The sequence below is a fragment of the Streptomyces sp. NPDC111516 genome (assembly GCF_055635345.1).
Window position 1 is genome coordinate 1 of record NZ_JBVKBV010000029.1, and the last position, 57671, is coordinate 57671.

A 57671-nucleotide genomic window follows, 5' to 3' on the forward strand; every position below is an offset into this window, starting at 1 on the left:
AACGCTCCAACACCGCACGCTCGTCAGCGGACAACAACAACGGTTCCAGCTTCGGACCACGACGCGGTGCGGGCACACCCGCAGAAACACTCATAGGAACTAACGACGGATCTCCGGCGCAGGACACTAGGAACGGTTTCGGTCGAGCCTCGTAGAATCGTGGTGTGGCATTCATGAGCACTCCGCACTGCTGCTTCCACTGATCGGGAGGCTGTGAGGGCGATGCCGGACGGCATCGCCCTCCTTGGTGTGCCTGCCGCGTGACCCGCGTTTCGGTGCCGCCCGCATCGAGGGCCGACAACGCCGCCGTTCCTCCTGGGACGGCCATCCTCTGAGCGCGCGTGCAGGCACGGTCCCTTCCCTTCACCGTTGCCAGGAGTGTCTTGTGCCTGTTTCGCTTCCCCCTGCCCTCGAATCGTTCCTCGATCTCCTGCGCTGTCCAACGTGCGGCGCTTGTCTTCACCCCGACCGCGGCGCGCTGCGCTGCGTGGCGGGCCATACCTTCGACATCTCCCGTCATGGCTATGTCAGCCTCTTGACGGGTACCCGCGCCACCAGCGGCGACAACGCGGCCATGGCCCGAGCCCGGGACCGGTTTCTGGCCACCGGCAGGTACGGGCCGATCCGCCGGATCGTGGCTCACCTGGCGGCCGACACCGGGCCCGGGCAGAGCACCGTGGTGGACGTCGGGTGCGGCACGGGCTACTACCTGGCCGGCGTCCTCGAGCAGTTGCGCGATGCCCGCGGTCTGGGCCTGGACACCTCGGTGCGCGCCCTGCGCGCGACGGCCCGTGCCCATGAGCGAGCAGCCGCCGCGACCTGGGACGTCTTCCGTCCCCTCCCGCTGGCCGATGAAATGGCCGACGTCGTGCTGGACGTGTTCGCCCCGCGCAACCCATCCGAGTTTCACCGGGTGCTGCGCCCGGGCGGTCGGCTGGTCGTGGTGCGTCCGACCGGGCGGCACCTGCTCGAATTGCGCAGCCAGGTGCCCGGAATGGTAGCGATCGACCCGGCCAAGGAACGTCGCCTGCACAAGGTGCTGACCCCTTTCTTCGAGGCCGCGGCCACCGAACCGGTCGAGTACGTCACGTCCTTGACCAGAGCGGAGGCCCTTGATCTGGTGGGGATGACGCCGAGCGCACGTCATCTGAGCGGTGCGGACCCGGGCGATTTCGGTCTCGTGCCTGACCAGGTCACAGTCTCCGTGCTGGCCACCGCCTACCGGCCTCGGTGACCACAAGCGGGCGCACGTGCCTGCTGACCGACGAGCAGTGGGCACGCCTGGCGACCTGCCTTCCCTGCAATACAGGGAAGGCAGGGTGCCCGTTCGCCGACCACCGCCGCATCATCGATGGAATCATCTACCGGTACGGCACCGGGATCCCCTGGCGAGACCTGCCCCACAAGGCGTTCGGGCCCTGGCAGACGGTGTGAAAGCGACATCTCAGGTGGGCCGCTGACGGCACGTGGGACTCGGTTCTGGCGCAACTGACCGCCCAGGCAGCTCGCGCCAGGTCGGGCGGGCCCAGTGCGGCGCAGGGCCGGACTCGGTGTGGCCGCCGTAGATGCCCTGCGCCGCGCCGGCCCGACGTGGAGGCGACTTTCCGAGCCCCACAGGGCGGCGGTGCGGAAGATCCGGCGGTGCCGGAGTACTGCCGCTGCGCCGCCGTGCGGGGCGGCCAGGACCGGAGGGAGTCACCGGGGCTGTCGGAATCCGGCATGTCAGGAACTCGACACCATCAAAGACATGACATGCACAGGTCGACAATGGCAGGCTCTCGATCGGCCGCATGGGCCCGGGCGTTCCCCACAGGGATCTCGCACCGCTGCGGTCATGTCCTCCTCACCGCACCACCAGCTCTACTCGGGCAGTACCCCCTGCCCGGGCTGTCACCGGCCGCAACCCCGGTCGCCGCAGAAGGAGTTCCGCGTGAGAAAGACCCCCCGCAAGGCTGTTGTCGCGAGCGCGCTCATAGCGGGCGCCGCGGTGATCGCCGTTGCGCTCCCCACGTCCGCCACCGCCGGCACCCAGACCGACGCGCCCAAGGCGCAGGTCCGGGCCGGCGCGCTGCAGGTCCAGCTCAGCGCGAGCGAGCGCGCCACGATGCTCGCCGAGGCGCAGGCCACCGTCGCCGCCACCGCCAGGACCCTGGGCCTGGGCGGCCAGGAGCAACTGCTGGTGAAGTCCGTCCTGAAGGACGCCGACGGCACGGTGCACACCCGCTACGAGCGGACCTTCGCGGGCCTGCCGGTCCTCGGCGGGGACCTCGTCGTCCACGCGGCGGCGAACGGCGCCGTCAAGGGCGTCAGCAAGGCGACCAAGGCGACGGTGAAGGTCGCCTCGACCACCGCCGTGAAGAGCGCCGGCTCGGCGAAGACCTTCGCGCTCGACCGCGCCGAGGCCAAGGGCGCCACCGCCCCGAAGGCCGGCACCGTCCGCAAGGTCGTCTGGGCCGCCTCCGGCAAGCCCGTGCTGGCCTGGGAGTCCGTGATCGGCGGCGTGCAGCACGACGGCACCCCGTCCGAGCTGCACGTCATCACCGACGCCACCACCGGTGCCAAGCTGTTCGAGTACCAGGCCATCGAGACCGGCACCGGCACCGGCCAGTACAACGGCCAGGTCACCCTCGGCACCACGCTGTCGGGCTCGGCCTACGAGATGACCGACGGCACCCGCGGCGGCCACAAGACGTACGACCTGAACGGCGGCAGCTCCGGCACCGGCACGCTGTTCACCGACGCGGACGACGTCTGGGGCAACGGCCTGCCGAGCGACCGTCAGACCGCCGGTGTTGACGCCGCGTTCGGCGCCCAGGCCACGTGGGACTACTACAAGGACGTCCACGCCCGCAACGGCATCAGGAACGACGGCGTCGGCGCCTACTCCCGCGTGCACTACGGCAACGCCTACGTCAACGCCTTCTGGTCCGACTCCTGCTTCTGCATGACCTACGGCGACGGCTCCGGCAACGCCAAGCCGCTCACCTCACTCGACGTGGCCGCCCACGAGATGACCCACGGCGTCACCTCCAACACCGCGGGCCTGATCTACAGCGGCGAGTCCGGCGGTCTCAACGAGGCGACCTCGGACATCATGGCCGCGGCCGTCGAGTTCTACGTGAACTCCGAGACCGACCCGGGTGACTACCTGGTCGGCGAGAAGATCGACATCAACGGCGACGGCACCCCGCTGCGCTACATGGACCAGCCGAGCAAGGACGGCAGGTCCAAGGACGCCTGGTACTCGGGCATCGGCAGTGTCGACGTCCACTACTCCTCCGGCCCGGCCAACCACTGGTTCTACCTGGCCTCCGAGGGCAGCGGCGCCAAGGTCGTCAACGGCGTGAGCTACAACAGCCCGACCTCCGACGGCCTGCCCGTCACCGGGATCGGCCGCGACGCCGCCGCGAAGATCTGGTACCGCGCGCTGTCGACCTACATGACCTCCTCCACCAACTACGCCGCCGCCCGCACCGCCACCCTGCAGGCGGCCGCCGACCTGTACGGGCTCGGCAGCGACACCTACAACAACACTGCCAACGCCTGGGCCGCCATCAACGTCGGCAGCCGCATCGTCCAGGGCGTGACGGTCACCGACCCCGGCCTCCAGACCACACTGGTCAACAAGTCCGCGAGCCTGCAGATCCAGGCCACCAGCACCAACCCGGGCGCGCTGACCTACACGGCCACCGGCCTGCCGGCCGGCCTGTCGCTCGACGCCTCCACCGGCCTGATCTCCGGCACCCCCACCAAGCTGGGCACCAGCACGGTCACGGTCACGGTCACGGACTCGACCAACGCCTCCTCCACCGCGACGTTCACCTGGAACGTCGTCAGCGTGATCAAGACCTTCGAGAACACCACCGACGTCGCCATCCCGGACGGGGGCGCCGCGGTCTACTCGGACGTCAACGTCACCGGGATCGCCGGCAAGGCACCGAGTGCCCTCAAGGTCGACGTGGACATCAAGCACACCTGGCGCGGTGACCTGGTCATCGACCTGGTGGCCCCTGACGGCACGCTGTACCGCCTGAAGGATTCCAACATCAACGACTCGGCAGACGACGTGCTCGCCACCTACACCGTGAACGCCTCCAAGAAGACCGCCAACGGCACCTGGAAGCTCAAGGTCCAGGACATGTTCCGCGGCGACAGCGGCTTCATCGACAGCTGGAAGCTGAACTTCTGACCTCAAGAGCAGCACACTGAGGCGGCGGGCCCCCTCCCGCCCGGGCCCGGCCGGCCATGACCGGCCGGGCCCGAACGCTGCTCCGGGCTCCGGGCCTCGAGACCCCGGACGAATCGCAGATCCACCTGGCCCGCGGGTCGGGGGTGGTCGGGCATGCCGGAGCGCGATTGCTGACGGATCTCGCCGAGGCAACCGGTCTGACCGCTGCGTACTCCACCGCACTGCGGCCGTTGAAGCCGCGCGGGACTGGGCACGACCCGGGCCGGATCATGACCGAGCATCCAACGAGCAGTGGAGAGCGGGCACGGGGCAACCGCCAACTGGCCATGCAGGAAATGCTCTTGATCCAAGCGCGGGAGCGGAGGCCCGGCTCGTACACGGAGGTGAGCCGGCACCCGGAAGGAAGTCCCGTTCGCGGAGGCCTTCGAGGGTGCAGGAGGGCCGGTCTTCTCCCGGCGCCACCACGTACGCGGGGAGACCGGCACGCTGCGGCGTCGTTGGCCACGGCATCGCGTGGATGAACATACGCCCCCCGCGGATACGCGAGCGAGCCCGGACCAGTTGGTCCGTGTGACTGAGCGCCTCAGTTGGCCGGCCTGAGCAATCTTGTTGGCCAGTAGTCAACGCTGAAGTGAGGAACCCGAGCGGCTCGGGAGCCACGAAGGCGGGATCGGTGCTGTTCGAACCGCTCGGTCAGCCACTGCTGGCCGTCCGCTGTCACATTCCCTCGACTTGGCACGTCATCCGTAGGGACCACAAAACACGGTCGATGTGACAGGACCGCCGACGAGGCGCACGAACGAGGAGAAGGCGATGTTGAAGAACCTGATGTATGTGACGGTCCATGTGACCGACCAGGACCGGGCTCTGGCGTTCTACACAGAGAGTCTCGGACTGCAGAAGCGTGTCGATTACCCGGGTCCTGACGGCCGCTTCCTGACCGTCGCTCCGGGCGATGACTCGGTCGAGATCATCCTGTGGCTGGGCAACCCGGGTCAGGGCCCGGCGGTCGATGGCGCGGAGTCGAGCATCGTACCGGGTCCGATATTTCTCGAGTCCGACGACCTGACCGAAGAGTTCAAAGTGCTCCAGTCACGTGGCGTCAAGTTCGCCGATCCCGAACCGATCCCCTATCCCTTCGGCGTCCGCCTCACGGCGTTCGATCCCGACGGTAACCGGATCGAGCTCCGTCAGCGGAGCCGAGGCCGAAGCAGCGACAGCTGACCACCGAACGGCGGAGCCGGACCCTCGAACGGCCCGGCTCCGCCGCCGCGTAGAGCGCGGTGCCGTCCACGGAACGAGTGCGGCCGGGAGTTGCGATCCAGTAGCGGAAGCCCGTCACGGTAGCGGCGGGCCCGGCGTGATGCTGTGGCGGGCGAGCACTGAAAGCGTTCGGTGGCTCGCCGCACGGATCACCGTCGATGACGATCAGTCACACCACTCGCCACGCGGCAGCCCGGCGGCGGACCGGCATACCGCCATGCATGCCCGCCGCAGCGGCGGGTACGCCCCCCGTACAAGGGCGCCGCGGAAGCGGCCGAGGAACGTGGGGTGTCGGAAGTGATTCGAAAGTTGCAGGCGGTCGCGCTGGACTGCGCCGATCCGGTACGGCTCGCGGAGTTCTACGCGGATCTGCTCGGCGGCCGGGTGGTCGCGGACCCGGAGGATCTCGACTGGGTCGAGGTGCACGGGTTCGAGGGAACGCCGCTGGCCTGCCAGCGGGTGGACGGCTACCGGCCGCCCGAATGGCCCGGCCAGCAGTACCCGCAGCAACTCCACCTGGACTTCGATGTGGACGACCTCGACGGGGAGGAGAAGCGTGCGCTCGCCCTCGGCGCCACCGTGCTGGAGCGGACGGACCGGCTCCGCCCGGAGGCCAACTGGCGGGTCTACGCGGACCCGGCCGGCCATCCGTTCTGCCTCTGCCTGCACTGAGTCCACCGGGCCCACCGCAGTCAATGAGGCAGCGTCAGGATCAGTCGGCGGTCCCGGTATCCGTCCCCGTCTCCGCTGAAGTGGTCCGATTCACTTGCGGTCTCGAGACTCCTGACAAAGTGAGTCTGCAGCTGTTGGGATGACGGTGTATCAGCCTTGGTTGACGTCTGCGGACGCAGGCGTGGAAGGCCGGCGGCGGGAGCAAGTGTCGAGCGCGTCGTCTTCGCGGTTGCGGTCCGTTCCGCCGATCGAGGAAACTTCACGGTGTTCCGAGAAGCGTTCGTCTCAACTGTCGGTTCCAGCCTGCGGCACTCGACGTCTTGGTGAAGACTGACCACCAAGCCTCGCGAAGGGAACCCCCGCCGTGGACTACCGCCTGGAACTGATCCCGCTCCCGGTCGCCGACGTCGACCGTGCCAAGGCCTTCTACGCCGATCGGCTGGGCTTCAAGGTCGACCTCGACTTCAGCCCGAACGAGGCGTTCCGCGTCGTCCAGCTGACGCCGCCGGGGTCGGCCTGCTCGATCGCCATCGGCGTTGGCATCGTCGGCACTCCCCCGGGCTCGGTCCAGGGCCTGCACCTCGTCGTTGACGACATCCACGCCGCCCGGGCCGAGTTGGTTGGGCACGGAGTCGAGGTCGCCGAGGTGGAGGACATGAGCGCGCCGGGCAAGCCGACCCTCTCCTACGCGGCGTTCACCGACCCGGACGGCAACGGCTGGACCTTGCAGCAGCTCCCTGACTGAGCTGCTCCCGGGAGCGACGGCTTCAGAATGAGTTCTTCACGCGTCGCCGGCAGATGATCGCGCAGCCGGGCGTCAGGAAGGCTTGGTGGATGTCGGCGCGGATCTCCCAGCGGATGCGCAGGCGGCGGAACCAGCGGAGCAGGGCGAAGGCGGCTTCCACGGTTCTTGCCCAGTCCGCTGCCGTGCCCGGTGCCGCGTCGGGCGATGTGCTGGCGGATGCTCAGGTCGCGGACCTGGCGGCGGTAGATGTCGTGGTCGTGGCCGCGGTCGGCGTAGAACACGTCGGAGCGGGCGTCCGCGCTTGCTGCTCGGGGTCGGCTGCGGCGTCGGGGATGCCCTTGGAGCGGGGCGGTACCAGGCGCAGTTGGGGTGTCGGTCAGGGGGTGCCGGTGATGTGTGCGGCTGCGGATGGGGCGGCGGGGTGGTCGGGCGTCCACGATACCGGCGGGCGCGGACCGACTGCCGATGCTTCCGCCGGCGCTTTCACCAGCGCCGCTCGTCACGCCGTCCGTTCCAGGTCCGCGTGATCACGCCGGTGTTAGGCTGACGATCTTTGGCGGAATGACAGCCACCGTAGAAATGGGGTCGGTGGGTGGTGCCGTGCGGCGCCGCCGGGTTGGGGGGACATGCGCACACTGCGCCCGTTGCAGGCTCTCGGTCTCTCCGCGACAGCGGAGGCCGCCTACCTCGCACTCGTGGAACGGGGTCCGCAGACCCTGACCGAGCTCACCGACCGGCCGGCGCTGGTCGGGTCGACGCTCGACGGCCTCGAGGACGCCGTCGCCGAACTCGGCGACATCGGCCTGGTGTCCCGTACGGACGGCAGGCTGACCGCCCAGCCGCCCCGCGCGGTGCTGGAGGCGGTCGCCGAGCGGCGCGCGCGCCAGGCCCGGATCGCCTACGAGAGCGCCACGGCCCTGTCGCAGTACTGGCTCGACCACACCGCCGGAGCGAGCTACGTCGAGGTCGTCGACACCTCCGAGCGGCGCGGGGAGATCCAGTCGCGGGTGCACAACGGGGCCGTGTCCCAGGTGCGCGCGCTGTCGATAGGGCCGGTGGGCGGGAGCGACCGGGTGCCGGAGGTAGGCCCTGGCACGCTGGACGCGCTGGACCGCGGGATCGCCTACCGGGTGGTGTACAGCGCCAACATCCTGCAGGACCCCAAGGCGCTGGAAGTGGCGCACGAGTGCGTCGCCCAGGGAGAACAGGCCCGGGTCTTCCCCGATGTCGCGCTGAACGTGCTGGTCTGCGACGACCGTTTCGCCGTGGTGTCCGTCGCCGCCCCGGACCGTACGGGACACCACAGTGTCGTCGTGCAGCCGTCGGGGCTCCTGGACGGGCTGATCGGCGTCTTCGAGTCGTACTGGCGGATCGCCGTTCCGCTCCCGCCGGCCGGTGAGGCCGTCAACAGCGAGGCGGCCCCCGAGGGGCGGCAGCTCCTGAGCTACCTCAGCGCCGGGCTGACCGACGAGTCGATCGCCCGTGAGTTCGGGGTGAGCGAGCGCACCGTCGCCCGGCGCATCGCCCGCCTCCAGGAGATGCTCGGCGCCAAGACCCGGTTCCAGCTCGGCGTCCAGGCCAGCCGTCGCGGCTGGCTGTGACCCCGGGCCGCGGTCGGGCTCGTGGCGTGGGCGCGCGTGGCGGGCCGGTGTGTGATCCGGCCCGCCCCGCGCGGGTCCTCAGCCGCTCAGGCGTTCATCGCCCCGCGGTGTGGTGGTGACCGTTACTTGCTGTCCGGCTTGACCAGGTCGGGCAGCTTGGCCTCGAAGAGCTTGTCGAACGCGAGGGCGGGCAGGATGTGGCCCTGGTTCGGCGCCTCGTTGGCCACGCCCGCGGCCCAGGTAGCCGAGTTGATCCGCTGGTTGGGCGTGCCGTGGTGGCCGGAGCTGGTGAAGCTGCAGTCGCCGACCTGGTAGAACGACTTCTCGGACTTGAGGACGCGGGCGGCGTTCAGCGACTCGCCGCGGGAGTGGGTCAGGTAGTACGTGCCGAACGCGTCCGCCATGAGCTCGGTGCGGCGGGTGGCCTCCGGGCCGGTCAGGTCGCTCTCGAAGAGGTTCTTCTGGTACTGGACGTGGTGACCGAACTCGTGGCCCAGGATGCCGCGCGGCGCGACGTCGCCCAGGTTCACCGCGTTCATGCCCTGCAGGATGCCGTCACCCATGATGATCCGGTCCGTGATGCCGAGCGGCTCCGGGTCGTCCTTCTCGCTGTAGGCGAAGGCGTTGAAGGTGAAGATCGGGTTGGCGCCGCCCTGGAGGGCCGGCTCCGAGTCGACCAGCTCGATGAACATGTCGGCCAGGTCGAGGTTCTCCTCGGGCGTGCCGCCGTACAGCACGGAGAGCGTGCGGGCGAGCCGGTCCGGGCTGGTGAAGACGTCCGCACCGTGCATGGGGATGAGCTCGATGCGGGCCGAGTCGATATCCCAGAAGCGCTTGAGGTTCTTCATCTCGGAGTTGAGCTGCTGGGTGTACTCGCCCTCGACGCCGAACGTGTTCGACGACGACTCCTTGCCGTAGATCAGCGCGTCGTAGGTGGGCATGTCGAAGCCGCCGAAGAGCGAAAGGATGAAGATGGTCCACGGGTCCTGGGCGCCATCGAGGAGGGAGTTGGCGTACTTCGACAGGTCGGTCGTCTGGCACTGGTAGTCACCGGGGTTGATCGCGCTGTCGCGGATCTGCTGCCACTCCTCGCCCTTCAGACCGTACTTGGCCTTGGCCGCGTCGAGGCGGGCCTCCCAGTCGGCGGGCAGCTTGGCCAGGATCCGGTCGACGATGGCCTGGTGCTGCGGGTCCATGGAGGAGGTGTCGATGGAGGACTGCAGCGACCGGCTCGCGGCAGTCGTGACTCCGGTCGCGTCAGCGGCGTGCGCGGGAAGCGCCATGCCAAGGCCACAGGTCGCGGCGATCGCCAGGCTCGCTGCCACAGACAGGGTCTTCTTCACGAGGTCTCCTTTCGAGGGTGCCCGGTAGGGCATCCAGGGCGACGCCCAGTCTGTAAGACCAATTCCCGGATCAAGAACGGTCGTTCACTGTCTGAAACCGGCATGTCTGGAACCTGACAGCCTCGTGACTCCTCCACCCCCTGAAGGGGGTGGCTTCTCGCTATGCCGGTTGGGCTTCGCGACGGACCAGCCCGGCCCGTAGAACGTTCAGGGCGCCCACTGTGTCGGCGTGCGCAATGTGGCCGCACACGATGCAGTGGAACTTCTCCTGGGTGGGCCGGTTCTCCTGATCTGAACGAGTAACGCTGTCAGGCAGATCAAGTGGCGGACGAGTCCCGCCCGGTCAGCCGGCGGCCGACCGCACCGGTTGTGTGAGGTGCCGCCACAAGAAGGTATGCACCAGGGCCTTGTTGTGGGCGGACTGTTCGTTGTCGCTGGCGCCCGCGTGGCCACCACCGGTGTTCTCGTGGAGCAGGACCGGGTGACCGAGTTCGTGCAGGCGTGCGGCCGCTTTGCGGGCATGGGCGGGGTGGACGCGGTCGTCACGAGTGGAGGTCGTCAGCAGAACGGGCGGGTAGGCCTGGTCCGCGGTGAGCTGGTGGTAGGGCGAGAGCGCACGGAGGTGGGGGCGATCGGCTTCGGTGTCCGGGTTGCCGTACTCGGCGGTCCAGGACGCGCCGGCGAGGAGCTTGTGGAAGCGAAGCATGTCCAGCAGCGGTACCTGAGCAACGATCGCGCCGAACAGGTGCGGGTAACGGGTGATCATCGCGCCCATGAGCAGGCCGCCGTTGCTTTCTCCCGCGGCGCCCAGCATGGCCGGGGTGGTGATGCCCCGCGCGACGAGGTCTGCGGCGACGGCCGCGAAGTCCTCGAAGGCTCGCGGCCGTTCCGCGCCGAGTGCGGCCTGGTGCCAGTGGGGTCCGTACTCGCCGCCGCCTCGGATGTTCGCGATCACGTAGGTGCCGCCGCGCTCCAGCCATGCCCGGCCCGTCACCGCGTCGTAGGAAGGGTTGAGGGAGACTTCGAAGCCGCCGTAGCCGTAGAGCAGGGCGGGGCCCGGGTTGGTCCCGTCGCAATGGCTGGGGCCGATCACGAAGTATGGCACCCGCGTGCCGTCCCGGGAGGTCGCGAAGGACTGCTCCACCGCCAGACCAGCCGTGTCGAAGCGGGCCGGAGCCTGCTTGAGGATCTGCGAGTCGGCGCCGATCTGCCCGTGGTGGAGGGTGGACGGCTGCAAGAACCCCGACACGTCCAGGAAGTACTCGTCGGAGATGTCCGGATCCGTGTCCGCGACCGTGACGGCGGACAGCGCTGGGACGTCCGCGAGCGGCTTGCGTGCCCACCCGCCTCCGGGGGTGGGGGTGAGGACCTCGATGCGGGTGCTGACGTCGCGCATCGTCTCCAGGATCAGATGGTGGCGGGTCCAGGAGTGCCCGGCCAGAGCCGTTCGCTCATCCGGGGCGAACAGCACCTCCGCGGTGCGGTCACCCGTCAGGAAGGCGTCGAAGTCGAACGCCAGTAGGCAGCCCGCCCGGTGTCCGAGCCAGTCGGACTTCAAGGTGACAATCAGATGCCGGCGATGGGTATAGGCACTGGCGTCGTCGGGAACATCGATCTTGACGAGCGTGGCGTCCGGGTTCAGGAGGTACGTCTCGCTGCGGAAGAAGTCCAGCCACCGGGAGACGAAGTCCCGTTCGAAACCGGGTGTGGTGTCGTGCCGGCCCCAGGCCGCCACGTCTCCTGTCTCGGCCTCGAAGACCAGGTCGGCTTCTTCCAGCGGGGTGCCGCGTCGCCACCTGCGGACCGTACGCGGATAGCCGGCGTCGGTCAGTGAGCCCGGCCCGAAGTCCGTGCCGATGAAGACGGTGTCGGCGTCGATCCACCCGATCTGCGTCTTCGCCTCCCCCACCCGGAATCCGCCATCGACGAAAGCCCGGTTGGCGAGGTCGAACTCGCGGACCACAACGGCATCACCACCGTCGCGCGACAGGCACACCAGTGCCCGGTCGTAATCGGGATGGCGCACCCGTGCACCCGCCCACACCCACTTCTCGCCCTCCGCCGCTGCGAGCGCGTCGACGTCGAGAAGGACCTCCCACTCAGGAGATTCCTTGCGGTACTGTTCCAACGTCGTACGCCGCCACACACCACGCACGTTCCCGGCGTCCCGCCAGAAGTTGTAAAGGAACACTCCGCGACGGACGGTGTAGGGGATTCGGTCCGAAGCGTCCAACACCTCCCGCAGGCGCTCCTTCAGGGAAGCGAACCCGGCGTCGGCGGTCAGCGCCGCCTCCGTCTCGGCGTTCCGCTCGGCCACCCACTCGAGGGCGGCCTCGCCCTCTATGTCTTCCAGGCACAGGTACGGGTCTTCATCAGTCACAAGCCGAATTGTGCAGGCATGGGACGTGCGGCGAGACCACATCCGCTCATCGCCGCCCCACCTGCTGCCGGCGTGCTGTCTCACAACCAGCCGCGGCGGGCCGCGATCACTCCGGCCTGGAAGCGGTTGGCGGCGCCGAGGAGGTCGTGCAGGCGGCTGATGCGGCGGCGCATGGTGCGGACGGACCAGCCGAGCTGACGGGCTATCGCCTCGTCCTTGAGGCCGCTGACCAGGAGGGTGAGGACGAGTCGGTCCTCCTCGCCGAGGGGGTCCTCGGCGGGGGCGTTGAGGGGCAGGGCCTGCTTCCAGCACATTTCCCAGTAGCCGGTGAGTGCATCGAGCAGGGTGGACGGGCGGATCACTGCGGCGCGGACGTCGTTGAGGTCGAGGGAGAGCGGCATCAGGGCGAGCTTACGGTCGGCGATGGCGAGTTTGATGCCCAGGCCGGGCAGGACGCGGGCCTGTTCGCCGTGTCGGACCAGCTCGCGGATGTCGTCGAGGACGCCCGGCCATTCCAGGGCCTCGGGGGCGTAGACCGCGCGGTACCGTACGCCGCGGCCGAGCGCCGTCGCCTCCACCGGGTTGGAGGTGGTCAGGGCGTACGGCGGCCGGTCCAGGGTCATCACGTCCTCGTGGGCCTCCTGCTGAAGGCGGACGAACCAGCGGCCGAGCGCCTCGCTGCCGGTGGTGATCTCCACCTCGTCCTCATAGGTCGTGCCGGTGCGCGCGGCGGCGAACAGCCGGGACAGCTCGTCGGCCGCCGAACGGACCCGCTCCAGCTCATTGCTTCTGGCCCGCACCAGCGCCTCGACGGCGGCGCCCGGCTCGATCGCGGCGTACCGGCGGCGGGAGCCGGCGAGCCGGCCGACCAGCCCGTGGTCGCGGAGCCGGTCCAGCGCCCTGGCGACGCGCTCGGCCGAACAGTCGAGATCCGCGGTGAGTTCGGCAGGCGCCGCCGTCCGCCGGGTCAGGACGGCGCGGTAGACGCTCTCGTCGAACGGATCGATGCCTGCCGCCGTGAGTCGCGGTGTCTCGGGAGTCATGGACGGATGGTGGCCCAATTGTGCCAGCGGCAGCAATGGGCCACGGGGATCCGTTGTGCGGCAAGTGCCCTTACCACTAGGACCTTTACGCATGGCAATGAAGTCACGAAGATCGCGTCATGCCGCCCTCGCCGCCGTTGTTCTCGCCGGCATGTTGGCGGCGACTCCGGGTGGTGCCAACGCGTCCACGCCCGACCCGTCGCAACGAGTGCTCGTCGAACTGTCCGGGAACCCGGCGGTCACCGCCGCGCCCGGTGGATCGCTGCTGTCCGCCGAGGCCGCCCGCGGCGTCGGCGCCGCCCGCCGCGCGCTCGACGCGCGGCAGGAGACGTTCCTCGGCTCGGCGAGGAGCGCCGGGCTGCACCCTTCGGCGACCCGCAAACTGGGTCTGCTCATCGATGCCGTGGCAATGACGGTGCCCGCGTCCGAGGTGGGGCGGCTGTCGTCGCTGCCGGGCGTCACCGCCGTCCGCCCCGACACCCGGGTGCTGACGAAGACGGACGTGAGCGTGCCGCTGATCGGCGCACCCGGCGTCTGGCAGCGCAAGGACCCGGCCGGAAGCCGCGTCACCGGCAAGGGGACCACCGTCGCGGTCCTGGACAGCGGCGTGGACTACACCCACCCCGACCTGGGCGGCGGACTCGGCAAGGGGTACAAGGTCGTCGGCGGGCACGACTTCGTCAACGGTGACGAGGATCCGATGGACGACAACGGCCACGGCACCCACGTCGCCGGCATCATCGCGGGCAAGGCGGCTGAGAAGGGCGGCGTCACCGGCGTGGCGCCCGGCGCGAATCTGCTGGCCTACAAGGTGATGGACGCCGACGGCTCCGGCTACACGTCGGACATCATCGCCGGAATCGAGGCGGCCTCCGATCCGGCCAACCCGCACCGCGCCGATGTGATCAACATGAGCCTCGGCGGCCCTGATGACGGCACCGACCCGCTGGGCCGCGCCGCGACCGCGGCCGTACAAGCCGGTGTGGTCGTGGTGGCCGCGGCCGGCAACGACGGACCGGGCACGGGTACGGTCAGCAGCCCCGCAACGGCCGACGGCGTGGTCGCGGTCGGCGCGTCGACAAGCAATCTGCGGCTGCCCAGCGCCTATCTGGCCGGCAAGAAACCCGAGTTGATCCAGACCTACCGCGGCATCCTGTCCGCGAACCCGCCGGAGCACCCCGTCACGGCGCCGCTGGTCGATGTCGGCGAGGGCACCGCCGAGGACTGGAAGCGGGTCGGTGACGTACGCGGAAAGATCGTACGGGCGCAGATGCTCATCGCCTCCGACGCCCGGTACCTGACGGCGAGCGCCGTGGAGTGGGCGAAGGAGGCGGAGAAGCGCGGCGCGATCGCCGTGCTGGCCGGCCGGTCCTCCAACGGCGGTCCGGTGTTCGCCGCCGGAGCACCGGGAGAGGTCCCGCCGCCGGAGGTGAACCCTGAGCCGGGAGTGGCCCAGGTGCCGTCCTCGTCCGCGCGGATCGACGCCTCCGGCGACTCGCTGCGCATGGACCATCTGGTGGTCATGGGCATCGATGCGACCCAGTACACGGAGTTGAGCGCCCGACTCGCCGCCGGGAAGGTCTCGGTGACGCTGCGCGGCACCGACACCACCGACCGGATCGCCTCGTTCTCCTCACGCGGTCCCGCACCGGGCTTCGGTTTGAAGCCCGATCTGGTCGCACCGGGCGTGGAGATCCGCTCCACCGTGCCCAAGGCACTGTACGGGCCCGGCGAGTACCGCATGTCGGGCACATCGATGGCGACCCCGCACGTCGCCGGCGCTGCGGCCCTGCTGCGCCAGCTGCAGCCCGGCCGGGCGCCTGCCGAGATCAAGGCCGCGTTGGTCGGCACCGCGAAGCCGCTGAGCGGCAGCGGGCCCACGACGCAGGGCTCGGGCCGGCTCGATGTGGCCGCGGCCGCCTCGGCCACGGTCAGCGCCTCGCCGGCGTCGGTGTCGTTCGGACTCGCCGACCTGTCCCGTCGTCACGTCGGCGGCACCGCGAAGGTGACACTGCACAACTCCGGCAAGCGGCCGGTCACGACCTCGCTGCGGACCGACGGTCCGGCCACGGTCTCGGCGAAGCGGGTCACCGTACCGGCCGGGGGGACCGCGACCGTCACGGTCTCGCTGCGCGTCGCCCGACCGACGGCCGACACCGAGATCAGCGGCCGTCTCACGGCGACTCCCGACCGGGGACCGGCGATCAACGTGCCCTACCTGCTCGCCGTCCGGCATCTGGCCGTCCAGGCCGCACCAGACCCGAGCGACGGTCACTCGACCGTGCACATCGCCCCGCCGACCCGGCTGGCCGCACCGCCGGTCGTCACCGTCACCCCGCCTCGCGGCAAGGCCGTCGACGTCACTTCCACGCTCGATCCCGCCAGCGGCTACTACCGGGCCGCGGTGACCGGCAGCGTGGCCGGCGCCTACCGGGTCTCGGTACGCGGCACCGCCGGCACCGGGCAGCGGCTCACCGGCGCCGGCGCCTTCGAGGTCACCCCGGTCGACAGCCGCGGGGATCGCTGGGAGCCGGTCGGCCCCAACAGCGAGGCCGGTTCGGTCGCACTCTCGCCGAGCCGGCCGAAGCAGGCCGTCCTCACCCAGTACCAGAAGGCAGCTCCCTGGCTGACCACCGACAACGGCGCCTCCTGGCGCCAGTTGGGCCGGCTGCCCGTCGCGGACGGCACGGGTCCGCTCGTGGTGGACGCGAAGAATCCCGACCGCTGGTGGTACGCCGTGAACAGCGTTCACGACGGCAGTCGCCGGGGAGCCATCCTGCGCACCGATGACAACGGGCGGACCTGGCGCACGCTCGACGTCCCGGACACCCGCATCGCGGCGCTCGCCGCCGATGAACGGACCCGCACCCTGGTCGCGGTCACCTCGGACGCACTGCTGGTCAGCACGGACGCGGGCGACCACTGGACGACGTACCCGACCGGTGTGACCGGCGCCGTCACCGCCGCCGTCGTCACCGGTGACACCCTCTACATGACGACGTATCACGGCGTCTGGGCCCGCTCCGGCATCGGCTCGGGCAATCCCGGCGAGGCACGTCTGCTCTTCGCCCCGTCCGGCGGGTCCGTCGGCGGGCTGGCCGCCGACTCCTCGGTCGTGGCGGTGTATGTCCCGGGTCGGGGAGTTGTCGGTTCCCGTGACGGCGGGGAGACCTGGACCACCCTGCTGTCCATGAGGGAGGGCGGCCTTCGCCTGACCATCTCGGGTGACGACCTGTACCTGAGCACGCTGTCCGGCAGCGGCCGTCTCAGCCGCGACCACGGTCGGACGTGGACCAAGGTCGCCGCGCCGTCGCGCGCAGCGGTACCGGTGGACTACGACCGTTGGGCCGACGGTTCCGTCACCGTCTCCAGCGAGCAGGACGGTCTCTACCGGGGTGCCGCGGACGGCACCGGATATCGGCGGATCGGCGTCCAGGGGCTGACCGTCAACGATCTCGCGGTCAGTGACGGCCATCTGCTTGCCGCCACCGACAGCGCGGTCTACCGCACGACCCTTCCCGTCGCGAGCCCGGAGTGGGGTCAGTCGGGCGGCGAGGGCATGAGGGGCGTCACCGTCCCGCAACTTGCCGTGTCGGCCAAGGATCCGAAGGTGATCTGGAAGGTGCGGCGCACCGCGTTCGGCTCATTCACCGTCGAGCGCAGCGGTGACGGCGGTGCCACCTGGGAGGAGAGGGGCAGTTCGTCGGAGGTGCCGACGGCGCTCCTGGTCCACCCCGCCGACCCGAACCGGGTCATGGTCAGCTTCCGAAGCCTCCTGGGCCAGGGGCTGTTCGCCACCCGCGACGGCGGCGCGACGTGGAAGAACCTCTACCACGAGCGCTCCTTCGGCACCATCGCGGGCGACCCCGCAAATCCGCTGCGCCTGTGGCTCGGCAACACCGCCGGTCTCTACCGGTCCGACGACGGCGGGGTGACCGTCACCAAGGTCGCCGACGGCCCGGTGACGGCGATCGACCTCGACGGACGGCGTCTCGTCGTCGGCGGCGAGAGCGTCCGTGTCAGCACCGACGGCGGCCGGAGCTTCCGCACCGCGGACACCGGCGCTCTCGCGATCCATGTCTCCGACCTGCTCCGGGTCGGGGACACGCTCTACGCGGCCACCACCAGCTCCGGGGCCAGCGGCCTCCTGCAAGGCGGCCGCGGTGTACTGCGCAGCACCGACCGCGGTCTGAGCTGGCACAACATCTCAACCGGCCTGCAGAACACCGACACCACCAAACTGGCCGCGAGCCCCGACGGCCGCACGCTCTACGTCGGCACCGTCGACGGCGGCGTGCACCGTCTCAACCTGCGCCACTGATCACCACGGACCGGGCGCGCGGACAAAGCCTCTGTCCGGGCGCCCGGTCCACGCGTTGACGCGGCCGGTGGATCAGCGCAACGACCACGACGGCCGGGCCGCCCGGCGGGTGGGTGTCCAAGTGCTCAGGCAGTAGCGCGGAAAATTGGTGCCGCACGGGTTCGAGCAGGCATGACGGCAGGACAGGCACGAGCCCTCCGGTGATCACTGAGCGTAGAGAACTCCGTGATCACCGCGGCTCGTGCCTGCTCTTCATCCGGGGCACCTTCCGACCGTCGGTGCGCTCCTACTGCCAAACGCTCCTAGAAGATGAGCTTCCAGCTGTCGATGTAGCCCGTGTCGCCGCGGTACATGTCCTGGACCTGGAGCCTCCAGGTGCCGTTGGCGACCTGGCTGGAGGCGTCCACCGTGTAGGTTTCGAGCACGTTGTCGGCCGAGTCGGACAAGTTGCTCTTCTTCAGCGGGTACAGCGTGCCGTCGGGGGCGACCAGGTTGATGACCAGGTCACCGCGCCAGGTGTGCTTGATGTCCACGCCCACCTTGAGGTCGCTCGGCGCCTGGCCCGGGAGCCCGGTGACGTCGATGTCCGAGAAGACCGCGGCGCCCCCGTCCGGGATCGGCACGTCGGTGGTGTTCTCGATGATGGCCCTGGCGACCTTCCAGGTGAAGGTTGCCGTGGTGGTGGAGTTCTTGGAGCTTCTGACGGTGATGGTGACGTTGCTGGTGCCCGGCGTTGTGGGGGTGCCGGTGATGAGGCCGGTGACGGGGTGGAGGGTCAGGCCGTCGGGGAGGCCCTCGGCGAAGTAGACGGGGGTACCGGGGTTGAAGCTGGTGGCCTGGATCTGGAGGCTGGCGGGGGTGTCGACCGCGCTGGTCTGGGCGCCGGGGTTGGTCAGCAGGATGCCGTCGACGATGCGGGGGCCGACGTTGATGGCGGCCCAGGCGTTGGCGGCGTTGATGTAGGTGTCGCTGCCCAGCCCGTACAGGTCGGCGGCGGCCTGGAGGGTGGCGGTGCGGGCGCCGGCGTAGTTGGTGGACGAGGTCATGTAGGTGGTGAGGGCCTTGTACCAGATCTTGGCGGCGGCGTCCCGGCCGATCCCGGTGACCGGCAGGCCGTCGGAGGTCGGGGAGTCGTAGTCCACGCCGTTGACGGTCTTGGCGCCGCTGCCCTCGGAGGCCAGGTAGAACCAGTGGTTGGCCGGCCCGGAGGAGTAGTGGACGTCGATGGAGCCAAGGCCGGAGTACCAGTAGTCCTTGGACGTGCCGTCCTTGCTGGGCTTGTCCATGTAGCGCAGCGGGGTGCCGTTGCCGCGGATGTCGATCTTCTCGCCGACCAGGTAGTCGCCGGGGTCGCTGGCGTTGTCGGCGTAGAACTCCACGGCCGCGGCGAAGATGTCGGAGGTCGCCTCGTTCAGACCTCCGGACTCGCCGCTGTAGATCAGGCCAGCGGTGTTGGAGGTGACGCCGTGGGTCATCTCGTGGGCGCCGACGTCGATGGAGGTGAGCGGGTGGGTGTTGCCGGCGCCGTCGCCGTAGGTCATGCAGAAGCAGGAGTCGGACCAGAACGCGTTGGAGTAGTTGTTGCCGTAGTGGGCGCGTGAGTAGGCGCCGACGCCGTCGTCCTTGATGCCGTTGCGGCCGTGGACGTCCTTGTAGTAGTCCCAGGTGAGCTGGGCGCCGTAGGCGGCGTCCACGCCGGCGGTCTGCCGGTTGGTGGTGGTGCCGTCGCCCCAGGTGTCGTCCGGGTCGGTGAACAGCGTGCCGGTGCCGGAGCTGCCGCCATTGAGGTCGTAGGTCTTGTGGCCGCCGCGGGCGGCGTCGGTCATCGAGTAGCCGCCGCCGTCGACCGGCGTGGTGCCGATGGTGACCTGGCCGGAGTACTTGCTGTGGCCGACGCCGGTCTCGATGCCCTGGAACTCGAACAGCTTCTTGCCGGTCTTGGCATCGGTGATGACGTGCAGCTCGGAGGGGGTGCCGTCGGCCTGGGTGCCGCCGACCACCGTCTCCCAGGCCAGGGTCGGGGTGCCGGACGCGGCCCAGACGACCTTGCGGGCGGTGCCGGCCGTCGCCTTCGCGACGCCCTTGGTCTTGGCTCGGCCCAGCGCGAAGGTCTTCGCGGAGCCGGCGCTCTTGGCGGCGGTGGTGGAAGCCACGGTGATGGTCGCGTTGGTGGCCTTGGTGACGCCCTTGGCGGAGCCGTTCGCGGCGGTGTGGACGACCAGGTCGCCGCCGAGGACCGGCAGCCCGGCGAAGGTCCGCTCGTAGCGGGTGTGCAGGCTGCCGTCCGTGTCCTTCAGGACGGACTTGACGATCAGCGCCTCCTGCGACTTCAGGTGCAGCGACCTGGCGGTCACCGCCCGGGACGCGTTCGCCGCGGCCAGCAACTCGCCCCGCTGCGACGGCGACAACTGCACCGGCAGGGCGCCGGCACGAGCCTGGGCCTTGGCCGGGTCCTGGCTCGTGGTGCTGGCGGTGGCGACGCTGGACGGCAGCGCGGCCGCGATCACCGCGGCGCCGGCTATCAACGCGCTCGCGGCGACGGCCTTTCGGGGGGATCGGGTCACACGGAACTCCTTCTGCGGCGGCCGGGTGCGTACGGCCGGAGTCAGCCGGGCATGCGGGGGTGTTGCCGCCCGGTAGAGCTGGAGGTGCGAGTGGGTCGGACGGTGTCCGACGTGATCGCCGCATCGTGTGGTGCACGTGCGTTGCCAGGGGTGCTCTGCGGCGACTGGATGGAAGCGTGCCAGCCTGACGGGGACCCGTCATGCACACGGCGCCAACTTGGCCGAAATCCGTCGTTGATCGATCTGTGGCGTTCGTTGGACTGCCCTGCAGCAGGCGTCACTTGAGCCTTTTGGTGGTCGGGCGCCGTCCCAGCGGTAGAGGTGGGTGGCGCGCCGGATGACCATACGGAGCGTGACGATCGTGGCGGACAGGTAGAGGTGGAGGTCGGCGACCTGGCGACCTGCCGGCTCGACCCGGACCGCGGCCTCCTCGACAGCGGAGACCTGCGCGCCGATCCGACTGCGGGCGAGGTGCTCTCCGCCGACCCGGTGGCGGCGCGAGCCGCCCTGCGCAGCATCGAGGAGTCGGCCCGGGCCGCGCTGGAGGACCTGGACTACGTACTGGGCGTGCTACGCGAACAGCAGGCGGAGACGGCGCCGACCCGGACCTTGGCCGACCTGCCTGAGCTGCTGGACCGGTTGCGGCACGCGGGCGCGGTGGTGGAGCCGGAGCTGTCGGGCGACTTGGCGCAGGTGCAGGGGACGCTCTCCCGGGCGGCGTACCGGATCCTGCAGGAGGCGCTGACGAACGCGTTGCGGCACGGGGCGGGCGGTCCGATCGAGCTCTGCGTGGCGGCCGCGTCGGACGGACTGGAGCTGAGTGTGGTCAACCGGACCGGGACGAGCACGGGCACGAGCACGGGCGCCTTCCCGACGTCCGGGCACGGCCTGCCCGGTCTTGCCGAGCGTGTGCGGCTGCTGCACGGTGAGATCGAGGCCGGCCCGGACGGGCCGCGGCACTGGCGGTTGGCGGTCCGGCTGCCGGCACGGCTGCCGGCATGATCGGCTCTGACGTGAGCGCAGCCGTCATGACTGGCGCCACCACCGGCCCTGCCAGCACCCCTGTCACACTCCTGATCGCGGACGACGACGAGGTGACCCGCAGCGGTCTGCGCACGTTGCTCGCGGCACAGCCGGGGATCGCCGTGGTCGGGGAGGCCGCCGACGGTGTTGAGGCGGTCGAGCAGGTGCGGCGGCTGCGGCCGGACGTGGTCCTGATGGATGTGCGGATGCCGCGTCGCAACGGAATCGAGGCCACCCGGCAGTTGCTTGCCGAGTCGGCCGAACCGCCGAAGGTCGTGGTGATCACCACCTTCGTGAACGACGACTACGTCACCACCGCGCTCAGCGCGGGGGCCAGCGGGTTCGTGCTCAAGCGGCTTCCGGTCCGGCAGATCGCGGAGGCGGTGCGGGTGGTAGCGGCTGGAGAGGCGATCCTCTTCCCGGCGGCACTGCGCCGGATGGTCGCCGCCCGCCCGCTGGGCTCCGCCCAGGCGTTGCCGAACGCGGCACTGACGGGGCGGGAGGAGGAGGTGTTGCGGTTGATGGCCACCGGCCTGTCCAACCCGGAGATCGCAAAGGCGCTCACGGTGAGCCTGGAGACGGTGAAGACGCACGTCGGGAACGTGCTGACCAAGCTCGGCGCGCAGAACCGGACGCACGCGGTGGTGCTCGCGTACGAGTCCGGTCTGGTGGTGCCGGGCTTCGCCGGCTGACGCGACTCGAGGTGGCCCGGTCGGTGAGGACGTCCAGGCAGGGGCCAGGGGTGAAGTGGGCGAGGGCGGCCCGGCGCAGCGCGTACGGGCCGCCGAACCCGGGGCGGCCCCAGGCGCGTTCGGGGGCGTCGGTGACGCGGTCGGCGCAAGCAGTGTCGTTTCGGCGATGAAATCGCTGGACCGTACGGGTGAGTTCGTGGCTCCGGGGCTGTCGCAGACATATGCGGACTGCGTAAATCCGGGGTTGTGATCAAGAACCTCGTGTGGCGCGGCCTCCCCGCGCTCACCCTCGCAGCCCTGCCCGTCCTGGCCGCCGTTCCTGCCGCTGACGCCGTGGAGAGCAGCCGTACCGTCCAAAACCCGCAGACCCGAGAGGCCCTGCGGAGCGACTCCCATTTCTACGGGCGCGCCACCCTCGGCAAGAACCAGGCATGGACCTCCGGCAACGGCCGTACCATCCTGCGTGTTCAGAGCGACGGCAACGTCGTCGTCTACAAGGACAACCGTCCCGCCTGGCAGGCCCCGAACGTCTACCCCAACGCCGACCACCTCGTCATGCAGGAGGACGGCAACTTCGTCATCTACAACGGGGCCGGCCAGGCCATCTGGGCCGCCGGAACCTGGCACGCGGGCCGCTACCTAGCCGTCCAGGACGACGGCAACGTCGTCGTCTACAACAATGCCAACCAGCCCGTTTGGGCCACCAACACGGGCGACTGAGCGGCATTCCCGTATCCGACAAGGGCCCGGACCCGTCGTCCGGGCCCTGCCTTCGCACCCCGGGCGAGAGTCCCAGGCGCTGGGACGTCGCTGCCAATCGTGGGTCAGGCCGTTAGGGTTCGTGCATGGCAATCGAGCGTGAGAGGGCTGTTCAAGCGGCCGTTGAGGCAGAGATGCGGCTTCTCGACCCTGATGTGCGTGCTTCGCCAGCCCTGGTCTCGGAGCTCCTGGACCCAGAATTCCGGGAGATCGGAGCGTCTGGCCGGCGCTGGGACGCGACGTCGATTCTCTCGGTGACGGGTGACGGCTCGGTGGTTCCCGAAGCTCCGGTCAAGGTCAGCGAGATGTCAGGGGCCGTACTCGCTCCCGGCATCGTTCACCTGACGTACTTCGCTGACCACAGCGGGCGCCGAGCATGGCGGAGCTCCGTGTGGCGTCTGACGGAAGTGGGCTGGCGCCTGTACTTCCACCAAGGCACTTTGACGAGCTGATCCACCGGTGGTTGCCGCCTCGCAGGCGGTGGCCGCCGAGACCTGGCCGTTGGCGCGTTTCCCGGGGCGCTCGATGTCCGCCTCGACAGTCGCGCGACCCAGCGCAAGCTGCACGCCAGGTTGCGCGGCGCCCGCCAGTTCCTCGCCCCGGGTGCTTGCGTACCTCGACGAGACTGCTCAGGTATCGATGAGCCAGGACAGCCGGAGGTCAGGAGGTCGTCTCAGTTGGTGTAGCGGCGGTAGCGGATGAGGGCGCCGGCGATGCCGCGGCGGTATCGACGTCCTGCCCACAGCATCAAAGGGGAGAGCCGGACAGTCCGGCCCTCCCCCTGTGTGTACCGGGAGCTACTCGGTGACCTCGTGGTCGTGGCCCTCGTGCAGGCCACCGCCGCTGCCCGCCGACCCCTTGGTGTTCTGCGGCGCCACCGGCTTGCTCAGCAGGCTGGTGTCCCACGCGTACTGGCCCACCGCGTTGGCGATGACGTCGACGTTGTCGTCGAACGCCTTCATGTTGATGTTCTTCAGGGTGTCGCAAGCGGCGTGGTAGCAGGCGTCGTACGGGACACCGGCCTTACCGCCGTAGACCTTTGCCTGCTCGGCCGTCTTGATGCCCTCGGCGCCGGTGAAGGTGCCGCCCGAGGGGATGCCCACCTCGATGAACGGCCCGTAATCCGACCGGCCGGTGAAGTCGGTGCCCTCGTGCGGGATGCCCCGGCTGTCCAGGTAGTCGGTGATCTGCCGCTCCAGCTGCGCCGACCCCTCCGGACCGGGACCGGCACCGACCTGGTCGGAGTCGTCGCCGTCGTAGACGAACTGGGCGTAGTTCGGCGAGGCGATCATGTCGAAGTTCAGGTACAGCTTGACCTTCGCGAGGTCCGAAGCCGAGAGGCTGTTGACGTACGCCTCCGAGCCCAGCAGGCCGAACTCCTCAGCCGACCACCAGGCGAAGCGCACCTTGTTCTTGACCTTCTCATGGGCAAGGTTCAGGGCCACGTCGAGGATGCCGGCGGAGCCGGAGCCGTTGTCGTTGATGCCCGGACCGGCCTCCACCGAGTCCAGGTGGGCGCCGAACATCGCCACGTTGTCGGCGTCGCCGCCCTTGGTCTCGGCGATCACGTTGTAGGTGTGCCGGGTCTCCGCGAAGGTGCGGATCTCCAGGTTGACGGTCACTGCGCCGGCGGCGGCCTTGGCCGCGAGCGCCTCGCCGTCCGCCTGCGTGACACCGCCGGCCGGGATCCTGGCGACGGACGGGTCCCCCAGGGTGCCGTTGAGTGCGCCCTCGGTGTTGTTGTAGATGATCGCGCCGACCGCGCCCGCACCGGCGGCGGTCTCCTGCTTCTGCGCAAAGGCGCAGCCGCCGCGCTTGATCAGCGCGATCTTGCCGGTGAACGTCCCGGGGGCGTAGTCCTCCGGCTCGCAGCCGGTGGTGGCATTGACCGGCACCACCGCGACCGGGGCGGTGATGCCGCCGACCGGGCTGCTGGCGGAGTACGTCATGGCGATCAATGGGACGTCCTGCTGCTGCGGCGACACCACCCGCAGGCTCTGCGCCAGCGTCTGGGTGAACGGGTAGTCGAACTCGTTCCGGGTCACCGAGTACCCGGCCTTCTTCAGCAGGCCTTCGACGTACTCGGCCGACTGCCGGTGGCCCTCCGACCCGGCCACCCGGGTGTTCCCGTTCTTGTCAGCGATCCGCTGGAACTGCTTCAGATGCTCGTAGGCATCCTCGGCGTTGCTCTTCTTGACGAGCTTCTTCGCAAGCTTGGCAGCCTCCTTGGCAGGGTCGCTGTGGGCGGCGGCGGTACCCGATCCGACCAGCAGCAGCGGTGCTATGAGCCCTGCGACGGATACGGCGGCTACCGCGGTACGGCGGTTCCAAGCGTTCACAGCGCTTCCTTCCAAGAGTCCATGAGAATCAGGCCCAATAGCCGAAAGCAGGCCGAAAGACGTACGGCGGCACTTCAGGGCAAGCAGGGACGGCCGGAACTCCCCGCCCCCTGCCACCGGCAAGGAGAAAGGTATCCGCTCAGCAAACGCTTGGTAATGGGTCAGCGAAAATCCTCGGCGCCGGCCCCACCCACCCACGCCGACCAAACTCACCAACCAGCCACCAAAACGACCGGAATTGACTGCTCGTCACAGGTGAGGAACCGCCACATTGGGACAAGTGTGGCGGAGGGCATTGATCGGGCGGCTGAAAGCCGGCCGCCGAACGGGCCCCCAAAGCGTTCAGGGTGACCTTCCGCCAACTCGCCCCACCGGCCCAACCCCTGCCGGCACGATCGAGCCGGCAGTTCGCGTGCGAAGCGGCGGGCATCGGAGACGAGGTTGAAGCGTGGCGGGAGCGGCACTCGACGCCGAAGAGCAACTCACCCACGCCCGGAACGAAATCCTCGCTCAACGACAGCGGATCGGGGAGCTCGTGGGCCGGCTCAGGGATTTCGAACCCGACCTGATCAGCCCGACCGGCAACCTGCGCGGGCGGCCTGCCGAGGTCCCGACCGGGTGACCCCGTCGTGTCTCCGGTCCCACGCCTCTGCTGTTAGTCTGGTAGAGACGTTGATCGTTTGTTGAGGAGCTCAGACATGGTGGTGGACGACGACATCTCCGGGTGATACCCGGACCCGACAGGCCATCGGCCGGTGCGTGGAAGCGCCGCCGACGTGGCCTCTTTGTCGTCCCCTCTTTCCCCCTGTCTGCTGCCGGGGCAGAAGTGTCTTCCATGCCCCCTTCCCACGAGGTCACCTCCATGTCCGACGCCTCCATCGTCTGCTCGAACCTGTCCTTCACCTGGCCCGACGACACTCCCGTCTTCCAGGGCCTGTCCTTCACCGTCGGCTCCGGAGCCACCGGCCTCGTCGCGCCCAACGGCACCGGCAAGAGCACGCTGCTCAAGCTCATCGCCGGTGAACTGCGGCCCGGCAACGGGTCGGTATCCGCGGCCGGCGCCCTCGGCTACCTCCCGCAGAGCCTCCCCCTGACCGGTGACCTCACGGTCGCCGAGGTGCTGGGCATCGCCGCGATCATCCAGGCCATCGACGCCGTGGAGTCCGGGGACGTCGACGAGAAGCACTTCACCACCATCGGCGACGACTGGGACATCGAGGAACGCACCCGCGCGCAGCTCGACCGCCTCGGCCTGGCCGACCTCACCCTGGACCGCAGCCTGAGCACCCTCAGCGGCGGCCAGGTCATCTCCCTCGGTCTCGCCGCCCAGTTGCTGAAGCGGCCCGACGTGCTGCTGCTCGACGAGCCCACCAACAACCTCGACCTCGACGCCCGGCACAAGCTCTACGACGCGCTGGAGGACTTCAACGGCTGCCTGCTCCTGGTCAGCCACGACCGTGCCCTGCTCGACCGCATGGAATGCATCGCCGAACTCGACCGCGACGAAGTGCGCTTCTACGGCGGCAACTTCACCGAGTACGAGGAGGCCGTGCGGGCCGAGCAGGAAGTCGCCGAGAAGAACGTCCGCAACGCCGAGCAGGAGCTGAAGCGGGAGAAGCGGGAGATGCAGCAGGCTCGCGAGCGCGCCGAACGCCGGCAGAGCAATGCCGCTCGCAACCTGAAGAGCGCCGGACTGCCCCGTATCTTCGCCGGCAACATGAAGCGGGGCGCGCAGGAGTCCGCGGGCCGGGCGGGCCAGATGCACGCCGGCCGGGTCAGCGAGGCGAAGGCCCGGCTGGACGAGGCCGGGCGTGCGCTGCGCGAGGAGCAGCGCATCACGCTGGACCTGCCGGACACCAATGTGCCCGCCGGACGCAACCTGTTCCTCGGCGAGCAGCTCCGCGTCCGCCTCGGCGACAAGGACGTGTTCGCCGGCCAGGGCGTCGACCTGACCGTCCGGGGCCCGGAGCGCATCGCGCTGACCGGTCCCAACGGCGCGGGCAAGAGCACGCTGCTGCGTCTGCTCAACGGTGACCTGACACCACAGAGCGGCGAGATCAAGCGGGCCGACGGCCGCATCGCCTACCTCTCGCAGCGCCTCGACCTGCTGGACCTGGACCGTACGGTCGCCGAGAGCTTCGCCGACTACGCCCCACAGCGGCCGGAGGCCGAGCGGATGAACCTGCTCGCCCGCTTCCTCTTCCGGGGGCCTCGCGCCCATCTGCCCGTCGGGGTGCTCTCCGGAGGCGAGCGGCTGCGTGCCACCCTGGCCTGTGTGCTGTGCGCGGAACCGGCTCCGCACCTGCTGCTCCTGGACGAGCCGACGAACAACCTCGACCTGGTCAGCGCGGGCCAGTTGGAGAGCGCGCTGAACTCCTACCAGGGGGCCTTCGTAGTGGTCAGCCACGACGAGCGGTTCCTGCGCGCGATCGGCGTGAACCGGTGGCTGCGGCTGGCCGACGGCGGGCTGAAGGAGACGGGGGCCCCTGAGGTGTGAGCCGCCGGCGTGTCGACCTGGCCCGTGTCCGAGGCATGCCGCCCCGCGGGCCGAGCACCGATCACGTTGGACGGTTCCCATGCCTCAGCCCGCTCTGCTCGCCCACGACCTCGTCCGCACACTCGGCGACCGACGGGTGCTCGACGGTGTCTCCCTGACAGCCTCGCCCGGGCACCGCATCGGGCTGATCGGGGAGAACGGCGTCGGCAAGTCGACCCTGCTGCGCCTGCTGGCCGGGACGGACGAGCCTGACGCCGGCAGCGTCTCGATCCCGCCCGATCTGGGCTTTCTTCAGCAGGAGATGCCATATGACGCCGATGTGACGATCGCCGGCGTACTCGACGACGCCCTGCGCGAGGCCAGGAAGGACCTCGCCGAGCTGGAACGTCTCACCGAGCAGCTCGCACGGACCGCGCAGGACGCGCCCGAGTACGCCGGCCTGCTCGACGCTTACGGCGTCCGGCTCGAACAGGCCCAGGAACGGGAGGCATGGGACGCCGACCGGCGTGCCGCGCTCGTGCTCGACGGCCTCGGCCTCGGCGCCTTCGGACACGACCGGACACTCGGGTCGCTGTCCGGCGGGCAGCGCGGCCGGCTCGTGCTGGCCGCGCTGCTGGTCCGGCGGCCCTCCGCGCTGCTGATGGACGAACCGACCAACCATCTCGACGACCGTGCCGCCGCCTTCGTCGAGGAGCAGGTGCGCGCCCTGCCCGGGGTCGTCGTGGTGGCCAGCCACGACCGGGCCTTTCTGGACGCCGTGTGCACGGACCTGATCGACCTCGACCCCGCGATGGACGGCCCGGTCCGCTACGGCGGCAACTACAGCGTCTACCTGGCAGAGAAACGTGCCGAGCGGGAACGCTGGGAGCGGCGCTGGGCCGAGGAACAGAAGGAACGGGCGGCGCTACGGGTCTGTGCCGGGGTCACCGCGCACCGCGTCGCACCGGACCGGGGGCCGCGCGACAACGAGAAGATGGGCTACGGCCACCGCGCCGGCCGGGTCCAGAGCCAGATCTCCCGGCGGGTGCGCAACGCCACCCGCCGTCTTGAGGAGCTGGAGCGCTCCCAGGTCGGCGAGCCGCCGAAGCCGCTGCGGTTCGAGAGCACGGTGCTCGCCGCCCCGGCGGCGGGCGACGGTCCGTTGGTGTCCCTGGATGACGTACGGGTGCCGGGCCGGCTCGCAGCGGTGAGCGCGGAGGTGTCGGCGACGGACCGTCTGCTGGTCACCGGTGGGAACGGGGCCGGGAAGTCGACTCTGCTGGCCGTGCTCGCCGGGCGGCTCGCACCCGAGGGCGAGGTGCGGCGGCGGCGCGGACTGACGGTGGGACTGCTCGCCCAGGACACCGTTTTCGACCGGCCGGACCGGTCCGTCCGGTACACCTATGAGCTGGCGCTGGGTGCCGAGCGGGCCGAGGCGGTGCCGCTGGGCTCGCTGGGTCTGATGCACGAGGCGGACCTGGACAAGCCGGTCGGCCGGCTCTCGGTCGGACAGCGCCGGCGGCTCGCGCTGGCGCTGCTGGTGGCGCGACCGCCGCAGTTGCTGCTGCTCGACGAACCCACCAACCATCTGTCGCCGCGCCTGTGCGACGAGCTGGAGGCGGCGCTGGGCACCGGCCCCGGCGCGATCGTACTGGCCAGCCACGACCGCTGGCTTCGGGAGCGCTGGCAGGGACGGGAGATCCAGCTCGTCTCCGACCGCGAGCGCTCGGCCGGGGCCCAGGAGTCCTGGCCCGGACACCGGGGAAACAGGTAACCCGCCGTCGGCTTCCGCTCCCCGCCCCGAAGGACGGGGATTCCTGCCACGGCCGGCTGACCGTCCCGGCGGGTTCCTGCTTCTTCGCGCTTCACCCGGAACACGTGCGCGTTCCGGGTGAAGCGGACCGACGGCGTCCTGAACCGGCCGGAGCTACCCAGGGAGCAACTCCTGGCTTCCTTCGTCCGGGCCTCCGCCGCATTGCCTGCGTGCCTGCTGGTACAGAGGGTCGGCGGTCACACGCGCATCATTCCTGCTCTGGGCAAGATCCGTTTGAAGACGGACTTGAGCGTTGCCTACCAGGCCGTCGAACAGGTTCTGCTGGGAGGGATCCTTGTGTGCGGTGTCCTCCGGGTGCCACTGCACGGCCGTGAACCAGCCTTGGGCGGTGGGTAGTTCGAGGGCTTCGATCGTGCCGTCCTCGGCGGTGGCGGCCACTGTCAGGCCGTTGCCCAGGCGGTCGGCCTGCTGATGGTGGTAGCAGGATGCTTCGACCTTTTCGGTGCCCGTCGCGTGCGCGGTCCGTGTCCCGGGCTGGATGGCCACCGGGTGCAGTAGATGCCTGTGTTCGCGGTCGGGGCCGCCCATGTCCTGCTGGAGACTGCCGCCGAGGGCGACGTTGACGATCTGCAGGCCGCGGCAGATCGCCAGCAGCGGGATCCCCGCCTCGAGCGTGTGGCGGGCGACTGCGATGTCGAAGGCGTCCTGGAGGTCGTCGACGTCGTAGACGCTGTCGTGGGTGTGGGCGGCGCCGTAGCGGTGCGGTGCGAGGTCACCGCCGCCGGGCAGGAGCACACCGTCGAAGCGGGCGAGCCTGGCGGCAACATCCTCTTCGGCTGGGTCGGTCGGGTGGATGGTCGCAGGTTCACCTCCGGCCCGCCACACCGCCTCGATCAGGGCGCGGGCGTTGACCTCGGCGGCGAAGCGCAGCGCGGAGGTGGTCGCGGAGAAGCGGGCCGGGATCGCGATCAAAGGTCGCGCGGGGGTACGGGTCACAGCTGGATCCCGAGATCGACCTCGGCCTCGCGCGCGTCGGCGGCGTGCGTCAGGACCTGTCCGTCGCGGGGCGCGACAACGGCGAACGTCGCGCCGCTGCCGCTTTCCTCCCGGCCGTCGATGTGATGCCGGGCGGGCAGGTCGGGCAGGTCGACTTCCTTGGCCCGGGCCAGCACTTCCTCATGGGTGACGTTGCGCATGGGTGTCTCCGGGCGGCCCGTCACTCGGCGCCGGAGGTGCCGGACTCCAGCAGCCGGCCGCCGTCCCACACCACGCCGACCTGCCGGTAGTACGCGGCGATCGGCTCGCGGATCTCCAGGCGGGCCAGCTCCTCGGTGGGTGCCTCGAACAGTTCCAGTTCGGCGTCGCCGACCCACGGCTGTCCGCCCTCGAAGGAGGCGGCGCCGGACTCGATCAGCTCGTCGAGCGCGAGGCCCTTGCCCTTCTCGATCGCCGGCAGCCAGCGGTGGTGGGCCATCGGATGGGCGTTGACGAACCCGTTCGTCTCGGCCGGCTCGCGCAGGGTCACCACAGCCTGGGCCAGGCGCCGGTCGGCGGCGGCGAGGGTCGCGCCGAACCGTGCCCCGGCCTCGATCCGGGGCGCCGGTCCGTAGGGGTGCGGGCGGGTCTGGTGGATGGAGCCGAGCTTCTTCGGGTAGCCCTGGTGCAGTCCGCGGGCGATCGCGAAGTCCTTGTCGACCCAGATGTACACGCAGCGGGTGTAGGTCTGGCCCTTGTACTTGCAGCGGACCACCGCGAAGGCCTCCTTGTACTGGGCGCGCACCGGATCCAGCAGTTCGGCGCCGGATGCCGAGCAGGACTGCCAGTCGGCCCAGATCAGCGCCACCGCGCCGGGGTCCTCGTCGGCGAGCTCCAGCGGCTCGGGCAGTAGTTCGCGCACCCGGGCCGGGTCGGTGCGGTACTCGACGGTGAGCAGGTCACCGGAGTACCGCCACGGCGGGGAGGGGATCAGCGACGAGGCGCCCGTCGCCGTCCTGGGGTGGAAGTAGCCATGGACACCGGCCATGTCGTCACGCTCCAGAGAGATCAGCAGGGGCGGGCACGCCACCTGCGGCAGACGCGGCGGGCGGGGGGCGGGGATGCGCCGTCGCGTGAGGTTCGGGTCGAGCGCCGGGCGTCACCGGCTCCCGGCCGGGCCGCGGTGAGCCGGTGACGCCCGGTGCGGTCATGAGCGGGCGAGCTGCTCCAGCCGCTGGTGCAGGTGCTCGACGTAGGTCTCGGATTCGGGCTTCATCAGCACGGTGCGCAGGATCCGTGCGCCGTCGGCGTCGGCGGTGATCTTCGGGTGGCGGGCGGTGAAGCGTTCGGCGCCGACGCGGAGTGTGCTGAGGAAGACCGGGTCCTGGGTGTCGGTCATCCCTTCGTGCAGGATCCGGTTGCTGGCCGCGTCGATCTGCGACAGCTTGTTGCCTGCGGTCAGCGGGAAGTAGCTGACGATGTCGAGCTGCGGGGGCTGGTAGAGCTCCAGGTGCTCGGAGGACTCGATCAGTTCCGCCCAGCGCAACGCTGCCCGCCGGCCGGCCGCCAGCACCTGACCCAAGCCTTCGTGGGTGGGCGGCAGCAGTTGGAAGGTCAGCCACAGCGCGGCAGCCGCTGCGCCCGCCCGGGAGCACTCCAGGCTGATCTCGCCCAGGTGCAGTTCCTCGGAGGTGAAGTACGTGTACGGCGAGTCGTGCAGGTAGAAGCGGCCGACGGAGGGGTCGCGGAAGAGGACCGCGCCACAGCCGTAGGGCTGCAGGCCGTGCTTGTGCGGGTCCACGACGATGGAATCGGCCTGGGCGACGGCCTGCCAGGGCTCGGCCGGCAGGCCCTCGGGGCCGTCCGCGCCGGCCAGCAGGGTGAAGAATCCGCCGTAGGCGGCGTCGACGTGGATCCGCACGTCGTACCGCTCGCGCAGCGCCAGCGCCTCGTGGACCGGCTCGATGGCGCCGAGCCCGGTCGTGCCGGCGGTGAGCACGACCGTGCCGACCTGCCCGCCGCGCAGCAGCTCCTCCAGCGCGTCGAGGTCCATGCGGCCGAGGTCGTCGGTGGGGACGGGGAAGCCTTTCACGCCGAGGACGCCGCACATCCGGCCGTGCGTGTAGTGGGCTTCGGTGCTGTAGGCGATGCCCTTGCCGGGGTGCAGTTCGCGGGCCACGAAGAGGGCTTCGAGGTTGGCGATGGTGCCGCTGGTGGTCAGGTGCCCCAGGTGGGTGTCGTAGCCGAACATGGTGGCCAGCTGCTGGACCACTTCACGCTCCATCGTGGCGGTGGCCGGACCGCCGTCCAGGGCGTGGTTGTTGGGGTTGATCAGCATCGCGGTCAGGTAGCCGACCACGGCTGCCGGGTGCGGCGGCTTGAGCATCTGGCCCGCGTAGCGGGGGTGGAAGAAGGGGTAGTTGTCCTTCAGCCGCTCGGTGAAGGTCTCGAACGCGGCGGCGAACCGGCTGTCGTCGACGGCCAGTGCCGGGTGCGGGTCGAAGGGGCCGAAGGTCTTCGCCCAATCGGCGTTCGACGCGACCGCCGCGGCCAGCCACTTGTTCAGATCCATTGCGTCACTCTTCCTTGATCTGGTGTGTTGAAGTGGTTCGGGCTCAGTGCTCGGGCGGGCGGATGCCGCGGAACTCCCAGTCGCCGCCCAGCGCGGTGGACAGCACTTCCTCGGACTCGGTGGGCTGGGCACCGACGTCGGCGCGGATGGGGGTGGGGCCGGTGACGATGTGGTTGGTGAGCCTGCCAAGGCCCTCTGCCTCGACCTCGACGATGTCGCCGGGCTGCACGGGGCGGGAGTTGGCCGGGGTGCCGGAGAGCAGCACGTCCCCGGGGTGGAGGGTGATCGTGCGGGCGATGTCGGCGACGAGGTAGTGCATGTCCCACTTCATCTCGTCCGTCGAGCCGTCCTGGACGACCTGGCCGTTGACGTACGTGCGCAGCGCCTTGCCGTGGAAGTCCCAGTCGGTGACCAGGCCCGGTCCGAGCGGGCAGAGGCTGTCGGAGCCCTTGACGCGGAGCATGGAGCCGGCGTCGGTGTCGCGGAAGTCGTGCAGGCCGTAGTCGTTGGCAATCGTGTAACCAGCGATGTACTGCCCCGCCTCGGCCGGAGAGATGTTCCGTGCGGTCTTCCCGATGACGATGGCGACCTCGCCCTCGTAGTTGAGCCATTTGCAGCCCTCGGGGCGGACGATCGCGCCCTTGTGGGAGTTGAGGGACGAGGTCGGCTTGTGGAAGTAGGTAGGGGTGTCGGGCAGGTCGATCCGGAACTCGTCGACGCGGCTGCGGTGGTTGAGGTGGACGGCGATCACCTTCGAGGGGACGACCGGGGGCAGGTGTTGGGCGTCCTCGGTCTTGACGCGGCGGCCGTCGCCGGCGACGAGTTCGTCTTCATTGACGGTTACCTGGACGGCGGCACCGTCGAGGAGGATGCGGCGGTACTCGGGCATGGCGGGACTCCTAGATACGGCTGTGCGGGGTGGGCGGGAGGGATAGGGCGTGGACGCCGGTGCCGGTCCAGCCGTCGGACGGACGGTCGAACCACAGGTGGGCCTGACCGGTACCGACGGAGTTCTCGTACTTGCCGTACTGGCGGGCCTTCGCCACGCACGCCCGCTCACCGAGGGCGCCGGCCATCATCAGGTAGTGGAAGAACTTCGCCTCCGGCCTGAACTTCCAGAACTCGTCCATGGTGCCGAGGACCTGGTCGTGGCGGCCCTCCTGGAACCAGGCGATCCGCTCCTCGTCGGCCGCGCGGGCCTCGGGGGTGAAGACGTGGACGGGGTCGCTGGCCTCGTAGTCGCGGATCTCGCGCAGCGGCCAGAAGGTGTGCGAGAGGGCGCCGGAGGCGATGAGCAGGACCCGGCGTCCGGCGGTGGCGGCGATGCCGTCGGCGAGGGCGCGGCCGAGGCGGAGATGGTCCTCCATGTCTCCGGTCTGGCAGACGCCGATGGTCACCCACCGTTTGTCGGGCAGGCCCTCGCCGAGGAACTTCCAGAGGTTGACGGTGGCGTAGTGGATGGGCAGGTACCCGTCGTCGATCGGCGTGATCCAGGTGCCGTGCTTGTCGGCGAAGGATGCGATGTTGTGGGCGAGTTCGGGGTCGCCGGGGAAGTCGTACGGCATCCGGCACATGCCCCGCGGCAGTTCCTCGGAGGTGAACAGACCCGCCCGCCGGCCCTGCGCCGTCACCACGAACTCCACGGTCGTCGCCCAGTGGGAGTCCAGCACCACGACGGTGTCGTAGTCGTCGCGTTCGAAGACGTCCCGGCGCAGCTGCTCGAGACCGGTGACGAGGGTGATCTCCTTGCCCTCGTTCAGCGCCAGGCGCTCCTCCTTCGGGAGCACGATGGTGGGGACGTGGGCGAGCAGACCCGCCCCGGCGATCTCACCCATGGCCGATCCATCCCTTCGGGGCGGTGACGGTGTTCTTCACGTCGCAGTAGAAGTCGAAGCTCCAGGTGCCGCCCTCGCGCCCGACCCCGGACTGGCGGGAGCCGCCGAACGGGGCCTGGAGGTCGCGGACGAAGAAGCAGTTGATCCACACCGTGCCCGCGACCAGCTGTCCACCGACGCGTTCGGCGCGCTGCGGGTCACCGGCGGCGACGGTGGCGGCCAGCCCGAAGCGGGTGCCGTTGGCGAGCCGGACGGCCTCCTCCTCGGTCGTGAAGGTCTGCAGGGTCAGGACGGGTCCGAAGACCTCCTCCTGCACGATCTCCGAGTCCTGATCGACGTCCGTGAGCAGGGTCGGCGCGTAGTACTGACCGTCCTTGCGGTGCCCGCCGATGACCGCGCGGGCCCCGGCCCCGAGCGCCCGCTGCACGAACCCGTCGATCTTCTCCAGCTGACGGGGGTGGATGTTGGGGCCGATGTCGGTGACCTCATCGCGCGGGTCGCCCTGCTTCAGGGCGCTCGCCTTCGCTACGAAACGGCGGGTGAACTCCTCCTCGATCGACTCCTCGACCAGCAGCCGGGTGGCCGCCAGGCACACCTGGCCGGCGTTGTCGTACTGCTCCACCGCCAGGTCGACGGCGAGGTCCAAGTCGGCGTCGGCGAACACCAACAGGGGCGACTTGCCGCCCAGTTCGAGGCTGAGCGGGGTGAGGTTGGCGGCGGCCGACGCCGCGATCCGCTGGGCCGTGGGCACGGAACCGGTGAAGCTGATCCGGCGCACGTCCGGGTGTGAGGTCAGCGCGTCGCCGATCTCGGCACCGTACCCCTGCACGACGTTGAGGACACCGGCCGGGAGCCCGGCCTCGGCGGCGATGCCCGCGAGCAGCGAGGCGGTCAGCGGCGACCACTCGGCCGGCTTCAGGACCACCGTGTTGCCGGCCGCCAAGGCCGGGGCGACCTTCCAGGTGGCCAGCATCAGCGGCGCGTTCCACGGGGTGATCAGCACACACGGGCCCGCCGGATCCCAGCTCACGTGGTTGGTGTGGCCACGGGTCTCGAAGTCCTCGTGCTCCAGGGGCAGCAGCCGGTCCGCGAAGAAGCGGAAGTTGTGCGCGACCCTCGGCATCACACCGCGTCGGTGCGACCGCAGCAGGGCCCCGTTGTCGCACGTCTCGACGATCGCCAGCTCCTCCAGCCGCTTGTCCACACCGTCGGCGATCGCGTGCAGGATCCGGGCGCGCTCGGTGCGCGGGGTGGCGGCCCAGCCGGGGAAAGCGGCCTTCGCGGCGGCCACCGCGGCCGCGGCCTCCCTCGCGGTGCCTCGGGCGATCTCCCCCAGAACGCTGCCGTCGATCGGCGATATGTCGGCGAACGTCTCGGTGGAGGCGACGCGCTCGCCGCCGATCCAGTGACGGGTGTCAACGGTCACCCCGGCGATGACAGCTGCTTGGGGCTCGCGGGTCATGTCCCAACCTCCAATTCGTTTGACCCCAAATAAACAGCCGGGCCGCATGGGCGTCAAGGAATGTCAGGAGATTTATTTGGTGTCAAACGTTCTGGGTGGGGGTCCACGCCCCTCATGGCAGCGGACCCCTGCAGGCCGGGAGGGCGCACACGCCACCTTTGATGACGAGCGCGAGACCCGGAGGCGGGCGCACCGAGGGAGCCGGGACCCCTGCGGCGCGACTACGGGCGCGGGCGGCGGCCCGAGCGCCGTGGGGCGAGGTCCTCACCGTCCAGCAGCTCCCGCCTGCGCTGCTCGCCGCGCTCCTCGAGCCGGCTGACGATGGCGCGCAGACTGTCGGCGAGCTGGAGGCACTGTTCGGGGCCGAGGGGGGCGGAGACGAACGCCTCTTCCGCATTGAAGGCCGGGAACAGCTCCTCCATGAGCTTCTCCCCCTCGGGGGTCAGCGAGAGCAGGACCCGGCGGCGGTCCTCGGGGTGGGTGGAGCGGGCCACGAGGCCGCGCGACTCGAGGGTGCGCGAGATGCCGGTCAGCGTGCCCTTGGAGATACCCGCCTCCTCGGCCACCGACCAAGTCTCCGCCTCGCCCCAGATCCACAGCACCCACAGCACGACGAAGCCGGTCCACGTCAGCTCGTGCGGACGCAACACCGAGTTCTCCAGATGCTGGCGGACCGCCGCGGCAGCCCGGTGGATGTTTCCCACCGCGGCCATGGCCTCACGCTGCAGGGTCAGGCCACCCAGCCGCTGCCGTACGGCCTGCTCGGTCTCGGTGATGGATCGACGGGACCCGGGCACAGGCTCCTCCTCCGCGTCGGGGCGACACGGGGCCGCCGACATGTTCGTTTGCGGTCAAATGTATCTCCGCAGCCACTCGGCCCGGTGCCCTTCGACCATCGATGGAAGTGGGCAGAATCTGCTTCACCCTCTTGTCGGCGGCGCATCCGGCTCTTATCGTTTGGCATCAAATGATTGCCCTCGCACCATGTCGCGGCCGGGCATCGAGCCGCACTGATTCCCTGCGGGCAAATCGGATAGAACGCAACTCTTCGCCGCACCCTGGAGCATCCCTTGAGCGCCCATACAGAGGTCACACAGACGATGGAGGCGCTCGACGCCAAGGGGATCGATGTCCTCCGCGTCGCCTACCCGGACCTGATGGGGTCCGACCGCAGCCGGGACATCCTGCTGCACCATCTGCCGCACGCGGCCGGACACGGCCTCGCCTTCAGCCGCGCCGTCTATCACACAGGCGCCCTGGGGGATCACTCCGACATCGCCGGCGGCCTGGAGGCGGGCATGCCGGACGTCCTGGTGCGCCCGGACCTGGGCACCGTCGTCCCACTGCCGTGGGAGCCGACCGTGGCCTGGTGCATCGGCGACGTCCGGAACCCGGCCACCGGCCAGAGCGTGCCCGAATCGCCCAGGGACCTGCTGCGCCAGGTCCTCACCCGCCTGAACTACGCGGGCCCGACCGCGCTCGTAGGCCCGGAACTGGAATACGTCCTGCTCGAGCCGGATGCCGGCACACCCACCGGGTGGCGGCGCTACGCCCCCGCCCCGGGCAACGTCTACACCACCGGCCGCCGGGCCGACCCGGACGGACACCTCCTGCGCACGGTGCGAGCCCTGCACGCTCTGGGCCTGGACGTGAGCGGCGGCAACCGCGAGTTCGACGGCGGTCAGTTCGAGATCAACCTCAACCACTCCGAGGCACTGAACGCCGCGGACCGTGCCTTCCGGTTCAAGGCCGCGGTCAAGGAACTGGCCCGCGCCGAGGGCAGGCTGGCGACGTTCATGGCCAAGCCGTTCAACGACGGCGGCGGATCGGGATTCCACCTGCACGTCTCCCTCGTCGACGCGGACGGGACCAACGTCTTCGACGCCCCCCACGAGGCCCACGGCCTGTCGGCCACGGCCCGTCACGCCCTGGCCGGCGTCCTCGCGCACGCGCCCGCTCTGTCCGCGCTGCTCAACCCAACCGTCAACTCCTACAAGCGGTTCGGCCCGTACACCACCGCCCCCTGGCTGATCAACTGGGGCCTGGACAACCGCAACGCGATGGTGCGCATCCCGCCGGAGCGCGGTGCCGCCTCCCGGCTGGAGGTCCGCCTCGGCGACGCCACGGCCAACCCCTACCTCGCCATCGCCGGTCTCCTGGCAGCCGTCCACCTCGGCATCACCACCGCCGCCGAGCCCCCGGCGCCGGCGACCGGCCACGCCGCCGACACCGCCGCCGCAAACCGGCTGCCCACCGACCTCGGCCAGGCCCTTGACGCCCTCCAGGCCGACGACCAGCTCACCGACATCCTGGGCAAGTCCTTCGTCGACGCCTTCCTCACCTTCAAGCGGGACGAACTCGCCCGGTTTCACAAGTACGTCACCGACTGGGAGTTCCGCGAGTACGCCCAGATCAACTGACACCACCCGCCTCCCCGTTCGACCACCTGGTTCAACCACCCGTTCGGCGCCTCACCCTCCTTCCGCCCGCACGTGCGCCAGCGGCAGGTGCACCACGAGACGGGCACCGCCGAGCCCGCCCTTCGCGGGTGGCGGATCCTCCTCGGCGCTGGCGGCGCCGCCGTGGGCGGTGACGACCTTGCCGACGATGGCGAGACCGAGACCCGAGCCGCCCGCCTCACGGGAACGGGCCTCGTCCAGGCGTGTGAAGCGCTCGAAGACATGGGCACGGTAGGCGGCCGGGATGCCTGAGCCGTCGTCGCTGACCGTGAGCTCGACAACGTCACCGCGTACGCCGAGGGCCACTTGCACCTGGTCGACGGCGTGACGACGGGCGTTGTCGAGAAGGTTGCGGACCACGCGGCGCAAGGCATCCTGGTCTCCCCGCACGCGCCCGGCCGAGACCTGGCGGGCATCGATGCGGGTGGAGGTCAGGCGTCGCTGGCGCCACACCTCGGCGAGGACCACCTCGTCGAGGTCGACCACGGTGTCCGGCCGCCGTGACGCGGGATCCTCGCTGCGGGCCAGGGCCAGAAGGTCCTCGACGAGATCGTTCAGCCGCAGGACGTCCTCGAGCAGATCGGCGGCGACGAGAGGATCACGCCGGGGGTCAGGATAGGCGGCCATGACCTCCAGCTGGGCGCGGATCGCGGCGAGCGGACTGCGCAATTCGTGGGCCGCGTCGGCAACGAAGCGGCGTTGCGCGGCAGAGGCCTCGTCGAGCCGGGCGAGCATTTCGTTGAGCGTGACGGCCAGCGCGTGGACCTCGTCCCGGACAGGCGGCAGGTCCAGGCGGCGGTGCAGGTCGGTCGCGCCGATGTCGGTGGCCTGGCGGCGCAGCGTCTCCACCGGGCGCAGGGTACGTCCGGCGGTGCGTGAGACCGTCCACGCGACCAGCAGGGTCAGCGTCGGAGCGCCGATCGCGAGGGCGACGGCCAGGGTGGAGAGGGCGGATTCTGCCTGGCGGAGGGACGCTGCCGCCATGATGGTGGCCGGACGTCCGTCGACACGGGCCGGCCGTGCGACGACCCGGAAGTCGCCCCCGTCGCCTATGTGCAGGCTGGGCAGTGTTGCGGCGTGGCCTGCGGTGACCACTGCCGGCAGCGGGTGCGGAAAACTGCTGGGCATGCCGGGCTGGATGTCTTCGTCGGAGCTGGCCAGCACCCGTCCCGCGGAGTCCATGACCTCAACCACGTCGGCGTCCCCGCCGTTGGAGGGGATGCGCGTCGGGAGTTGGTGGTGCTGGACGAGGGACGCGACATCGGCGACGCGTTGTGCTGCCGTACCGTCCAGGTCGCTCCACATGGAGTTTCTCAGCCCGAACAACAGGCCGAGGCTGGCCACGATCATTGCCGTGGCCACGATCGAGGTGGCCCACAGGGTCACCCGCTTCCGCAGGGTGAGCGTGCGGGAAAGTTGGGGCCACCGGCCCGCCCGGGCGTCGAGTGACAGGCGTCGCACGGCCGCTCAGCCGCCCTTGCCGTCCAAGCGGTATCCGACACCGCGTACGGTCTCGATGGCCGAGCGGTGGTACGGAGTGTCGATCTTGCGCCGAAGGTAGCCGACGTAGACCTCGACGATGTTCGGGTCACCGTCGAAGCACGCGTCCCAGACCTGGGTGAGCAGTTCGTGCTTGCTCACGACGGTGTCGGGGTGCTGCAGGAGAAACTCCAGCAGACCGAACTCGCGCGGTGTGAGGTCCAGGACGTCCGCCCCGCGCCCGCAGCGATGGGGAGCGGGGTCCAGCCAGAGGTCCCCGGCGCTCAGCAGGGCCGGGCGTTGCGGAGAGCTGCGGCGCAACAGCGCGCGGATGCGGGCCAGCAGCACGACGAAGGAGAACGGCTTGGTGAGGTAGTCGTCGGCGCCGAGATCGAGTGCGTCCGCCTCGTCGTACTCGCCGTCCTTGGCGGTCAGGATCAGCACCGGTGTGGTCACGTCGTCGACTCGCAGCGCGCGGCAGACGTCGTAGCCGTTGCGTCCCGGCAGCATCAGGTCGAGGACGATCGCCGCGTAGTCGTTGTGGCGGGCCAGGGCCAGCCCCTTCTCGCCGTCGTCGGCGATGTCCACGCCGAAGCCTTCAGCACGTAGGCCTCGTTCGACCGCGGCGGCGATGTTCCGTTCGTCCTCGACCACCAGGACCCGCACGCGCATCTCCTCGTGCACCGATCGGGTTCGGCCGGCAGGCCGATCCCTGTCTTCGAGTCTAGATCGCCTCGCGTCGGCGGATCGTCGGCTCTCTCAGCGTTCTCTCAGCGGCTCTCAGGGACCGCTCAGCAGGCTTCCCGCACTGTGGGGGTGCCGTGATCTCGTGCGGCGTGGAGTCCACGAGATGTGCCCGCCCATTCAACGAGAGGCGCCCTGTTGGCCCCGACTCCCACGCTCCAGCGAGAGCGGTCGTACGATCCTGGCACCGCGCCCGAGCCCGGCCCCGGCGCCGCCGGGATCCGGCCTGGACCGGCACCCGTCGGACGCTGGGCACTGATCGTCGCCGGCGCGTACGCCGCCGGCCTCGTGGCCTCCGTTCTCGGAGTTCCGGCGCCCTACCTGCTGTCCTCGTTGCTGGTCGGCGCCGCACTGGCGGTGTCCGGCGTGGTGCGCGACCGGTTGCCCGGCCCGGCCAACCGTGCCTCCCAGGCGCTGGTGGGCGCGCTCATGGGCAGCTACCTCACGTGGTCGGCGCTGCGGGCGGCGGCGCCCGCAGCGCTGCCGCTGACCGCCGTCACCGGGGCCACGATCGCGATGAGCGTCGCGGTCGCCTGGTTCATGGCACGCCGGGGGCGGATCAGCCTGCCCAGCGCGGTCCTCGGCATGATGCCCGGCGGTTCGGCGGCGATCGTCACCTGCGCCGATGAGCTCAAGGCCGATGTACGTCTCGTCGCGTTCAGCCAGTACCTACGGGTGGGGCTCGTCGCGACCACCGCCCCGCTGGCCGCCTGCTGGCTGACCTCCGCCTCGCCTGCGGGCGCACCGGGCGGGTCTGCCGACGGGAGTGGAACAACCGGCGGCCTCTTCCACCTGGTCGCGGGGGCACACCAAGGAACAGGCCTGCTCACCCTTGCGGCCGTCTGCGTAGCGGGCGTCGTGGTCGGCCACCGACTGCGGCTGCCCACGCCCTCGCTGATCGGCCCGATGCTCGCAGCCCTGGCCGCCGGCCTCAGCGGTGCCCTGCCCGGCTTCGCCCCGACCGGGGTCCTGCAGAACCTCGTCTTCGCGTTGGTCGGTCTGGACGTCGGGGTGCGCTTCACCCGCGAGACCCTGATTCACGTACGACGCCTGCTGCCGTCCGTCCTGGCGGCGACGACAGCCATCTGCCTCGGATGCGCGGGGCTGGCCTGGCTCTTCTCACGGATGACCGGGATCCCCTTCACGGACGCCTACCTCGCGACCACCCCAGGAGGGATCAACGCCGTCCTCGCCACGGCCGTCTCCTCCCACGCCGACGTCGCGCTCATCTCGACCGTACAGAGCCTGCGCCTCCTCGTCGTCGTTCTCGTCACTCCGCTGATCGTTCGCCGGCTGGCGCCGGGCTCCAGGCGTCCGGGCCGGGCGCGGGCCTGAGCTTGTCGTCCGACCTCGCGCGTCACCCGACCTGCTGAGATCTCCCGTTTGCGAGGGCACGTGACACGGCCGTCCGGCACGCTTCGAGATGTCGAGTAACGGAGCGCGAAGGAACGGCCGTTGAGGATGAGTCTTCCCGTCGAAGTCCCCGCCGTCGACTGAGAGACCGGCGGGCTCGTTGCGGTGGAAGCCGGGTGAGGGCGGGCAGCGCACGAGTGGTGTGCTGCCCGCCCTCGTCCTGTGTCAGCGGTGGGTGCTGTAGTCGGGTGCGGGTGCCGTCGGGGCCGGGGCCGGCGTCGGGTGGTTGGTCAGCTTCTCCCCTTCGATGTCGACGTTGGGCAGGATGCGGTCGATCCAGGCGGGCAGGGACCAGGCGCGCTTGCCGAGCAGGGCGAGGGCGGCGGGCACGATGGTCATGCGGACGATGAAGGCGTCGAAGGCGACGGCGACGGCCAGGCCGAAGCCGAGGGTCTTGATGATGGCGTCGCCGGCGCCGATGAATCCGGCGAAGACGGAGATCATGATGAGGGCGGCTGCGGTGATGACCTTGGCGCTGTGCTGGAAGCCGCTGGTGATGGCCTGGCGGGGGTCGGCGCCGTGGACGTATGCCTCGCGGATGCCGGTGACGAGGAAGACCTGGTAGTCCATGGCGAGTCCGAAGACGATGCCGACGGTGAGGATGGGCATCAGGCTCATGATCGGCCCGGTCTGTTCGATGCCGAACAGGTCCGCCAGCCAGCCCCATTGGAAGACGGCCACCAGTGCGCCGAACGAGGCGAGGACGGAGAGCAGGAAGCCGACGGCCGCCTTCACCGGTACGAGGATGGAGCGGAAGACCAGGATGAGCACCAGGATGGCGAGACCGACGACGACCGCGAGGTAGGGCATCAGGGCGGCGGTGAACTTGTCGGAGACGTCGATGTTCAGCGCGGTGGTGCCGGTGACCATTCCGTCGGCGCCGGTGGTGTCCTTGTTGTCCTGGGCCAGGCCGCGGATGTCGCTGACGAGGGTCTTGGTGGCGTCGCTGGACGGCGCGCTCTTGGGGATGACGCCGATGATGGCGGTGTCGCCGGCCGGGTTGAACGCGGCGGGTGCCGCGGTGGCCACGTCGTCGAGCTTGCTGATCGCCGTGTGCAGGTCGGCGGCGGCCTGCTTGGCCGTGGCGGGGTCGGAGTCGTTGACGACCACGGTCAGGGGGCCGTTGAAGCCCTCGCCGAAGGACTGCGCCAGCATGTCGTACGCCTTGCGCTGGGTGCTGGAGGTCGGCTGGGAGCCGTCGTCGGGCAGTCCGAGTTCCAGCTTGGTCGCCGGGAGCGCGATCACGACCAGGGCGGCGACGCCGGCCACGAGCACCCGGACGGGCCGGCGCAGGACCATGGCGGCCCAGCGCTCTCCGAGCGGCTTCCTGCCCGTGCGGGCGGCATCGCCGTGTGAAGCGTCCGCCGTGGCGCCGACGGCGCGCTTGCGGGCGCGTCCGCGGGCGCGTTCGGGGGCGAAGCCGAGCATGGCCGGCACCAGGGTGATCGCGACCAGGACGGCGACGGCGACGGCTCCGGCGGCGGCGATGCCCATGGCGGTGAGGATGGGCAGGTTGACGACGGCCAGGCCGACCAGGGCGATCATCACGGTCAGCCCGGCGAAGACGACGGCCGATCCGGCGGTGCCGTTGGCCCGGCCGGCCGCCTCGCGGGCGTCGTAGCCGGCGGCGCGTTCGGCGCGGTAGCGGGAGACGATGAACAGGGCGTAGTCGATGCCGACCGCGATGCCCAGCATGGAGGCGAGGGCCGTGGTGCTGCTGTTGAGGTCGAAGGTGGCGCTCAGCGCGGTGATCGCGGTGGTGCTCACGCCGACCCCGACCAGGGCTGTCAGCAGCGGAAGTCCCGCGGCGACGAGAGAGCCGAGGGTGATGAGCAGGATGACGGCGGCCAGGGCGAAGCCGACGGTTTCGGCGGAATGGCTCGTCTCGGCCGGAGCGAGCGCGTTGCCGGAGGCTTCCACGGTGAGCCCGCTGTCCCGGCCGGCCTGCAAGGCGTCCTCGAGCCGGTCGTGGTCGCGGTCGGTCAGGTCCTCGGCGGCGTCCCTGTAGGTGACCTGGGCGTAGGCGGTGGTGCCGTCCTTGCTGACGGTGCCGCCCGTGAACGGATCGCTGACAGAGGCGACGCGGGAGGAGGAATCCTTCAGGTCCTTCAGCGTCGCGGTCACGTCGGCCCGGTGGTCCTGGCTGGTGATCTTCTCCCCGGCCGGGGCGCGCAGAACGACGCGGGCGCCGGCGCCTTCGGCGTTGGCGGCGGGGAACTTCTCGCTCAGCAGGTCGTTGGCGCGCTGGGCTTCGGTGCCGGGCAGGGTGAAGGCGGAGGAGGCGGTGCTGGAGGTGCTGGAGGCGGCGGCGCCCGCGGCGCCCAGGATGACAGCCCAGAGGAGCAGCACCCGCCAGCGCCGCTGGAACGCGGCGCGACCGATCCGGTGCAGGAAGGTAGCCATGGCAGGGGTGAGAACTTTCTGTCGGGTTGGGACGAAGTCGGTAGGTCGGTTACGGGGTGCCGGGCTGCAGGCCGGAGGTCACGGAGGTGATGCCGCCGTCGACGAGGAGGTCGGTGCCGGTGATGAAGTCGGCCGCCGGGCTGAGGAGGAAGTCGGTCGCGGCGGCGATGTCCTCCGGCGTGCCCGGCCGGGGCACCGGTGACATGCCGATCGTGGTGCGCGTCGCCTCGTCGTGCGGGCCGTCGGGTTCGGCCTGGCCCATGGGTGTGGAGATGGCGCCGGGGCTGTTGGTGTTGATCCGGGCGCCGCGTGCGCCCCAGGCCCGGGCGGCTTCCTTCACGCGCAGGCGGTTGGCGTGCTCGGCGAAGCCGTACGCCTGTCCGCTGTCGGGGAAGTTCTTCTCGTCCGTGACCGGCAGGGACAGCGAGTGCTCGGCAGGGGTGCGGCGCAGCTGTGCCGGCTCGGTGTCGGTGAGCGCAGCGGTGGAAGCGTGACCGGCCGTGCCGGCGATGACCACCGCGGCTCCGCCCGGGGCGATGGTCTGGCCCATGGCGCCCGCGCCGATGACGACCAGTACCTCGGTGCTCACGTTGTTTCTCTCCGCTCGCTCGCGCGTCGAATGGTGGTAGTTGCGCCGTGGACCGGGGCCGGCCGCTCAACTGCCCGGTCCACGGCGTCGTACCGGCCCGCTTCGTCCCCACGAGCGGTCGGCACGGTGTCCGTCACGGCGCACGGGCTCGCAGCGGACGCCTCCCGGTCCCGCGCGCTCCGGGCGCGTCAGGGCAGGAGGGCGCCGTCGACCGGGTGACGGCGCGCCGGCCGGCGACCGGCCTCGGGGGGAGGTAACCGGCCGCCGTGATCACCATGATTCCGCCGCGCCGGAAGCCGCGGTGTCAGCCGGAAGTGCTGGTTGCGGGCGGTTGTGTCGGTCTTTCGGCCGACACGGGCCGCCGTCCGTGCTCCTACGCTGAACCCGTGGACTGGCACCTTCCGTTTACTCCGGCCGCAAGACGGCTCCTGAGCACCAGCAGCCTGCTCGCCTTCGCGCTCACGTGGCTCGCGGACCTCGCCACGCTCGCCCGCAGCAGCGATCCGTTCGGCTCCCCCACCACCTGGCTGCCGCTGCTCGTCACCGGGCCGCTGATCGGCCTGGCCGTCCTCGACACGCCCTGGTCACCCCCGCTGGGCCGACGCGTCGCGATCGCCGTGGCGGCGTCCCTGGCCCTGACCGCGTGGAGCCGGATCGTGCCATCCACTCTTCACTGGTGGGGCGCGCTGGAGACGTTCGGGCTGCTGTGCTTCGCCGTCCGCACCACGGCCGACCGCGCCAGGCCGGCCACCGCCGCTGCCTGGACCTTCGCGGTCAGCGCGGCCGTGCTGCTGCTGCCTCTGCGCATCGGGTCATGGCAGGTGTTCATCGCCGGCGGTTACGTTCTCACCTTCGCTCTGGCCGTCTGCATCGCCATCGGCTGCGCCATCCGCGCCCTCGAAGCCCGCAGAGAGCGCACCGCCCGCGATGTCCGCCAGGCCGAACGCCTGGCCCTCGCCCGCGATTTGCACGACCTCATCGCCCACCACATGAGCGGCATCATCGTCCAGGCCCACGCCGGCCTCGCCATCCGCACCAGCGCACCCGACCAGGTCGAACCCATCCTGCGCAACATCGCCCACTCCGGCACCGAGACCCTGGAATCCATGCGCCGGCTGGTACGCGTCCTGCGCGAGGACAAACACACCGCGGTGCGCCCGGGCGACCTGCTCACCGAACTCGCCGACCTCGTCTCCGCCCACTGCGCCGCCACCGGCCAGGACACCAGCACCGCCACCCTCGAAGCGTCAGCAGCCGCCCGCACCGCACGCCTCAGCCCCGAAATCGAGATCTCCGCACACCGCGCGGTCCAGGAAGCCCTCACCAATGTCCGCCGCCACGCCCCCGGCGCACGCACCGTCGTCCGCCTTGACGCCGACCCCGGCTGGCTGCTGATCACCGTCACCAACACCCCGCCACCCGGAGCGGCGACGCCGGCCGGCGGCCGGGGCGGCTACGGACTGCTGGGGCTCAAAGAACGTATGGAAGCCCTCGACGGCACCCTGCACACCGGCCCGCTCTCCGGCGGCGGCTGGCAGCTCACGGCCGCCCTGCCCCTCACCACCCCACCGGCCTGACCCGCCAGGACCTCACCGGCCGGAACGCACCGCCCCGTGTTCCCACGCCCACGCCGCGACCTCCACCCGGTTACGGGCCTGCAGCTTCGTCTGGATCCGGCCCAGATAGGTCTTCACCGTCGACAGCGCCAAGAACAGCTCGTCGCAGATCTCCTGGTTCGTACGGCCCACCGCCACCAGCCGCACGATGTCCAGCTCCCGCTCGCTCAGGCCCACACCCTCCGCGCCTTGCGACGCCGTGCCCCGCTCCGACTCCTCCAGCCGCCTCAGCAGCCGCACCGTCACCGCCGGCGACACCAGCGCATCCCCCCGCGCAGCCGCCTGCACAGCCTCCACCAGCAACCCCGGAGAAGCGTCCTTCAACAAGAACCCGCACGCGCCGTACCGCAGAGCGGTACGCACGTAATCGTCCTGATCGAACGTCGTGATCACCACCACGTTCATCGGATCGGTGACACCCGGACCGGCCAGCTGCCGCACCACTTCAAGCCCGTCCAGTCGCGGCATACGGATATCGGCCAGCACCACCTGCGGACGCAGACGGCGCGCCAGCTCCACACACTCCACACCGTCAGCCGCCTCACCCACCACCCGGATCCCCGGCTGGGCCCCCAGAATCAGCCTGAAACCCGCCCTCACCAGCTCCTGGTCATCGGCGATCACCACATCAATCTGCGAACCGTACACCGCCCGTTCCTATCACAGCGGCCGGACAGCCCCTGACACCGCCGACCGGCCCGATCACCCGCCCGGGAGCAGGCCCTTGCCGCTCTCGCCGACGGGCCCCGGCCTGCGAGGTGTGCAGGCCGGACACCGCGCTCGGCGCGCTGTGATCGGTGCCTGGTCGCAGCATGACGGTGTGGAACTCCCGATCAGCGTGGTGCCGGCCCGTGCCGTACCGGTACTGCTGAGCTTGTCCGTTGCCCATGCTGGAAGGTGCGTGTCTCACCTTGGTGTGGTCTGGTCAAGCGCCGCTGCTCTTCTCGTGCGGCTGGTGCCTGCCGCCGGGCGGGTTCATGTGCGGCCGATGCCGGACGCGGAGAACGCCACCCACCTACAATTCCAGCGAATATGTCCACTATTGCAGGCATATAAGGGGTCGTGTGATGGATGGTATTGCCGATATGGGGGGAACCCCGGGATGGGGTCCCGTTCATCCGCCGAGACGCGGTGAACCTGTTTTCGAGGAGCCCTGGCAGCGCAAGGCATTCGCGCTTGCGATCCTCTCCAGCCGCGTTGCGTGCGGCGGCATCAACACGGACGCCTTCCGGCACGCGCTGGAGCGCCTGGACCGAGCCGCCTACCTGGACGACGGCTACTACGGGCGCTGGCTCAACGCCGGGGAGCTGCTGCTCACCGACAGCGCCATCCTGGCGCCGGGCGCGATCGACGCCCGCGCCCGCAACCTGCGCGGTGAACACGTCGAGGAACCGCCGGTCCCGAAGCCCGCCCGGCCCGACTACACGCCGACCGCCGAGGGCTCGCTGCGCACCGTGGACGCCGCCCCGGTCTTCGCCATCGGCGAGCGTGTGCGCGCCAAGGACATGTCGCCACCGGGCCACACCCGGCTGCCGGGCTACGTGCGGGGCCATACCGGCATCGTCGAGCTCATCCAGCCCGCCGCGGTGCTGCCGGACACCAACGCGCACTTCCTGGGCGAGAATCCGCAGCACGTCTACTCGGTACGGTTCGACTCGTACGAGCTGTGGGGCGCCGGCGCCGAACCCTTCGCGCTCACCGCGGAGCTGTACGAGAGCTACCTGGAGACAACCGCATGACCACCACCGGAGGACCGGGCGAGAGGCTTCCCGCGGCCCTGCGCACCGAGGCGCTCGAGCAGCTGCTCACCGAGCGGGGCCTGATCGACCCGAAGGTGATGAACGGGATCATCACCACTTACGAGACCAGCGTGGGACCGCTCAACGGGGCCAAGGTCGTCGCCAGGGCGTGGACCGACCCGGAGTACCGGCTGCGGCTGCTCGAAGACGGCACCGCCGCCATCAAGGAGCTGGGCTTTTCGGGGCAGCAGGGCGAGCACATCGTCGTCGTGGAGAACACCGCGACCACCCACAACGTGGTGGTCTGCACGCTGTGCTCGTGCTACCCGTGGCCGGTGCTCGGCCTGCCGCCGAGCTGGTACAAGGACCCCGCCTACCGCGCGCGGATCGTCAGGGAGCCGCGTACCGTGCTGGCCGAGATGGGACTCGAACTCTCCGACGACGTGCGGATCACCGTCCGCGACTCCACCAGCGAGGTGCGCTGGCTGGTGCTGCCCGAACGTCCGGCCGGCACCGGCCACCTGTCCGAGGAGGAGCTCGTGCCGCTGGTGACGAGGGACGCGATGGTGGGCGTGGCGAAGGTCGAGGCCCCATGAGCGCGCCGTTGGACATCGAGGGCCCGACCGCACCGCCGCGCTCCAACGGCGAGTTGGTGTTCGCCGAGCCGTGGGAGAGCCGCGCCTTCGGCATGGCCGTCAGTTTGTACGAGGCGGGCGCGTTCACCTGGCCGCAATTCCAGGCCGCGTTGACCGACCGGATCGCTGCCTGGGAGAGCGCGTCGGCGCGGGAGGAGTCCTACAACTACTACCTGCTCTGGCTGGGTGCCCTGGAGGACGTGCTCATCGACCTGCGCGCGGTGTCCACGGACGAGGTCACCGCACGCACGAAGGCCCTGGCGCAACGCCCCGAGGGCCATGACCACGATCACGACCATCCGCACGCACACTGATCAGCGCCCTCCCCCGACAGCGGACCGCGGCGTACATACAGAGAGCAGGCCAGGTCGCTGCACATGTGGACGCCGACCGAGTTGCCCTGCTGCCCGGCCTTCCCGGACCTCGGCGCGACCATCAGGGAGACACCCCCGGTGTGGGTGGTCACGCACACCGGGCACATGCTGCGCCGCATCTGCCAGGAGCCGACACCGGAGGACCGCAGCTGGACGCCGACCGGGCGGCCGTCCAGCTGCGGTCACGAGGTAGGCCCGGAGTCGGGGGCCTGGGGATCTCGCCGGCCCAGGAAATCCAGATCGCCCCAGCACTGCTCGGCCAGGTCGCGAGGGACGCTCAGGCGCTTGGCCTCGCCCTTGGTGCAGTTCACAAACGCGGTACGAATCTCTTGCTCAGTCAGCGGCTTCATAAAAGGCACACTAATTTGCCTAACCTGATTAGGTAGATGCATAATCGGCGATGTCAGAGATGAGAAGCGATTCGGAGGATGAACATGGCACGGGCCGGACGGGTAGGACTGACCACGGAGCGCCTGGTCCGGGCAGGGGCAGAGCTGGCCGACGAGGCCGGCTTCGAGCAGGTGACCCCCGCGGAACTCGCCCGGCGGTTCGGTGTCAGGACCGCGAGCCTGTACTCGCACGTGAAGAACGCCCACGACCTCAGGACCAGGATCGCCCTGCTCGCCCTGGAGGAACTCGCCGACCAGGTCTCCACCGCCGTGGCCGGACGAGCCGGCAAAGACGCCCTGACCGCTTTCGCGAACGTCTACCGCGACTACGCCCTCAAGCACCCGGGCCGCTTCGCCGCAGCCCGGTTCCGGCTCGACCCGCAGACGGCGGCCGCCAGCGCCGGCGTCCGGCACGCCCAGATGACGCGGGCGATCCTGCGCGGATACAACCTGGCCGAACCGCACCAGACACACGCGGTGCGGCTGCTGGGCAGCGTCTTCAACGGCTACGTCGGCCTGGAGACCGCCGGCGGCTTCAGCCACAGCACCCCTGACTCGCAGGAGAGCTGGACCGAGATCCTCAACGCGCTCGACGCCCTGCTGCGCACCTGGCCCACCACCTCCTGACCCGCCCTTCCGGCCGCCCTGCCAACCGACCCTCCTGATCGAAGAGACCGGCGAAATGAACACCGAGCACGACTGGACCACCACCCCTATCACCGCCGGCCTCCTGCGCGGCGCCCTCGACCTGGAGCGCACCGAACGCGGCGTACTGCCCCACCGGCTGCCCACGCGCGCCCGGCAGCAGATCCCCGACGGCCAGCTGGCCATGGCGGAGTCACAGCCCTCCGGAGTACGGCTGGCCTTCCGCACCCGGGCCACCGCCGTCGAGCTGGACGTCGTAGCCACCAAACGGGTCTACGTCGGAGCGCCGCCACCCCCCGACGGGGTGTACGAGCTCCTCGTCGACGGGCAGCTCGCGGGCCGGGCCGGCGCGACCGAGGGCGACACGCTCACCATCGACATGGCCTCCGCAACCGCACAGACCCGGCCCGGGCCGGTGGAGACCCTGCGCTTCACCGACCTGCCCGACGACGAGAAGGACGTCGAGATCTGGCTGCCGCACAACGAGACCACCCAGCTGGCCGCCCTGCGCACCAACGCCCCCGTCCACACACCACCGCCCAGCGGCCGCAAGGTCTGGCTGCACCACGGCAGTTCGATCAGCCACGGCTCCAACGCTGCCACCCCAACCGGGATCTGGCCCGCCCTGGCCGCCGCTCTGGGCAAGGTGGAGCTGGTCAACATGGGATTCGGCGGCAGCGCCCTGCTCGACCCGTTCACCGCCCGCACCATGCGCGACACCCCCGCCGACATGATCAGCGTCAAGATCGGCATCAACATCGTCAACGCCGACCTGATGCGGCTGCGCGCGTTCGGCCCGGCCGTCCACGGTTTCCTCGACACCATCCGCGACGGCCAACCCACCACCCCGCTGCTGGTCGTCTCGCCCATCTACTGCGCCATCCACGAGAACACGCCCGGACCCAGCGCCCCGGACCTCAGCGCGATGAGCGAGGGGCGGCTGCGGTTCGTGGCCACCGGCGACCCCGCGCAAACAGCTGCCGGGAAACTGACCCTCACCGTGATCCGCGACGAGCTGGCCCGCATCGTCCAGCAGCGTGCCGCAACCGACCCGAACCTGCACTACCTCCACGGCCTCGACCTCTACGGCGAGGCCGACCACGCCGAACTGCCGCTGCCCGACAATCTGCACCCGGACCCCGCCACCCACCAGCTCATCGGCGAACGCTTCGCTCACCTCGCCTTCGGCGGCAGCCCTTTCACCGTGGAGGCCAGAGCCGCTGTCGAGAGGAGCGAAGCCGTGAGGCACACGCTGAACTTGTGACTCCTCCATCCCGTCCCCTGAAGGGGGCGGCGTCTCGCTATGCCGGTCGGGCTTCGCGACGGACCAGCCCGGCCCATGGAGGAGAACGACGCTCGAGACCGGCTCTCGCAGCCTCCCCAGCGGACCCCCGCCGATGGATGCACGGCCGAGCCGGATTCGCTCTGCTCCCCCACCGCATCCTCCTCCAGCGATCACCGCACAGCGCTACCACCGATTACGGGACAGAGCCCGTTCGCCTTGGGTCGACTACTCGTTGACCAGTACGGGGATGGAGAGCACCGCGGTAGCCGGAGTGCCGGTGAGATTCTTCGCGGGCACGGTGAAGTCGATGCCGTTCCCGGCCGCGCGCGGGCCGTCATGGTGGCCGTGGCCGTGCGCGTCCTCTCCCTCTTCCTGGTACTGGAAGCTGCCCGTGCCCAGCAGGCGGCCGTCGGCGTCGTAGTAAGCGGCACGTAGTTCCAGGGCGAGGACGTCACTGACATCAGAGGTGATGGCCACATGACCGGTGACTGTCGGCTTCTTCGTGAGCGCGAGACCGGTGACGCGTACCCGGTCGGTGAACGGTCCCTCCTCGATACGGACTTCGCCCTGCTTTGGCAGTGAGGTGAGTGTGGGAGCCGGGGCAGGGGCGGAACGCGGGGCGGGCAGGGCGGCCGGAGTGAGCGTCGGCAATGGCTGCGCATCGGCGCGGTCGGCGTCCGCGGCGGCGCTGCAGCCGGTGAGGGCCGCCAGCATGACGGCGCCCAGTGTGGCGAACACCTGAGAGCGGGTGAGGTGTCTCATCGTCGTACTCCAGATACATCCGGGCCGGGGCCGGGAGGGGGAAACCCTCCCGGCCCCGGCCTCAAAGAGGTCAGCCGTGCTGGGGCGCGGTGCCGAACAGCGAGCGGTACAGCTTTCCGTACAGCTCGGTGTTGTTCTGGCTGGCGGCGAAGGCGCTGCCATTCGGACCGTAGGCGTAGATGGGCACGTCGGCGCCGGTGTGGTTGCCGGACAGGTAGGTCAGCCAGAGGCTGGCGTCTTCGCTGCCGTCCTTCACACCCTTCGGGTCGTCGGGCGTACGGAACGTGGCGGGCGCGAAGTTCTTCGCGTCGCCGGAGCCCGCGCCGTTGACGATGCCGCTGGAGCGGGCCGCATCCTTGGCGCCGGAGGACGAGCGGGACGGGGTGCTGTTGTTGGCCGGGTTGCCCGCGTCGGTGTTGGCCGGGGGCGCGACGGCCTCGGCGTTGGTGTAGGTGCCCTTCTCGATGATGTTGAAGCCGGCGCACTCGTGGTCGGCCGTGACGACGACCAGGGTGTGGCCGTCCTTCTTCGCGAAGTCGTACGCCGCCTTGACCGCGTCGTCGAACGCCTTGACCTCGGCGAGCGTCTGGGCGGCGTCGTTGGCGTGCGAGCGCTTGTCGATCTGGGCGCCCTCGACCTGGAGCAGGAAGCCCTTCTTCGAGCGGCCGTTCAGCAGCGAAAGGGACTTCTTGGTCATGTCCGCCAGTGTCGGCTCCTGCTTCTGCGGGGCGTCCGCGGGCAGGGAGGCCTTCGCCTGCTCGACGCTCAGGTTGCCCCGGTTGAACAGGCCGATGACCTTCTTGCCCTGGGCCTTGTCCAGGTCGGTCTTGGTGGCGACCTTCTGGCTGGCGGCGGTCTGCGCCGGCAGCGACGGGTCACCGAAGCTGCCGAGCACCTGATAGCCCTGCGCCTGCAACGCCTTCTGGTCGTCCGGCTCGAAGCGGGCAAGGCCACCGCCGAGAATCACGTCCGCCGTGCCGTTGTGGGCGATCTGCTCGGCGATCGGCGTGATCAGCGTCTTGTCCTTGGGCGCCGACTCGTACGTGCCGTCGGCCTTCTTCGGCAGGCAGGCGGCGTCGGAGTAGACCGGGCCCTGGCAGCCGCGCAGCAGCGCGTGGCTGAACTGGGCCGCCGGAGTGGCGTCGGTGATCTCGGCGGTGGAGACGTTTCCCGTGGCGAAGCCGGCCGACTTGGCCTCCTCCATCAGCGTCGACACCTTCTTCTCGTAGGTGTCGACGCCGATCGCCGCGTTGTACGTCTTGACGCCGGACGACCAGGCGGTGGCCGAGCTGGCCGAGTCGGTGACCAATGCGGGCTGCTCGCTGCCCTTCTCGACGGCGTAGGTGGCGACCGCGCCCGTGTACGGCAGGCGCTCCATGTTGAGCTTGCCGTCCGCCCCGTAGTAGCGGTCGCGGCCGGCCGTGACGTGAGTGCGGCCCATTCCGTCACCGAGCAGGTAGATGACGTTGCGTATCTCCTTCCCCTGACCGTCTTGCTGGGGAGCGGAGTTGGCGGTGATCGCCGTACCGGCGGCCACGGCGCCGGTCAGGGCCAGGACCGTCAGCGTCTTCACAGGTCTACGTCGCATGCTCGGGAGATTCCCCTCGAAAATGTGTTACTCGGGCCGCCGACGCTAGGAGCGGGACATGAACACGCCACCTTCCTTGAGTGTCGCCGAGTCGAACACCTCCGGCTCCTACGGGCCGTCGTGATCTCCAACTGTGTGATCAGCCTGTCCACCGACATGCACGCCGTGTTCGCCGAGACCTTCCATGCCCTCAAGCCCGGCGGCCGCATCGGCGTCCTGGACGTCGTCACCGACGGTTCCTCGGATCGCCGGACGTCTCCTCCCGTCGGGCGTCGCCGCGCTGACGGCGGCGCGGCGTGGCGGCCCCGGCCGTGTTCCACAGACGGGTGGTGTTGATGAGTTCGGGTTCTGGCACACATTCCGTGAAAGATCTTGCTGGCTCTCGCCGGCAGGAGGCGCGCGTCATGTGAGCTGCGCGGACCACGCGTCACCGGGGTCCGGTGAGGCCGGACTCGAGATCGCTCACGGAATGTGTGCCAGAACCTGAGTTTGGGAGGCACCGGGTCTCCTGTCAGGGCAGCGAGTCGAGCACGGCGGCGACGGCCTCGATCTCGACGAGCTGGTCCTTGTAGCCGAGCACAGTGACGCCCATCAAGGTGCTGGGGACGTCATGGTCGGCGAACGAGTCCCGGACTACCTCCCAGGCGGCCACCAGATCCTCCCGGCGGGCCGATGCGACGAGAACTCGTGTACTGATGACGTCCTGGAGTGACGCGCCGGAGGCAGCGAGAGCAGCCCGCATGTTCTCGACGGCTTTCAGCGCCTGACCCGCGTAGTCTCCGATCGCTGCCGTCGAGCCGTCGTCGTTGAGGGGACACGCCCCTGCCAGGAAGATCAGGCGGGAGTCGGCGGGTGCCGTGGCTGCGTAGGCGTACTCGGCGACGTCGGAGAGGGAGGCGGAGCGGATAAGAGTGATGGCACGAGCCACGGTCGTCGAGTCCTTTCCCATCGGGTGTTGAGCACGGACATCCTGCCAACGTCCCGTTGGCACCCGCCTTCATTTTTCTCGCCGCTCGCGCGGCAACGCCATCATTTCTGGTCGACACTCATGGGACTGTCGAGTTCTGCGTAGGGGCGATGGAGGATTTCGGAACATGGCGGATCCCCGGGCACGTCGGCGATGGCTCGCGGTGCTGGCACTCTTCCTGGGCGTCTGGGGCGTGGTGCGCTGCGGCCACATGTCGAAGCTTGATGAGTCAACAGGCATTGCGGCACCCGGCGAGTCTTCTTCTCCGACGCACAGCGCGGCCAGCCCGTCGGCTTCGATGCGGAATCCGGTTTACGATCCCGCGGAGTTTGCCTCACAGGTCCGAACGCAGTCCGCGAAGGCCGGGATCAATCCGCAGATGCTGATGGCGATCCTTTACAACGAGTCGTACAAGCCGCACGACCCCGACCTGGAACGGGCCTGGCAGCGTTACAAGCCTGACGCCTCGTTCGGCATCGCGAACATGCATCGGGCGGCCTTCGCCGAGACCAAGCGGGGACGGGACTTCGCCGACCGGAGGTGGGAGGAACTGCCCGACGACCGGGATCTGGCCATCGAGGCGGCCGCCTGGCACCTGCACGACCTGGCCGCCCAGCTGCCCGCCCGCCGGGCCGGTTCGTACACCAAGAACGAACTGCTGGCCCTTGGCTACAACGCCGGGGCCGGCAACATGAAGGCATTCGCCCGCGGGGCGACACCAGGCAGCCAGGCCCAGTCCTATCTGGACCGCCTCCACGCCAATTGGGCCAAGGCCGCAGCAGCCATCCGGGCGTGACCGGCGCCGGTCACCAGTCTCCGCCCCCGAAGTCGCCACCGGAGTCTCCGCCCCCGAAGCCTGACCCGAAGTCGGCCGGGTTGAAATCGGCGCCGGAGAATTCCCCGCCGTCGGGCAGGCTCTCCGCAGATGCGGAGCCCCCGGCGTCGGCGAAGGCCGAGGGTGCGCTGATCAGGCTGCCGAGCACGGTGCCCATGAGGAGACCGCCGAGAATGCCGCCCGCGCCGCCGAAGTAACCCCCTGCCCAAGGGGTGTAGGCGGGGCCGGCATTCCAATAGGGCTGCCTGCCGTGGTCGGTGTCGACCATTCGGGACTGCGGTTCTTCGCCGTCGCTCAGGCGTGCGGCATCCGCGGCACATGCGGGAACAGGCCGCATCGTGCCTCCGTGCGGGGCCCACTGCACGTCGGTGGCCGACGGGCCGTGCCGGGGATCGAAGAAGCAGGGAAGCCGGTGTTCGGGCAGCGGGGCACCGGTACGCCGGGCAGCCAGGGTGGCCAGAGCGAACCGCCCCTGCTCCAGGGTCTCGGTCACCTGCTGGACGTCGTGGGGCCGGGCGGCCCGGGCCATCTGTGTCTTGGCCCTCTCGTACGTGTCCAGGGCATGACTGTAGTCCTGCCGCATATCACCTGTGGCGCCGGGCTCGGACGGAGAGAAATCGAGACGGTCCAGCTCCTCGCCGAAAGCGGTGATGTCCTCGTCCACCACCACACGCAGGGCCTCCAGCTCGGCGCGCTCGCGCTCCTGCCTCTTCTTCTTCGACCGGCGGTAGAGGGCGTACGCGCCCGCGCCGCCGGCGACCAGCACGCCGCCGGCAACCAGCAGTCCGGTGGACCCCGAGCCCTCCTCCTCGTCGCCGTCCGCCCAGGAGGACGGCGCGTTGCCCTTGGCCTGCTGGAGTGCCTGGTCGACGAAGCTGTTCAGCTGGGCTTTGGTGTCCGAGGGCGCGGAGCGCTTCACCGCGCCCTTGAGGTTGTCGACGGCGTTGCGGGACATCACCTGCGGATCGGCACCCGCGTTGAAGCCGTCACCGAGGCGGATCGCATACACACCAAAGACGCCGGTCAGCGACCGCACGTCCTTCAGCACGGTCTCCTCGGGGAATGAGGCGGCTGCGGGCAGCACGGCGACGAATACCGGCTTGTCAGCATCCTCGATCTTCTTTGCCAGTGCGTCGGCATCGGCCTTCGACAGTTGCTCCTCGGCCCGTGGGTCGACGTAGACGGGCCTCTTCTTCAGCGCCTCGGCCACTTCGCCGGTACTGCTCGCGGCGTGCGCCGATCCAGGGGCGAGGGCCGCCGCCGAGCGGCCGGTGTCACCCTTGTCTCCGCCGCCCGGTTCACTGTTCCCGCCGCTCCGCGCATCCGAACCGATGACCAGGACATTCTGTCCCTTCGAGGCGGCGACGGGCCGGCTGTCGGAGATCCGTAGGGCGCCGAACGCGTCGATGTTGCCGCTGAACCTGAGACAGGACCAGCCGGCGCCGGCCATCACCAGCACGAGCAGCGACAGGGACATCGCAGGCACGAGCCGCACCCGGCCGTGCTTGCGCCGTCGGCCGCGGGCAGCGGGCCGAACGCCGCCGCGGTGCGTGGGTGCCGTCTGGTGGCTGCCTGTCATGTGTGGCCCTCATTCGTCCGGCTCGTGCAGCGGGGACGACTGCCCCCACCCCATGGTTATACAGTTGCGCAATCTAGCAATCTTCACGGCGGGTGCGACCTCCGCGGCGCACACGCCGGGACAAGCGAGAGAAAGGACGGGG

At 70.0% G+C, this 57671-nt stretch carries 45 protein-coding genes and 6 pseudogenes; 25 read left to right on the forward strand and 26 right to left on the reverse strand.

Annotated features, from left to right (window positions below; genetic code table 11):
* The first annotated feature begins 385 nt into the window (after positions 1–385).
* The 4 genes and pseudogenes from ACZ7L9_RS33635 to ACZ7L9_RS33650 all read left to right on the forward strand — a co-directional run bounded on the left by ACZ7L9_RS33635 (position 386) and on the right by ACZ7L9_RS33650 (position 5413).
* Positions 386–1234 carry a putative RNA methyltransferase gene (locus ACZ7L9_RS33635; RefSeq protein WP_471421369.1) on the forward strand — a complete coding sequence of 283 codons (849 nt, stop codon included), beginning with the start codon at positions 386–388 and terminating at the stop codon, positions 1232–1234.
* Positions 1231–1507: pseudogene (locus tag ACZ7L9_RS33640) on the forward strand (transposase); the annotation flags it as partial. The gene ACZ7L9_RS33635 and the pseudogene ACZ7L9_RS33640, both read left to right, overlap by 4 nt.
* Before the next feature lie 423 nt (positions 1508–1930).
* Positions 1931–4189 (forward strand): M4 family metallopeptidase, encoded by a 2259-nt coding sequence (locus ACZ7L9_RS33645; RefSeq protein ID WP_471421284.1) that lies wholly within the window; start codon positions 1931–1933, stop codon positions 4187–4189.
* 813 nt (positions 4190–5002) lie between these two features.
* A complete protein-coding gene (locus ACZ7L9_RS33650) occupies positions 5003–5413 on the forward strand; it encodes a VOC family protein (protein ID WP_471421285.1) in 411 nt (136 codons plus the stop codon).
* A gap of 77 nt (positions 5414–5490) precedes the next feature.
* On the opposite strand, the pseudogene ACZ7L9_RS33655 reads toward ACZ7L9_RS33650, so the two are convergent.
* A pseudogene (locus ACZ7L9_RS33655) lies at positions 5491–5598 on the reverse strand (IS481 family transposase); the annotation flags it as partial.
* 151 nt (positions 5599–5749) lie between these two features.
* On the opposite strand from ACZ7L9_RS33655, the gene ACZ7L9_RS33660 reads away from it, so the two are divergent.
* Both ACZ7L9_RS33660 and ACZ7L9_RS33665 read left to right on the forward strand, forming a co-directional pair.
* The gene (locus ACZ7L9_RS33660) at positions 5750–6124 is read left to right on the forward strand and encodes a VOC family protein (RefSeq protein WP_471421370.1); all 375 of its coding nucleotides are present in this window, start codon (positions 5750–5752) and stop codon (positions 6122–6124) included.
* A 364-nt stretch (positions 6125–6488) separates the two neighbouring features.
* The gene (locus ACZ7L9_RS33665; protein WP_471421287.1) at positions 6489–6869 is read left to right on the forward strand and encodes a VOC family protein; all 381 of its coding nucleotides are present in this window, start codon (positions 6489–6491) and stop codon (positions 6867–6869) included.
* A gap of 22 nt (positions 6870–6891) precedes the next feature.
* Here ACZ7L9_RS33665 and ACZ7L9_RS33670 read toward each other — a convergent pair whose 3' ends face one another.
* Positions 6892–7029, reverse strand: coding sequence for a hypothetical protein (locus ACZ7L9_RS33670; protein ID WP_471421289.1), 138 nt, complete (start codon positions 7027–7029; stop codon positions 6892–6894).
* A gap of 466 nt (positions 7030–7495) precedes the next feature.
* Here ACZ7L9_RS33670 and ACZ7L9_RS33675 point away from each other — a divergent pair, with 466 nt between their 5' ends.
* Positions 7496–8470, forward strand: coding sequence for a LuxR C-terminal-related transcriptional regulator (locus ACZ7L9_RS33675; RefSeq protein ID WP_471421291.1), 975 nt, complete (start codon positions 7496–7498; stop codon positions 8468–8470).
* 122 nt (positions 8471–8592) lie between these two features.
* Here ACZ7L9_RS33675 and ACZ7L9_RS33680 read toward each other — a convergent pair whose 3' ends face one another.
* The 3 genes from ACZ7L9_RS33680 to ACZ7L9_RS33690 form a co-directional block, all read right to left on the reverse strand.
* Entirely contained in the window at positions 8593–9813 is a 1221-nt protein-coding gene (locus ACZ7L9_RS33680) for a hypothetical protein (RefSeq protein ID WP_471421293.1), read from the reverse strand.
* Between the two features lie 343 nt (positions 9814–10156).
* Complete coding sequence (locus ACZ7L9_RS33685) at positions 10157–12235, reverse strand: prolyl oligopeptidase family serine peptidase (RefSeq protein ID WP_471421295.1); 2079 nt, start codon at positions 12233–12235, stop codon at positions 10157–10159.
* Positions 12236–12273: 38 nt separating this feature from the next.
* Positions 12274–13236 carry a helix-turn-helix domain-containing protein gene (locus ACZ7L9_RS33690; protein ID WP_471421297.1) on the reverse strand — a complete coding sequence of 321 codons (963 nt, stop codon included), beginning with the start codon at positions 13234–13236 and terminating at the stop codon, positions 12274–12276.
* A 91-nt stretch (positions 13237–13327) separates the two neighbouring features.
* On the opposite strand from ACZ7L9_RS33690, the gene ACZ7L9_RS33695 reads away from it, so the two are divergent.
* Positions 13328–17557, forward strand: coding sequence for a S8 family serine peptidase (locus ACZ7L9_RS33695; protein WP_471421299.1), 4230 nt, complete (start codon positions 13328–13330; stop codon positions 17555–17557).
* Between the two features lie 302 nt (positions 17558–17859).
* On the opposite strand, the gene ACZ7L9_RS33700 is transcribed toward ACZ7L9_RS33695, so the two are convergent.
* Positions 17860–20121, reverse strand: a complete 2262-nt coding sequence (locus ACZ7L9_RS33700; protein WP_471421301.1) for a M4 family metallopeptidase — start codon at positions 20119–20121, stop codon at positions 17860–17862.
* Positions 20122–20398: 277 nt separating this feature from the next.
* Positions 20399–20517, reverse strand: a pseudogene (locus ACZ7L9_RS33705) (IS5/IS1182 family transposase); the annotation flags it as partial.
* Between ACZ7L9_RS33705 and ACZ7L9_RS33710 the strand changes: the two are divergent.
* From ACZ7L9_RS33710 to ACZ7L9_RS33725, 4 genes are all read left to right on the forward strand, one after another.
* The gene (locus ACZ7L9_RS33710) at positions 20500–21123 is read left to right on the forward strand and encodes a sensor histidine kinase (protein ID WP_471421303.1); all 624 of its coding nucleotides are present in this window, start codon (positions 20500–20502) and stop codon (positions 21121–21123) included. The pseudogene ACZ7L9_RS33705 and the gene ACZ7L9_RS33710 sit on opposite strands and share 18 nt — an antisense overlap.
* A gap of 26 nt (positions 21124–21149) precedes the next feature.
* Positions 21150–21836, forward strand: coding sequence for a response regulator transcription factor (locus tag ACZ7L9_RS33715; protein ID WP_471421305.1), 687 nt, complete (start codon positions 21150–21152; stop codon positions 21834–21836).
* A 246-nt stretch (positions 21837–22082) separates the two neighbouring features.
* Entirely contained in the window at positions 22083–22556 is a 474-nt protein-coding gene (locus ACZ7L9_RS33720) for a hypothetical protein (protein ID WP_471421307.1), read from the forward strand.
* A 125-nt stretch (positions 22557–22681) separates the two neighbouring features.
* Positions 22682–23047: a nuclear transport factor 2 family protein gene (locus ACZ7L9_RS33725; RefSeq protein ID WP_471421309.1), complete on the forward strand. Its 366-nt coding sequence runs from the start codon at positions 22682–22684 to the stop codon at positions 23045–23047.
* A 345-nt stretch (positions 23048–23392) separates the two neighbouring features.
* Here the strand turns inward: ACZ7L9_RS33725 and ACZ7L9_RS33730 are convergent, their stop codons facing one another.
* Entirely contained in the window at positions 23393–24934 is a 1542-nt protein-coding gene (locus ACZ7L9_RS33730; RefSeq protein ID WP_471421311.1) for a M28 family metallopeptidase, read from the reverse strand.
* A 448-nt stretch (positions 24935–25382) separates the two neighbouring features.
* Between ACZ7L9_RS33730 and ACZ7L9_RS33735 the strand changes: the two genes are divergently transcribed.
* The 3 genes from ACZ7L9_RS33735 (at position 25383) to ACZ7L9_RS33745 (ending at position 29184) form a co-directional block, all read left to right on the forward strand.
* Complete coding sequence (locus tag ACZ7L9_RS33735; RefSeq protein ID WP_471421313.1) at positions 25383–25556, forward strand: hypothetical protein; 174 nt, start codon at positions 25383–25385, stop codon at positions 25554–25556.
* Positions 25557–25796: 240 nt separating this feature from the next.
* Positions 25797–27431: a ribosomal protection-like ABC-F family protein gene (gene abc-f, locus ACZ7L9_RS33740; protein WP_471421371.1), complete on the forward strand. Its 1635-nt coding sequence runs from the start codon at positions 25797–25799 to the stop codon at positions 27429–27431.
* Positions 27432–27510: 79 nt separating this feature from the next.
* A complete protein-coding gene (locus ACZ7L9_RS33745; protein WP_471421315.1) occupies positions 27511–29184 on the forward strand; it encodes an ABC-F family ATP-binding cassette domain-containing protein in 1674 nt (557 codons plus the stop codon).
* A 285-nt stretch (positions 29185–29469) separates the two neighbouring features.
* Here ACZ7L9_RS33745 and ACZ7L9_RS33750 read toward each other — a convergent pair.
* From ACZ7L9_RS33750 to ACZ7L9_RS33785, 8 genes and pseudogenes are all read right to left on the reverse strand, one after another.
* A pseudogene (locus ACZ7L9_RS33750) lies at positions 29470–30180 on the reverse strand (gamma-glutamyl-gamma-aminobutyrate hydrolase family protein); the annotation flags it as partial.
* Positions 30177–30380, reverse strand: a complete 204-nt coding sequence (locus ACZ7L9_RS33755) for a hypothetical protein (RefSeq protein ID WP_471421316.1) — start codon at positions 30378–30380, stop codon at positions 30177–30179. The gene ACZ7L9_RS33755 and the pseudogene ACZ7L9_RS33750, both read right to left, overlap by 4 nt.
* Positions 30381–30400: 20 nt before the next feature.
* Positions 30401–31207, reverse strand: a complete 807-nt coding sequence (locus tag ACZ7L9_RS33760) for an acetoacetate decarboxylase family protein (RefSeq protein ID WP_471421318.1) — start codon at positions 31205–31207, stop codon at positions 30401–30403.
* A 159-nt stretch (positions 31208–31366) separates the two neighbouring features.
* Positions 31367–32731, reverse strand: a complete 1365-nt coding sequence (locus ACZ7L9_RS33765; protein ID WP_471421320.1) for a pyridoxal phosphate-dependent decarboxylase family protein — start codon at positions 32729–32731, stop codon at positions 31367–31369.
* Positions 32732–32774: 43 nt separating this feature from the next.
* A complete protein-coding gene (locus ACZ7L9_RS33770) occupies positions 32775–33620 on the reverse strand; it encodes a fumarylacetoacetate hydrolase family protein (RefSeq protein WP_471421321.1) in 846 nt (281 codons plus the stop codon).
* A gap of 10 nt (positions 33621–33630) precedes the next feature.
* On the reverse strand, positions 33631–34566 hold the full coding sequence (locus ACZ7L9_RS33775; RefSeq protein ID WP_471421323.1) for a 3,4-dihydroxyphenylacetate 2,3-dioxygenase: 936 nt from the start codon (positions 34564–34566) through the stop codon (positions 33631–33633).
* Positions 34559–36028 (reverse strand): aldehyde dehydrogenase, encoded by a 1470-nt coding sequence (locus tag ACZ7L9_RS33780; RefSeq protein ID WP_471421326.1) that lies wholly within the window; start codon positions 36026–36028, stop codon positions 34559–34561. Before ACZ7L9_RS33780 ends, ACZ7L9_RS33775 begins: the two co-directional genes overlap by 8 nt.
* A 221-nt stretch (positions 36029–36249) precedes the next feature.
* Positions 36250–36825 (reverse strand): MarR family winged helix-turn-helix transcriptional regulator, encoded by a 576-nt coding sequence (locus ACZ7L9_RS33785; RefSeq protein WP_471421327.1) that lies wholly within the window; start codon positions 36823–36825, stop codon positions 36250–36252.
* 303 nt (positions 36826–37128) lie between these two features.
* Between ACZ7L9_RS33785 and ACZ7L9_RS33790 the strand changes: the two genes are divergently transcribed.
* A complete protein-coding gene (locus ACZ7L9_RS33790; protein WP_471421372.1) occupies positions 37129–38448 on the forward strand; it encodes a glutamine synthetase family protein in 1320 nt (439 codons plus the stop codon).
* Positions 38449–38499: 51 nt separating this feature from the next.
* On the opposite strand, the gene ACZ7L9_RS33795 is transcribed toward ACZ7L9_RS33790, so the two are convergent.
* Entirely contained in the window at positions 38500–39948 is a 1449-nt protein-coding gene (locus ACZ7L9_RS33795; RefSeq protein ID WP_471421329.1) for a sensor histidine kinase, read from the reverse strand.
* Positions 39949–39954: 6 nt separating this feature from the next.
* Positions 39955–40632 (reverse strand): response regulator transcription factor, encoded by a 678-nt coding sequence (locus tag ACZ7L9_RS33800; protein ID WP_471421331.1) that lies wholly within the window; start codon positions 40630–40632, stop codon positions 39955–39957.
* Between the two features lie 216 nt (positions 40633–40848).
* On the opposite strand from ACZ7L9_RS33800, the gene ACZ7L9_RS33805 reads away from it, so the two are divergent.
* Positions 40849–42045 (forward strand): AbrB family transcriptional regulator, encoded by a 1197-nt coding sequence (locus tag ACZ7L9_RS33805; RefSeq protein ID WP_471421333.1) that lies wholly within the window; start codon positions 40849–40851, stop codon positions 42043–42045.
* Between the two features lie 243 nt (positions 42046–42288).
* Here ACZ7L9_RS33805 and ACZ7L9_RS33810 read toward each other — a convergent pair whose 3' ends face one another.
* A complete protein-coding gene (locus tag ACZ7L9_RS33810; RefSeq protein ID WP_471421335.1) occupies positions 42289–44526 on the reverse strand; it encodes an MMPL family transporter in 2238 nt (745 codons plus the stop codon).
* A gap of 49 nt (positions 44527–44575) precedes the next feature.
* A complete protein-coding gene (locus ACZ7L9_RS33815) occupies positions 44576–45115 on the reverse strand; it encodes an SDR family oxidoreductase (RefSeq protein WP_471421337.1) in 540 nt (179 codons plus the stop codon).
* A gap of 386 nt (positions 45116–45501) precedes the next feature.
* Between ACZ7L9_RS33815 and ACZ7L9_RS33820 the strand changes: the two genes are divergently transcribed.
* A complete protein-coding gene (locus ACZ7L9_RS33820) occupies positions 45502–46692 on the forward strand; it encodes a sensor histidine kinase (protein ID WP_471421339.1) in 1191 nt (396 codons plus the stop codon).
* Between the two features lie 12 nt (positions 46693–46704).
* On the opposite strand, the gene ACZ7L9_RS33825 is transcribed toward ACZ7L9_RS33820, so the two are convergent.
* The gene (locus ACZ7L9_RS33825) at positions 46705–47379 is read right to left on the reverse strand and encodes a response regulator (protein WP_471421341.1); all 675 of its coding nucleotides are present in this window, start codon (positions 47377–47379) and stop codon (positions 46705–46707) included.
* A 419-nt stretch (positions 47380–47798) separates the two neighbouring features.
* Between ACZ7L9_RS33825 and nthB the strand changes: the two genes are divergently transcribed.
* From nthB to ACZ7L9_RS33840, 3 genes are read left to right on the forward strand one after another with little or no spacing between them, the layout of a single operon-like run.
* Positions 47799–48470, forward strand: a complete 672-nt coding sequence (gene nthB / locus ACZ7L9_RS33830; protein ID WP_471421343.1) for a nitrile hydratase subunit beta — start codon at positions 47799–47801, stop codon at positions 48468–48470.
* On the forward strand, positions 48467–49066 hold the full coding sequence (nthA, locus tag ACZ7L9_RS33835) for a nitrile hydratase subunit alpha (protein WP_471421345.1): 600 nt from the start codon (positions 48467–48469) through the stop codon (positions 49064–49066). The genes nthB and nthA overlap by 4 nt, the downstream gene beginning before the upstream one ends.
* Positions 49063–49419, forward strand: a complete 357-nt coding sequence (locus ACZ7L9_RS33840) for a nitrile hydratase accessory protein (RefSeq protein ID WP_471421346.1) — start codon at positions 49063–49065, stop codon at positions 49417–49419. Before nthA ends, ACZ7L9_RS33840 begins: the two co-directional genes overlap by 4 nt.
* Here ACZ7L9_RS33840 and ACZ7L9_RS33845 read toward each other — a convergent pair.
* Positions 49395–49871 (reverse strand): annotated as a pseudogene (locus ACZ7L9_RS33845) (FBP domain-containing protein). The gene ACZ7L9_RS33840 and the pseudogene ACZ7L9_RS33845 overlap by 25 nt on opposite strands.
* 42 nt (positions 49872–49913) lie before the next feature.
* On the opposite strand from ACZ7L9_RS33845, the gene ACZ7L9_RS33850 reads away from it, so the two are divergent.
* On the forward strand, positions 49914–50495 hold the full coding sequence (locus ACZ7L9_RS33850) for a TetR/AcrR family transcriptional regulator (RefSeq protein WP_471421348.1): 582 nt from the start codon (positions 49914–49916) through the stop codon (positions 50493–50495).
* Between the two features lie 55 nt (positions 50496–50550).
* Complete coding sequence (locus ACZ7L9_RS33855; RefSeq protein WP_471421350.1) at positions 50551–51777, forward strand: SGNH/GDSL hydrolase family protein; 1227 nt, start codon at positions 50551–50553, stop codon at positions 51775–51777.
* A 246-nt stretch (positions 51778–52023) separates the two neighbouring features.
* On the opposite strand, the gene ACZ7L9_RS33860 is transcribed toward ACZ7L9_RS33855, so the two are convergent.
* Both ACZ7L9_RS33860 and ACZ7L9_RS33865 read right to left on the reverse strand, forming a co-directional pair.
* A complete protein-coding gene (locus ACZ7L9_RS33860; RefSeq protein WP_471421352.1) occupies positions 52024–52560 on the reverse strand; it encodes a hypothetical protein in 537 nt (178 codons plus the stop codon).
* 70 nt (positions 52561–52630) lie between these two features.
* Positions 52631–54148, reverse strand: a complete 1518-nt coding sequence (locus ACZ7L9_RS33865; RefSeq protein WP_471421354.1) for an alkaline phosphatase — start codon at positions 54146–54148, stop codon at positions 52631–52633.
* A gap of 117 nt (positions 54149–54265) precedes the next feature.
* Here ACZ7L9_RS33865 and ACZ7L9_RS33870 point away from each other — a divergent pair.
* A pseudogene (locus ACZ7L9_RS33870) lies at positions 54266–54382 on the forward strand (arsenite S-adenosylmethyltransferase); the annotation flags it as partial.
* A 277-nt stretch (positions 54383–54659) separates the two neighbouring features.
* On the opposite strand, the gene ACZ7L9_RS33875 reads toward ACZ7L9_RS33870, so the two are convergent.
* Positions 54660–55076 carry a RidA family protein gene (locus tag ACZ7L9_RS33875; RefSeq protein WP_471421355.1) on the reverse strand — a complete coding sequence of 139 codons (417 nt, stop codon included), beginning with the start codon at positions 55074–55076 and terminating at the stop codon, positions 54660–54662.
* Between the two features lie 337 nt (positions 55077–55413).
* Between ACZ7L9_RS33875 and ACZ7L9_RS33880 the strand changes: the two genes are divergently transcribed.
* Positions 55414–55911 carry a transglycosylase SLT domain-containing protein gene (locus ACZ7L9_RS33880; protein WP_471421357.1) on the forward strand — a complete coding sequence of 166 codons (498 nt, stop codon included), beginning with the start codon at positions 55414–55416 and terminating at the stop codon, positions 55909–55911.
* A 10-nt stretch (positions 55912–55921) separates the two neighbouring features.
* Here the strand turns inward: ACZ7L9_RS33880 and ACZ7L9_RS33885 are convergent, their stop codons facing one another.
* Entirely contained in the window at positions 55922–57529 is a 1608-nt protein-coding gene (locus ACZ7L9_RS33885) for a hypothetical protein (protein WP_471421359.1), read from the reverse strand.
* Positions 57530–57671: the final 142 nt, after the last annotated feature.

Coding starts and splice junctions, on each gene's coding strand:
- ACZ7L9_RS33775 (WP_471421323.1), bottom strand. CDS start 34,566: ATGGGTGAGATCGCCGGGGCGGGTCTGCTCGCCCACGTCCCCACCATC.
- ACZ7L9_RS33840 (WP_471421346.1), top strand. CDS start 49,063: ATGAGCGCGCCGTTGGACATCGAGGGCCCGACCGCACCGCCGCGCTCC.
- ACZ7L9_RS33860 (WP_471421352.1), bottom strand. CDS start 52,560: ATGAGACACCTCACCCGCTCTCAGGTGTTCGCCACACTGGGCGCCGTC.
- ACZ7L9_RS33755 (WP_471421316.1), bottom strand. CDS start 30,380: ATGCGCAACGTCACCCATGAGGAAGTGCTGGCCCGGGCCAAGGAAGTC.
- ACZ7L9_RS33725 (WP_471421309.1), top strand. CDS start 22,682: ATGGCAATCGAGCGTGAGAGGGCTGTTCAAGCGGCCGTTGAGGCAGAG.
- ACZ7L9_RS33690 (WP_471421297.1), bottom strand. CDS start 13,236: ATGACTCCCGAGACACCGCGACTCACGGCGGCAGGCATCGATCCGTTC.
- ACZ7L9_RS33760 (WP_471421318.1), bottom strand. CDS start 31,207: ATGGCCGGTGTCCATGGCTACTTCCACCCCAGGACGGCGACGGGCGCC.
- ACZ7L9_RS33770 (WP_471421321.1), bottom strand. CDS start 33,620: ATGCCCGAGTACCGCCGCATCCTCCTCGACGGTGCCGCCGTCCAGGTA.
- nthA (WP_471421345.1), top strand. CDS start 48,467: ATGACCACCACCGGAGGACCGGGCGAGAGGCTTCCCGCGGCCCTGCGC.
- ACZ7L9_RS33885 (WP_471421359.1), bottom strand. CDS start 57,529: ATGACAGGCAGCCACCAGACGGCACCCACGCACCGCGGCGGCGTTCGG.
- ACZ7L9_RS33855 (WP_471421350.1), top strand. CDS start 50,551: ATGAACACCGAGCACGACTGGACCACCACCCCTATCACCGCCGGCCTC.
- ACZ7L9_RS33675 (WP_471421291.1), top strand. CDS start 7,496: ATGCGCACACTGCGCCCGTTGCAGGCTCTCGGTCTCTCCGCGACAGCG.
- ACZ7L9_RS33685 (WP_471421295.1), bottom strand. CDS start 12,235: ATGTGGTCTCGCCGCACGTCCCATGCCTGCACAATTCGGCTTGTGACT.
- ACZ7L9_RS33650 (WP_471421285.1), top strand. CDS start 5,003: ATGTTGAAGAACCTGATGTATGTGACGGTCCATGTGACCGACCAGGAC.
- ACZ7L9_RS33850 (WP_471421348.1), top strand. CDS start 49,914: ATGGCACGGGCCGGACGGGTAGGACTGACCACGGAGCGCCTGGTCCGG.
- ACZ7L9_RS33790 (WP_471421372.1), top strand. CDS start 37,129: ATGGAGGCGCTCGACGCCAAGGGGATCGATGTCCTCCGCGTCGCCTAC.
- ACZ7L9_RS33865 (WP_471421354.1), bottom strand. CDS start 54,148: ATGCGACGTAGACCTGTGAAGACGCTGACGGTCCTGGCCCTGACCGGC.
- ACZ7L9_RS33880 (WP_471421357.1), top strand. CDS start 55,414: ATGCGGAATCCGGTTTACGATCCCGCGGAGTTTGCCTCACAGGTCCGA.
- ACZ7L9_RS33810 (WP_471421335.1), bottom strand. CDS start 44,526: ATGGCTACCTTCCTGCACCGGATCGGTCGCGCCGCGTTCCAGCGGCGC.
- ACZ7L9_RS33780 (WP_471421326.1), bottom strand. CDS start 36,028: ATGACCCGCGAGCCCCAAGCAGCTGTCATCGCCGGGGTGACCGTTGAC.
- ACZ7L9_RS33745 (WP_471421315.1), top strand. CDS start 27,511: ATGCCTCAGCCCGCTCTGCTCGCCCACGACCTCGTCCGCACACTCGGC.
- ACZ7L9_RS33715 (WP_471421305.1), top strand. CDS start 21,150: ATGACTGGCGCCACCACCGGCCCTGCCAGCACCCCTGTCACACTCCTG.
- ACZ7L9_RS33695 (WP_471421299.1), top strand. CDS start 13,328: ATGGCAATGAAGTCACGAAGATCGCGTCATGCCGCCCTCGCCGCCGTT.
- nthB (WP_471421343.1), top strand. CDS start 47,799: ATGGATGGTATTGCCGATATGGGGGGAACCCCGGGATGGGGTCCCGTT.
- abc-f (WP_471421371.1), top strand. CDS start 25,797: ATGTCCGACGCCTCCATCGTCTGCTCGAACCTGTCCTTCACCTGGCCC.
- ACZ7L9_RS33765 (WP_471421320.1), bottom strand. CDS start 32,731: ATGGATCTGAACAAGTGGCTGGCCGCGGCGGTCGCGTCGAACGCCGAT.